The following is a 55,541-nucleotide window of genomic DNA, read 5'->3' as shown; positions in this document are numbered from 1 at the left end:
GATAGGCGGCGCCGACCTCGACATCGCCGGGCCAGGGGCGGTTCTCGGCCGAGGTGATCATGGCGACCCAGAGGAGCTTCCCCTCTTCACCGATGCCGCCATTGCTGACGACGAGGGCCGGCCGGTGTTGCCGGACGGGGCGATCCGTATAGGGAGAAACGGCACGCGAACGACGTCGCCTTGCTCAAAGGTCACGATAGGCTTTCCGGTCGGCGTCGCTGTCCCATTCGTTGAATGTGCCGAACGGATCCTCGGCGGGCTGGGCCTTGCGCATCGTCACCACATCGCCCTCGATGCTGTAGGCAATTTCGTCGCCCTCACGCAGACGCAAGGCGTGCCTGATGGGCAACGGTATCGTCGTCTGAGCCTTGGTCGTCAGCTTGCTCGTGATCATCGAAGCCCTCGGTAAGGAGTTTCCTTACATACGCTGAACAGCCGATAATTTCAAGAAATCCGGCAATCGGCTTGTCGCCGCTTGTGGTGATCTGCCTTGCCGACGGACGGCGGTGCGGTCATCCTGTCGGTTCCGTGCTGATCCATAAATAGCCCATAAGGGCGCCTCATGATCCGTTTATGGATCAATGTGCCGGACAATGGCCGGAGCGCTTCCGTCCGGCGTGCTGTGGCACTTTTGAAGGTGGAATCCAGACATGCCATCCCCTCTCCAAGCCATCCTGATTTCCGGCACGTCGCATGTCGGCAAGTCGACGCTGGCCGAAAAGCTGACGGGGCGGCTCGGATGGAGCGGCCTGTCGACGGACGGGCTCGGGCGGCATCCCGGCCGGCCGTGGCTGGCGGTGCCGCCGCCGGTCGCCGAGTTCTACGAGCGGCTGTCGCCGGAGACGATCCACTGGTTCCTGAAGGTGCACCACGAGAACATGTGGCGCCAGATCCGGCCGATGATCGAGGCGGAGAGAAGCGCCGGGCGACCGTTCGTGCTGGAGGGCGCGGCGCTCCGGCCGGAATATGTCGCGCCGCTGCTCACCGGGGAGATGTTCGGCGTGCTGCTACATGCCGACGATGCGTTCCTTGCCGGCCGGATGCGGTCGGCCGCCGGCTACGAGCGGCGCGATGCCGGCGAACGCCACCTGATCGACGCCTTCGTCGAGCGCTCGCTGCGCGAGAACGCCGCTCTACAGGCTTCGGCGCGGGAGGTCGGGCTCGGGATCGTCGACGCCGCCGACGCGCGGGCGATGGCCGATCTGTTCGACGAGCTGGTGGCGCGCGCCTCGGCCTGACCACCGGCCTTCCGGCAGGCGCCCTATCTGCCGAACCGCCGGAGCGCGAGACCCATGCCCGACAGCGCGATGGCGGCGAGGAACAGGGCGACCGGCGGGTAGCGGACGGCGTCGAGGGCGGCCGGCGCCACCACCGAGCCGGTGTAGAAAGGCTCGACGCTATATTGGCACAAGAGCTCGGCCTCCGGGTCGGCGCGGATCGCCGTGTCGATGCGGTCGGCGAGTTGCCGCGCCGCCTCGGGCTGGCCCGGCATGTCGGCCATGCGGGCGAGAACGGCCCGGTAGGCGGAGAGATAGGCGTGGGCGCATTCGTTGAACGGGCTCGCCTCGTCGGCGATCGAATTGGGCACCAGGCCCCAAGCGCAGTAGGCGAGCTGGATGTTGGCGTGGTTGAGGAGGCGGCGGAACGTCGCGTCGGTGGGATATTGCCGGCCGGCGAGGCGGCGGATCTCCGACCGGTATTGCTCCACCGACCGCATCTCGCCGTGGGTGAGGCCGGGGATCTCCAGGCCGACCGCCTCCTCCGCCGTCAGCGGCGTCTGGCGATGCGCTTCGGCGGGCGGGGCGGCCATGGCGGCGATGAGGAAAAGCGCGGCCGCGAGGCCACGCCCTTCCGGTTTCGATCGAGGCATCGGCCGGTCACGCCGGGCTGAGGCGCCGCGCGGCCGGGGCGGCGCCGGCCAGCAGGCGCTCGGCCAGGAAGCCGAACACCAGGCCCTGGGCGCTCCAGATGATCGCCTGCATGCCGAGCGAGGCGACGCGGAAGCGCCAGAGGATCGCGGCGGAGAAGTTCTCCGGCACCTCGTTGATGTCGGGCAGCAGCAGCATGACGGCGGCGATCACCACCAGGAACGCCAGGCCGCCGACGATGGCGGCGTTCCAGGCGCCGAGGCGTCCCCAGTAGTGGCGGGCGAGCGCGAAGGCGGCCACCATGACGAGGACCGACACCAGCAGCATGGCGAAGTAGAGCTCGGTGCGGATGACGATGGTCTCCGGGCTGCCGACGGCCGGCGGATTGGCCGGATACTTGATCGCCGGCACCAGGATCACCGCCACGAAGCCGGCGAGCGCCAGCAGGCCGGCCAGCGAGCGGGCGCCGAGGGCGCTGAAGCGGCCGTAGACGAGCGCGAACGCCAGCGACAGGATGCCGCCCAGCGCGGCGCTGTAGACGATGGCGCCGGTCAGAAGGCCGAGGCCGGCCTGCGTCGCCCGGCTGACCAGCTCGGGTTCGGCGGCCTCGCCGGCCGCGGCGCCGGCCTGTTCCTCGAAGGCGATGGCGAAATCGACGAGCGGCTCGCCGTAGATGCGGGCGAACAGGAAGGCCAGCAGCCCTCCGACCACGCCGGCGATCATGCCGCGCAGCAAAAGCTTTCCGGTCATGGCATGATCCTCAATGGCAGGGGAAACCGAGCAGGTGGCGGCCGTCGTGCACGAACTCGTGCACGTACATGCCGCTGAAAATCGACAGCGCGCCCTCTTCGGCGCCGACGAAATAGACGGCGAGCACCAGGATCAGCCCGGCGAAGATGGCCCAGGGCAGAACCTCGCCGAGCGGAATCGGCACCGGCTGCGACAGGGGGATGGACGTCGGAGAAAGGGTCGACAAGAAAGCCTCCTGGGATTACGCGTCCCTAGACGTGAGTGCTGGCAAGCAGGTCTGGCTTTCGGGCCGATTTCCGGCCCGATTACAGTGGCGCGACCGCTCCGGACTTTCACCGGCTTCCGCTCGACATCGCCGCCACCTTCGGCCAAGCGGCGATGCCTGTCAATCGCAAAGGAGGGAAGGCGGCGGCGGTCTCTTTACTTGGGCGCGGGTCCGGGGGCAAAACCGCGATATACGCTTGCTGGAATTGATCTCATGGCCCTTCGCCTGACGCTGATCCCGGTTCCGACCGGCAACGACGCCCGCGCGCCGCTGTTCCCCGGCCGCGGCCGGCTGGAGCTGTCGCCCGAAAGTCCTGGCGAAAGCCTCGCCGAGGGCGTCCGGCGGCGCCTTGCCGACGCCGATCACATCGTTCATGCGTCGGAGATGGTGCTCGGCGGCGGTGTCGGGGGCGAGGCGGCGGCGCTCGCCGAGGTGGATTACGGCGGCTGGGCGGGCCGGGCGATGGCCGAGGTTGCCGGCGCCGATCCCGAGGCTTTCGAACTGTGGCGAACGGATATGGCCGCCGCGCCGCACGGCGGGGAATCCTTCATGGCCGTCCGGGCCAGGGTCGGCCGCTGGCTGGCTTCCATCGAGGGGCGAAAGGGGCATTGCGTGGCGCTGTGTTCGCCGGTGATCGCCAGGGTCGCGCTGACGGCGGCGCTCGACATCCCCCTGCCGACGATCTGGCGCCTCGATCCGACGCCCTGGTCGGCGATCGAACTGACGTTCCATCGCGGGCGGTGGGCGCTGAGGCTCGGCTAGGGAATGTTTGGGACTCCGGCGCCCGATATCTGCCTCGCGCCCCTTTCGGCCCGAGGTCCTGCGCCTGCGCGCAGGATGACAATCTATGGATAGGCTATGTACTTGTTCCCCAAATATAAATCTGTCATCCTGCGCGCAGGCGCAGGACCTCGGGCAGGAAAAAGCGAGCGGCGGATATAGGTCTCCGATCGAACCTGATCGCGGGTAATTTCATCGCGTTTTGCGGGTGAACCTCTCTCCCTGGTCCCTCTCCCACAAGAGGCGAGGGGACGCGGCTTGGGCCTACCCATCACTGGAAAGATCGAATTGCCGGGAACAATGGGGCGGCACATCCCTTCGTTCTGTGCTCTTGCGAGAAAGGGAATGTGGTTGGGGCTACCCATCATTGGAAAGCGCGACATGTCCAGAACCATGGGTCGGCAACTCCCGTCGTCCCCTCGCCCCTTGTGGGAGAGGGACCAGGGAGAGGGGTGCGGCCGCAGGCCTCGGAGCATGGGGGTGTTTCTGGAAATCGCTTTGCGATTTTTATCCCTGGTGACCGATATTTGCCTCGCGCCCTTTTCGGCCTGAGGTCCTGCGCCTTCGCGCAGGATGACAATCTATCCATATGTTTCTTTTATATAAATCTGTCATCCTGGCGCAGGCGCAGGGCCTCGGGCAGGAAAAAGCGAGCGGCGGATATAGGGCTTCGACCGGGGCGGAGCGTGAGGCAAATCGGAGTGCTGCCTAAGGTCGCTTAGGCCGGGGGCAGGCGGTGGCCGGTTTCGGCGTCGAACAGGTGGGCCTCTGCCGGTTCGGGGCGGAGGTGGACCAGGGCGCCGGGGGCGAGGTGGACGCGGCGGCGCAGGGCGGCGAGCAGGGGGACGCCGGCGGCGTCCAGCGTCAGGTGGGTTTCCGAGCCCATCGGCTCGACCAGCCTGACCCGCGCCGGCAGGCCGTCGTCGGCGAGGTCGAGGTGCTCCGGCCGGACGCCGTAGAGCGCCGCGCCGGCAAAGGCGGGCGCCGCGCCGGGCGGCAGCGGCAGGGCGGCGCCGGCGTCGCTGACGAAGCCCGCCGCCGCCAGCCGGCCGGGGATGAAGTTCATGGCCGGCGAGCCGATGAAGCCGGCGACGAAGCGGTTGGCGGGCTGGTCGTAGAGGTCGAGCGGCGCGCCGATCTGCTCGATGTTGCCCTTGTTGAGCACGACGATGCGGTCGGCCATGGTCATGGCTTCCACCTGGTCGTGGGTGACGTAGATCATCGTCGTCCCGAGCCGCTGGTGCAGCGCCTTGATCTCGCCGCGCATCTGCACCCGCAATTGGGCGTCGAGGTTGCTGAGCGGCTCGTCGAACAGGAACACCTGCGGGCTGCGCACGATCGCCCGGCCCATGGCGACGCGCTGGCGCTGGCCGCCGGACAGTTGCCGCGGGTAGCGGTCGAGCAGCGGCGCGAGGCCGAGGATGTCGGCGGCCCAGCGCACCCGCTCGGCGATCTCGGCCTTCGAGCCGCCGCGGTGCTCCAGCGAGAAGCCCATGTTGGTGGCCACCGTCATGTGCGGGTAGAGGGCGTAGTTCTGGAACACCATGGCGATGTCGCGGTCCTTCGGCTCGACGTCGTTGACGACGCGGCCGCCGATGGAGACGGTGCCGCCGGAGATCGGCTCCAGGCCGGCGATCATCCGGAGCAGGGTGGACTTGCCGCAGCCGGAGGGGCCGACGAGGACGACGAACTCGCCGTCGGCGATGGCGATGTCGGCGCCCTTGATGACGGTGAGCTCGCCGTAGCGCTTCTGGACCTGGCGGAGGGTGACGGGCGCCATGGGGATCAGCCTTTCAGTCCGGTGTGCGCCAGCCCTTCGACGAAGTGCTTCTGGGCGACGATGAAGACGAGGAGGACGGGCAGCGCCGTCAGCGTGGCGGCGGCGAGCTGGATGTTCCACATCGGGCCGCCGTAGGCGTCGACATACTGGGTCAGCGCCTGCGGCAGGGTGAAGACGCTGGGGTTGGACAGGTAGACGACCGGCTCGAGGTAGAGGTTCCACGAGTGCAGGAAGGTGAAGATGGCCACCGCCGCCAGCGCCGGCCTGGCGAGCGGCAGGGCGATGGTCCAGAAGATCTTCAGCCGCGACAGGCCGTCGACGCGGGCCGCCTCCTCCAGCTCGCCGGGCAGGGCGATGAAGAACTGCCGCATGACGAAGGTGGCGAACACCGACGGCGCGCCGAAGATCGGCACCAGGATCAGCGGCCAGTGGGTGTTGATCATCCCCCATTTCAGGAACATGCGGAACAGCGGCACGATGGTGACCTCGGAGGGGATCAGCAGGCCGGTGAGCACCACCAGGAACAGCGCGTTGTGGCCGGGGAAGCGGATGCGGGCGAAGGCGTAGCCGGAGAAGGAGGCGACCAGCATGGTGCCGGCGGTGACGACGGCGGCGATGTAGGCCGAGTTGAAATATTGCCGGGCGAAGGGTTGCAGGCGGAACACGTCGGCGTAGGAGGAGAAGTCGTAGGTGGTCGGGATCAGCGCCGGCGGAAAGGCGAAGATGTCGGAGACCGGCTTCATGGAGGAGGTGACCATCCACCAGGTCGGGAAGACGAAGGGGACGGCCAGCACGCAGAGCAGCCCGTAGAGGACGAGCTTCAGGCGGGGCGACAGCTCAGTTTTCATAGAACACCAGCCTCCGGCGCATCTGCCATTGCAGGACGGTCAGCGTCAGCACGATGACGAACAGCAGGATGGCCAGCGTCGAGCCGTAGCCGAACAGGTGGAACTGGAACGCCTGCTGGTAGAGGTAGTAGACGAGCACCGTCGTCGACACGCCGGGGCCGCCCTGGGTCAGCACGGCGATCTGGGCGAACACCTGCAACGAGCCGACCACGGTGATGATCGAGGTGAGCAGGATGGTCGGCGAGATCAGCGGCAGGGTGATGCGGCGGAACTGCTTGAAGCGCGGGGCGCCGTCGACGCGGGCGGCCTCGTAGAGCTCGTTGGGCACGCCCTGCAGGGCGGCCAGGAACAGCACCATGTTGAGGCCGACGTTCTTGAACACCTGGACGACGACGACCGAGATCATGGCGGTGGTCGGGTGGCGCAGCCAGTTCGGCCCCTCGATGCCGAGGGCGCCGAGGAAGCCGTTGATGGTGCCGTTGGCCTGCAGCAGGAAGCCCCAGACGATGGTCCAGGCGACCAGCGAGACGACCACCGGCGAGAAGAACAGGGTGCGGAAGACGACGATGCCCCTGAGCTTCTGGTTGACGAGCAGGGCGAGGGCGAGCGCCAGGCCGAGGTTGAGGACGACGAGGCCGGCGGAGAACAGGGCGGTCGCCCCCAGCACCTCGGGCAGGGTGGGGTCCTCCAGGAGCTTCCGGTAGTTGGCCGCGCCCTTGAAGGTGAAGGTGTTGGCCAGCACGTTCCATTCGTGCAGCGAGTACCAGAAGACCAGCGCCAGCGGCACCAGCACGAACAGGACGATGCCGACGAGCTGCGGGGCGACGAACAGCAGTCCCACGACGCCGTCGCGGCGTTCGATGGTCCAGAAGGGCCGGCGGTAGGAGCCGTCATCGGCGGTCATCGCGGGGCCTGCCTTTCGTCTGTGGTATTTCCGGGTTGCCGGGCTCAGCGGGCGAGCAGCGGCTCGATGCGGCGGCAGATGGCGGCGAGCGTCGCCGGCACGTCGGCGTCGGGCACCCAGGCGGCGTCGAGGCCGGCGCGCACCGCCTGGTGGATCTCGGCGAGGCCGGTGTGGCCGGGCTTCACCTTGCCGGTGGCGATGCCGTCGATGACCACCGTGTCGATCTGCTCGGCCGTCAGCAGCGGGTTGGCCTTGGCCAGGATGTCGGTGGTGAGCTGGCTCTTGCGCGGCGGCGGGAAGTAGGCGGCGAGCTTGGCGGCGTTGTCCGGGTTGGTCATGAAGGCGAGGAATTCGGCGGCGAGCGCCGCGTTCTTCGACGAGGCGAAGACGCCGATGCCGGCCTGGCCGATGACGGCGTATTTGCCGGCCGGGCCGGCGGGCAGCGGCACCAGGTCCCAGTCGAAGGGGTTCTCCTTGGGCAACAGCGAGGCGCGGCTGATCTGGGTGATGGTCATTGCCGCGTCGCCGGCGAAGAAGTCGGCCGAGACGCCGGGCGCCGGCATCGCCTTCTTCTCGAAGATGGCGTCGTGGATGAAGGCCATGGCGTCGGCCATCGGCTGGTCGGCCATGGTGCAGGTGCGGCCGTCGGCGCTCCAGGGCGCGGCGCCCCAGCCGTTCCAGATGGTGGCGAGGTTGTCCCAGAGCTTGTAGTCGAAGTCGCGGACGATCAGGCCGGCCTTGCCGTTGGCGGCGACGGCGGCGGCGAGATCGACGGCGCTGTCCCAGGTCCACTTGCCCTCTGCGATCAGCTCGGCCGGCGTCGGCTTGCCGGCGGCCTTGATCAGGTCGTTGTTGACGAAGACGCCGAAGGGCGAGGTGGAGAAGGGATAGGCGTAGATCTCGCCGCCGGTGGACCACAGCTCCAGCGTGGCCGGGTTGACGTCGTCGAGGTCGTAGCCGGGCGCCGCCTTCAGCGTCTCGGTGAGCGGCGCCAGTGCGCCGGAGGCGACGAAGTCGGGCGCGCTGGTCTCGAAGATCCAGGCGAGGTCGGGGGCGTTGCCGCCGGCGATCTGGGTGGTCAGCGTCGTGGTGTAGCTGTCGAAGGCCAGGCTGTCGAAGGTGACGCCGACGCCGGGATGCGTCTTTTCGAAGTCGGCGGCGATGGCGTTGAACAGGTCGAGATGGCTCTTGTTGGCGCTCCAGATCGTCATGCGCAGGTTGACGTCGGCGGCGCCGGCAAGGCCCGCCGAGGCCAAAAGCGTGGCGGCGGCAAGAAGATGCGTCAGTCGCTTCATTGGTGGTTCCTCCTGGTTTTCTGTCGTTATGCGTTCCCCTCGGGCGGCGCGCGGACGCGCCACCGATGCGGCTCAGTAGCCGCGCACGTCCGGCCAGCGGATCTCGATGCCCTCGGCGTGAAGCCGTGCCTGGAAGTCGGCGGTCAGCGCGTCGTCGGCCTGGACGGCGTGCGGCGACAGGCGGTGGCCCAGGCAATGGGCGGCCAGCAGGCCGGCGGCCTCGCCGATGTTCCATTCGACCGGGTGCAGCCGGTAGCAGCCGTTGGTGATGTGGGTGGTGCCGATGGACTTGCCGGCCGGGATGAGGTTGCGCACGCGGCGCGGCAGCAGGGCGCCGAGCGGGATCTCGAACGGGCAGGAGCCGACGTCGATGTAGTTGTCGCCGCCGGTCGAGGGGTGCAGGTCGATGCGGTACATGCCGATGCCGACGGAATCGCGATAGTGGACGGCGCCCCGCTCGCCGCGCACGGCCAGCGACAGGTCCTGCTCGACCACGGTGGTTACGGCGCGGATGCGGCGGCTCTCGCGGATATAGGGCGCCATGGCGAGGCCTGTTCGCGTGCCGGTGACGTCGCCGCGCAGCCGGAGGCCGGGGAAGCCCTCTCCGCCGTCCTCACGCGGCGCCTCGGTCTGCAGCCAGTAGAAGACCGAATGGGCGAGGCCGGCGGCCGCCTTCAGCCGCTCGGCCTTGACCGCCTCGGGCACGTCGATGATCGGCGCCTCGAAATAGTCGAGCATCGGCCAGTTGACGAGGCAGATGTCGCTTTTGTAGGCGCCGGGCACGAAGTGGCGGCGGGCGGCGATGCGGCGGAAGGTCCAGAGGTTGCCGTCGCCGGGATTGACGCGCTGGTCGGCGTCGACCAGCAGCGGGTCGTCGTCCGGGTTGGGGGTGAACGAGCGGGTGACGAGCTCCAGCGTGCGCGGATGCGGCGAGCGGAAGCCGAGGAGCGGCCCGCCCCAGAAGGACGGCGCGTAGGCGCGCCAGAAGTCGTAATCGTCGGGCTTGTCGCCGACGTGGTTGCCGTCGACGTGGTCGATGGCGAAGCAGAAGGACACGGCCTGCTGGTTGCCGGGCTGGGCCTCGTCGGGGGCGGAGGGCTCGCCGGTCTCCCGGCGGCTCTCGAAGCCGGTGACGTATTCGGTGCCGGTGAGCGGCAGGAGGTCGCCGAGCTCGGTGGCGTCGATGACGTAGGGCGCGCTGCAGACGACGCGCTCGCCGCTCAGGCAATGGGCCAGCGTCACGGCGCGCACCGTGTCGCCGTCGACCTCGGCGGCGACCGGCCGGAAGGGTTGCAGCACGGTCAGTGCGCCGCCGCCGCGATGGGGCGCCAGCATCGCCTCGATCACCGCCAGGATGACGCGCGGCTCGGCGCACAGCCGGCTGACCCAGCCGGCGCCCGGGTTGAGGTCGGCGGCGGCGCGCGAGCGCTCGGTCAGGGGATAGTGGTCGCGGTAATACTGGCGGACGCCGTCGCGCAGGGCGCGATAGCTGCGGGTGATGCCGAAGCGCTCGACCCAGGAATGCTCGTCCGACGGCACCGCCTGGCTGGTGAGCTGGCCGCCGAGCCAGTCGTATTCCTCGGTCAGGATGACGGTGAGGCCGCTGCGCAGCGCCGCATGGGCGGCAGCCACGCCGCCGAGGCCGCCGCCGACCACCAGGATATCGGCCGAATACTCTTTCACGTGGTGATTTCCTTCTTGTCGGACATGCGGGAAGCGGGTGCCGCGCGCGGCGGCCCGAGGGTGGCGCCCTCGACGAACTCGCAGGGCACCAGCACCTGCCGGCCGGGCCGGGCGCCGGCGGCCAGCGCGGCGGCGAGCATGGCGGTGGCCTGGCGGCCCATCTCCTCGCGCGGGATGCCGAAGGAGGTGAAGGCGACGCCGGGCGGCCGGCGGGTGCGCTCGTGGCTGCCGGTGACGACGATGGAGAGATCGCCCGGCACGGCGAGGCCGCGGCGGCGGGCCGCCGCGTCGACCTCGATGGCGTCGGCCAGCTCCAGGAAGAAGGCGACGGTGGCGCCGCTTGCGAGAACCGCGTCGAGCGTCTCGTCGGCGGGGCGGTGCTCGACCGGGACGTGCAGCGCCAGCTCGCCGCCGGCGGCGGCCAGTCCGGCGAGGAAGCCCTGCCAGCGGTCGCGCATCGATTCGGCCCGCTCGGCGTTGCCGACATAGGCGAAGCGGCGATGGCCGAGGCCGACGGCGCGCTCGACCATCACGGCGGCGGCGGCGGCGTAGTCGGCGCCGACGTAGGGGACGGGGCCGCCGGCGTCGTCGCGGCGGCCGATGGCGACGAAGGGGTAGTCGCCGGCCATCAGCCGGGCCAGCTCGTCGCGGTCGAAGGAGCGGCCGATGATCAGGCAGCCGTCGGCGAGCCGCAGGCGGGTGTGCTCGTCGAACAGGCGGCGCCGGCCGCCGGAGCCGGCGGTGAACAGCAGGAGGTCGTAGCCGAGCGCCTGCGCCGCCTCCTCGATGCCGAGCATGAACGGGGCGAAGAAGTCGGCCTGGTCGGAGGGAAAGGCCGGCTCGTAGGTGAAGACGCCGAGGATGCGGTTGAGGCCCTTGGCCATGCGGCGGGCGACGGGATCGGCGACGTAGCCGGTGTCGCGGATGACCTTCTCGACCCGCTCGCGCGTCTCCTCGGGAATGCGGGCGTCGCCGGCGGCGGCGCCGTTGAGGACGAGCGACACGGTGGCCTGGCTGACGCCGGCAAGGCGGGCGATATCCTTCTGCGTCAGGCGCCTGACCCCGGCCACGGACGTCCTCCTCCGTTCGCCGGCTTTGGTGCCGGCGGCGTGTTTTTATGCTGGATAGTGGCTGCTAATGCGTATTAGCAAGTGGCGGCATTAAGCGCAGCCCGATGGGCGTTTGTCAAGCGGGCCATCGGGTGCGGGGGAGGCGGCGGCGGTGCGGCGATGGGATCGCGCGGGTATCCATCAAGTTGTCATCCCCGCGCAGGCGGGGACCTCAGACCGGAAGGGGTGAGCGGCGGATATAGGGCTCTCCGAAAGAGAGGCGCGATCGATATGTGCCTAGCGCCTCTTTCGGCCCGAGGTCCTACGCCTTCGCGTAGGATGACACTCTATGGGGAGACAAGGCAAGGATGGAGGGTGATGCGCTATCCGGCTGTTTCCTCTATATAAATCTGTCATCCTACGCGCAGGCGTAGGACCTCGGGCAGGAAGATGCGAGCGGCGGATATAGGTCTCCAACCGAACCGGAGCGCTGTCTGGCATCGTCGGATTTTGCAGCGGCAAGCCCCAAAGCATCAGGCGCTGAGGAAGGCCGTCCGGTTGCCGTAAATGTATCGGTTTGTTGCTAACGGCGCGGCTAAGACGGCTTACGACAATTCGCCACGCCTGCACCATTGAATTTGCCAAATCGGGGCGTTCCCTCGCGTCGTTCAGGTCAATGGGGTGCCGTCATGAGTTGCGTTCCGAAAATCAACGGTGTCTATTGGCTGTGCCTGGCGCTTGCCAGCCTGTTCGGCGCCAACGCGGGCGATTTTCTGGCGGATGGGCTCGGCCTCGGCCCTCTCGGCGGCCTTGCGTTTCTCGCCGCCGGTCTCGCCGGCGTCTTCCTCGCCGAACGTTTGCTGAAACAGACCGGCGCGCTTTCCTTCTGGGCGGCGATCGCCCTCATCGGCGCCGCGGCCGCCAATGTCGCCGACGCTTTCCACGAGGCCGGCGTCAGGTTCGCCACCTCGGTGCCGGTCGCCTGCCTGCTGCTCGCCTTCATGGTGATCGCCTGGCGTACGCGTGCGCCGTCCACCCAGGAGCAGGGGTTCATCCCGGTCACCGGCTATTACTGGCTCACCATGCTGGTGGCCGGCGTGCTCGGCACCGTGGCCGGCGACGCGGCGTCCTATCCCCTTGGCTTCGGCAATTTCGGGGCGATGGTCGCCTTCGCCATCCCCCTGACCTTCCTGCTGGCCATCGGGCGGCACGGGCTCTACACCGACCTCGGCTTCTACTGGCTGGCCGTGGTGTTCATCCGCGCCGCCGGCACGGCCGCCGGCGATCTCCTGACGCACGGCCTCCACGGCATCGCGCTCAGCACGGCGCTCAGCGGCATCGCCTTCGCCGCGTTCGCCGTCGTCGCCTACGAGCTGCGGAAAGGCAACAAGCGCCGGCAGGTGCGGGCGGTGGGCGAGGGGATGCCGTGAGTCCGCGTGGATGCGCATGGGCGTGCATGGACTCGCATGGCGGCGGCGCCTGGTCTCATGACAACCATTAATTGTACATCAGGCCGGCCGTTCGCTCCCTCCCGTCGCGGCTGTGGGCGCCCGGGCGGGGCGGCGACAGGTGGTGGACGGGGCAGGGAAAACCAAGCGAAGCGCAGCGAGCCGTATCGGTTTGCCGGCGTCCGGACCATGCCGGGGGTCAAGAAAATCAGACCCCTTCCGCGCCAGCCCGCACACGTGTAGCGTGCCATCTGGTCTGATTCGCCCGTTCTCCCGTCCGGAGCCGCCCATCATGCAGCTTGGCCGCAGCCGCCATCGTGACTTTGTTGCCCTCGTGATCGTTGTTGCCGCCCTCGGCGGTTCGCTGCCGGCCCGGGCCGGCGATGCCACCGGCGCTCCGGATTTCACCGGCTGGTCGATTTATGGCGGCGTCGGCGCCAGCAATGCCGGCCTGTTCACCAGCGGCGACGTCGACGGCGCGCTGATCAACGCCGAGGTGCGCGCCCCGGCGCTGGACGCGCCCTGGTGGCTGTTCTCGCCGCGGCCGACGCTCGGCGTCGACATCGCCACCGAGGACAAGCTGATCAGCGACGCCTATGCCGGCCTGACCTTCACCTTCCTGAAATATGGCGATCTCAGCTTCGAGGGGCAGCTCGGCGGCTCCGTTCACGACGCCAAGCTGAAGAACGATCCCTCCGGCCGCGATCTCGGCTGCCACGCGCTGTTCCACCTCGGCCTCGACGTCGACTGGCGGGTGACCGAGAACTGGTCGGCGCAGCTCTACGCCAGCCACATGTCGAACGCCGACCTCTGCGACGACAACAACGGCTACGAGAGCGCCGGCCTGCGGGTGGGCTATCATTTCTGAGCTTCAAGCGGAGCGCTAGGGGGCCGTTCAGGCTGAGCGCTATAGCGGCCGCTTGCTCCGTTCTGCCCGAGGTCCTGCGCCTTCGCGCAGGATGACAGAATTATATATATAAAACAAATATATGGCGCGTCCATAACCTGTCCATCAGGGGTCATCCTGCGCGCAGGCGCAGGACCTCGGGCAGAAAAGGGCGCGGGGGAACTATCGTGCGCCCGCTAATGCCTGACCCTATCTCACCGCTCGGCCACCATGGCCGGGGCGACGTTGCTGTCGGCGAGGAATTTCCGGAAGGCGGCTTCCGAGCCGTAGAACACGTTGCGGTCGGCGTTGCCCCGGACGCCGGCGACGCGGCCGGTCGAGGTGTATTGCCAGAAGTGCCAGTGGCGGTCGCCGTATTTCTCGTGCGGCTTGGCGGCGGTGGAGCGCACCCACAAGGGATAGCTCTCGAAGGCGCCGTCCATGCGGTCGCGGTAGAAATCGAGCGTGGTGTAGATCACCGGCCGCTTGCCGTAGTAGGCCTCGACGGCGTCGAGGAAGGCCTGCATGTCGGCGTGCAGCTCGGCGGCCGGCGGGCGCTTGGTGCAGGTGGGCGAGGTGGGCGTCCACTCGATGTCGAGCACCGGCGGCAGGGCGTCGGGGTCGCGCGGCACGTTGCGGATATACCAGGCGGCCTGCTCGATGCCGGGGCGGCAGTGATACCAGAAATGATAGGCGCCGCGCAGCACGCCGGCCCGCGCCGCGCCGGCGAAATTCTCGGCGAAGCGCTGGTCCAGCCGGTCGCCGCCTTCGGTGGCCTTGATCCAGGCGAAGCGGATGTCGTCGCCGGCCACCGCCTGCCAGTCCACCGCCTCCTGGAAATAGGAGACGTCGATGCCCTCGATGCTGTCCTTGGACGGCTGGCGGATCTCGAAGGTCGGCCCCTTGTGGGCGGTGGCGCGCACCGGCTCGTCGTCGAAGCTGAGCGCCGAGCAGCCGACGAGCAGCGCCGACAGCGCCAGCGCCGCCGAGCGGACAATGAGGGAACGGGACTTCACCATCGACAAGCCTCTTGCGCGGGATCCGGCCGCGGCGGCGCGCCATCCCTCGGCGCCGAGCATCCCAGCACAAGGATAAGGATTTGTTAACCACGACGAGAGGGGCGGTTGACCGCCTCATCCCCTATACCGCAGCGCTTCGGCCAGCACGCCGAGGGCCGGCGAGGCCTGGCGGCGGCTCGGGTAATAGAGGTGATAGCCGGAAAACGGCGGGCACCAGTCGCCGAGCACTTCAACGAGGCGGCCGGCGTCGAGCCATGGCCGGGCGGAATCCTCCATGACGAAGGCGAGGCCGAAACCGTCGAGCGCCGCCCGCAGGGCCTGCGACGACGAATTGAACACCAGTTGCCCCTCGCCGCGCACCTTCAGCGCCTGGCCGTCCTTCTCGAACTCCCAGGCGTAGAGGCCGCCGTAGGTGGGCAGGCGCAGGTTGATGCAGCGGTGGGCGACGAGGTCGTGCGGCGTCAGCGGCGCCGGGTGGCCGGCGAAATAGGCGGGCGAGCCGACGACGACGAGGCGCAGCTCCGGCCCGATGCGTACGGCGATCATGTCTTTCGCCAGGTGCTCGCCGAGGCGGATGCCGGCGTCGTAGCGCTCGGCGACGATGTCGGTGAGGCCGTAGTCGACGATCACCTCGACGCCGATGTCCGGATAGCCGGGCAGCAGCTCGCGGAGCTTCGGCCACAGGATGGTGGTGGCCGCGTGCTCGCCGGTGGTGATGCGGATGGTGCCGGCCGGCTTGCCGCTGAGGGCGGTGACGGCGGCGAGCTCGCTGTCGATCTCGTCGAGCCGCGGGCCGATGCTGTTGAGCAGCCGCTCGCCGGCCTCGGTGGGCGCCACGGCGCGGGTGGTGCGGGTCAGGAGGCGGATGCCGAGCCGCTCCTCGAGGCCGCGGATGGTGTGGCTCAGCGCCGATTGCGACACGCCGAGCCGGGCGGCGGCGCGGGTGAAGCTGCGCTCGCGGGCGACGGCGAGAAAGGCGACGAGGTCGGAGAGGATCGGCTGGCGCGGCATTCATGAGGTCTCCTCATGTGTCTATGCGCCTTTGCCCGGGCGCCGGCAAGCCGGCGGCGGCGGGCGATTGGCGATGCGGCGCTTTTCGGGCGCTCCGGCGGCGTTATATTCATGAACCGCGTTCATGACGACATGCCATCGCGCGCGGCTAATCGGCAGCGGCGGCGCCTGATAGGGTCTCCCCGCCATGCCGACAGCCGGCCGCCGCCGCTCGCGTATCGCCCCGCGATCGACATGGCGGCGCGAAACCCGCCGCGCCCCGGCGGGTTTCAAATCGGAGACTCGAATCGACACCGACGCTCTCCGCCTCGAAGGAAACGACACATGCAGATCACCCGCACCGGCACGCGCCCCTCGATGAAAGGCCCGCCCGACTGGTTCACCGGCAGCGTGCGCATCGACCCGCTCTATGCGGCCGCCGGGCCGGCCCGGGCGGCCGGCAATACCGTCACCTTCGAGCCGGGCGCCCGCACCGCCTGGCACACCCACCCCTTGGGACAGGTGCTGATCGTCACCGCCGGCCTCGGCCGCGTCCAGCGCCTCGGCGGTGCCATCGAGGAGATCCACCCCGGCGACGTCGTCTGGTTCGAGCCGGGCGAGAAGCACTGGCACGGCGCGGCGCCGGACACCGCCATGACCCACATCGCCATCCAGGAAGAGCAGGGCGGCAAGGCCGTCGACTGGCTGGAGCAGGTGAGCGACGCGCAATACCTCGGCAAGGACTGACGGGAGATATCGATGCAAAAACGCATTCTCGGCAACGGGCTGGAGGTTTCGGTCCTCGGCCTCGGCTGCATGGGCCTCAGCTACGGCTACGGCCCGGCCACCGACCGCGGCGAGGCGATCCGCCTGATCCGCGCCGCCCATGAGCGGGGCGTCACCCTGTTCGACACCGCCGAGGCCTATGGCCCGTTCGTCAACGAGGAGGTGGTGGGCGAGGCGGTGGCGCCGTTCCGCGACGAAGTGGCGATCGCCACCAAGTTCGGCTTCATCGGCGGCGAGGTGGCCAGGGGCATGGACAGCCGGCCGGCCAACATCCGCGCCGTGGCCGAGGCGGCGCTGAAGCGCCTCAGGACCGACCGGATCGACCTCTACTACCAGCACCGCGTCGATCCGGCCGTGCCGATCGAGGAGGTGGCCGGCACGGTGAAGGACCTGATCGCCGAGGGCAAGGTGAAGCATTTCGGCCTGTCGGAAGCCGGCGCCGCCAGCATCCGCCGGGCGCACGCCGTGCAGCCGGTGACGGCGCTGCAGAGCGAATATTCGCTATGGTGGCGCGAGCCGGAGGCCGAGATCATCCCGACGCTGGAAGAACTCGGCATCGGCCTGGTGCCGTTCAGCCCGCTCGGCAAGGGCTTTTTGACCGGCGCCATCGACGACAGGACCAGCTTCGCCAGGGACGACTTCCGCAACCTGGTGCCGCGCTTCTCGCCGGAAGCGCGCAAGGCCAACCAGGCGCTGGTCGACGCCGTCGGCGCCATCGCCGACGCCAAGGGGGCGACGAAAGCGCAGATCGCGCTCGCCTGGCTCCTGGCGCAGAAGCCGTGGATCGTCCCCATTCCCGGCACCACCAAGCTCACTCGCCTCGAGGAAAACCTCGGCGCGGCGACGTTGGCGCTTTCGGCCGACGACCTCCGGGCGATCGGCACGGCGCTCGACGCGATTCCCGTCGAAGGCGCTCGCTACCCGGCACATCTCCAGGCGCGGGTGAGGAAGTAGAACCTGCCAGGTTATTTGTGTCGCCCTGCCGCCCGGGAGGCGATGGGGCAGGCTTTGGTTCGATGTAGGTTTCTGACGGCGAACCGATCGATCTCCTATCCTGGTTTGTAATCTATAGTTCACGGATATTGACAGCCTCCGGCCTGTGAACTACTGGCCATCGACATGGCCAGGGAGCTCCGAATGGCAATCGAGACGACCAAGTGGGACGCCGCCGAGTTCCTGACCAGCGACGAGGCGATCGCCGCCACCCTCGAAGCCGCCTTCGAGGATGGCGACCCGAAGATGATCGCCGTTGCCCTGGGCGACATCGCCAAGGCCAAGGGCATGTCGGCCATCGCCAGGGAGGCCGGCGTGACGCGCGAGGCGCTCTACAAATCGCTCAGCGACAAAGGCGATCCCAAGCTGTCGACGCTGATCGGCGTGATGAAGGCGCTGGGGCTGCGGTTCACGGTGACCAAGGCGGACGAGGCGGCGTGAGTTTGCCCCTTGTCCGGAGGCCTGCCTCGCGGCGTCGTGCGCTGTGTTGCCGTCGGGCGTCCATGTGCTTGTTCCATAAACATAAACTGTCATGGTCCGCGCAGGCGGACCATCTCGGGCAGGAAAGGCACCGAGGGACCTATCCCATGCCGTCTCGTGCTTGAGACCTATATTCGCCGCGTGCCAAATTCTGCCTGAGGTCCTCCGCCTTCGCGGAGGATGACAATCTATGGGAGGTACATTGTGCCGACCTATCCCTTGGTTCCCCCTATATAAAGCTGTCATCCTCGCGCAGGCGGAGGACCTCGGGCAGAACAAAGCTCGACGCGGATATAGCGCTCCGGCAACGCTGGGGCGTCTGATACACTCCTCATCGCCTTCTCGTCCCGAGGTCCTCGCCTTCGCGAGGATGACAATCTATGGGAGGTACCCGTATGCCGACCTATCCCTTTGTTCTCCCTATATAAATCTGTCATCCTCGCGCAGGCGAGGACCTCAGGCAGAATAAAGCTCGACGCAGATATAGCGCTCCAGCAACGCTGGGCGCCTGATACATCCCTCGTCACCTTCTCGTCCTGAGGTCCTCGCCTTCGCGAGGATGACAATCTATGGGAGGTACCAGTGTGCCGACCTATCCCTTTGTTCCCCCTATATAAAGCTGTCATCCTCGCGCAGGCGAGGACCTCGGGCAGAACAAAGCTCGACGCGGATATAGCGCTCCGGCAACGTTGGGGCGCCTGATACGCCCCTCATCGCCTTCTCGTCCCGAGGTCCTCGCCTTCGCGAGGATGACAGCTTTATATGATTGATTTGTAAGATAAAATTTCTCTGGTCGGACGGGAAAGGGCACCGAGGGAATTATCGGGCATCCTCCCGTTTTCGAACCCGCATACGACAAAGCGCCCGAACCGGTCAGGTGTCGAGCGCTCAACGTCGTCGTGTTTGTTTTGCCGGCCGGATGCCGTCGGGTCCTCAGAAGCCGAGGCCCCGGTTGGCGCTGCGGCGGCTGAGGTTCCGCTCGCGGGCTTCGAGGTCGTAGCGGTCGCCGGCTTCGTTGAGGTAGGCCAGATCGCGCTCGGCCTGGGTGGGGGCGCGGAGGAGCTTGGCGGTACGCTCGAGGGTGGCGAACATTTCTTCTTTTCCTTTCCTGACCGGAGGTTTCCGGCTTCTTTCTCTGATCTCTCTTGACGCCCTCAATATAGGCCCGGAAGCCGTCGCGACCTAATCGCAACTTCTGAAAGCCGCTTTCAGATTTCCTATAGGTAGAATCCCGTTGGCGAGGCGGCCCTGCTTCACATCGCCGCCTTCTGCATCGCCAGCCAGCGGCCGGGCGGCATGCCGAAGGCGCCGCGGAAATGGCGAGTGAAGTGGGCCTGGTCGGCAAAGCCGGCGTCGAGGGCGGCGTCGGCGAGGCGGGTGCCGGAGGCGATCAGGCGCTTGGCGCGATCGAGCCGGCGCATGATGAGGAAGCGGTGCGGGCTGGTGCCGGTGAGGCGGCGGAACTGGCGCGCCAGCTCGTAGCGGTCGAGGCCGGTCACCGCCTCCAGCGTCTCCGAGCGGACGGCCTCCAGGGCGTGGCTTTCGAGATAGTCGCGGGCGCGCCGCACGGCGGCCTCGGCGGTGGCCGATGCTCTCGCCTGCCCGAGGCCGGCCTGCCGGACGAGGCCGGCGGCGACGCGCATCAACACGTCGTCCATCTCAAGATCGCCCGGTTCGCCATCGAGGTCGGCGAGGATGTCGGCCAGCGCCTGCCGCAGGCCGGCGTCGCGCACCACGGGGTCGGCGACGAAGGGCAGGGCGCCGCGCGTGGCATGGGTGGCGGCGATCATCTCCGGCGGCAGGTAGATCATGCGGTAGATCAGGCCCGCCTCGTCGCCGGCCGCGCCGTCGTGCAGCTCGTCGGGGTGCAGCACGATGACGTTGCCGGGCCGGCTGAAGCGCAGGGCGCCGCGATAGCGGAAGGTCTGCACGCCGTGGAGCGTCAGCCCGAGCGCGTAGGTGTCGTGGCGGTGCGGCGAAAAGCCGTTGCCGTGAAAGCGCGCCTCCAGCCGCTCGACGCCGCCGTCGTCGATGGCGACACGCAGGCCGTCGCTGAAGCGGCCGCACGAACGTTCAAGACCGGCGGCGCTGGCCGGCGCTAAAGCATTCGCCGACTGGGTGGAAACATCCGGTCGAGCTGCGAATGCTTTAGCTTTTTCTTGAGCAGCCGCTTTTCGATCAGGTTTGGTCAACCTGATCGGCGGGTGCTTTAAAGCGTCAGCTTTTTCGATCCCCCGAACGGAGTTTGCCGGCATGTTCGACACCAAGATCGCCATCGTCGTCCGCGATGACCTCGCCCCCTGGCAGAAGCTCAACGTCACCGCCTTCCTGACGAGCGGCATCGTCGCGCAAACGCCAACGATCATCGGCGAAGCCTACCGGGATGCGGCCGGTCATGTCTACAACCCGATGACCATCCAGCCGATGGTGGTGCTGGTGGCCGACCAGGACACGCTGCGCAGTATCCACAAGCGGTCGCTGGAGCGCGGCGTGGTGACCTCGGCCTATGTCGAGGAAATGTTCTCGACCGGCCATGACGGCGCCAACCGCGAGGTGTTCGCCAAGTTCTCGCCGGAGGATGCCAAGCTGGTTGGGCTGGCGATGCGGGCGGAGAAAAAGGTGGTCGACAAGATCACCAAGGGGGCGAAGATGCACCCATGAGAAATTCTACTCCGGCGGCCGTCTAGCGAGGCTTTCAGTGCTTCCGGCGCTTACGGGCTGTTTTCTAGGGCGCAACGCCGAACGCAAAACCGCAAGGCACTTTTGCTGGCGTTGCTCAAGTTCGCTCCGCTCCGGCTCTCGAACTCGTCGTTATCTGCCGCGCCTCAGCGAATTTCGAGGCAGGCTCTGACGGCGTCGCCTCGTCAATAAGTTGTAGACACGACTCGCCTACGTTCAGTCCGGCGCTCATATGGGGACGGCGACAACCGACGAGTTCCGAGGCATAGATGGACCATAGCGACCCCCTCGGGCTTTATCGGGTGCTGGGGCTGACGCCATCCGCAACGATGGACGAAATCAGAACGGCCTTCAGGAAGCGGTCGAAGGAGACACACCCGGACAGCACGGGGCGGGCGTCCGCCGACGCGTTCCGCGAGGTTTCCGACGCCTACGACATTTTAGGCGACCCGATACGCCGCGGAGAATATGACAAAGCCGCTCGTGAGCTTGATGAGCAGCAGAGGGCCGCCGCTGAGTCTGCGTGGAAGTCGTCGCAAGGGGCTACTCAGCCCCCTCCACGCCCTGCGCCTTTCTCGCCGATGTTCCAGGCAATTGTAATGGGCGCGGTAATGCTGCTCGGTAGCGTGTTACTGCTATTAACTCTGGATGGCGATGCCGGGCTGCCGGCCAAGATGCATCGTGCCCATCCGGACGTCGCTGATCAGCCAGGTGTCGAGAGACTGATTGCATCTGAAATCCGACCTCGGATGACGATCGATGCAGTTCTCCAACCTCAGAGGTGGTTGCCGCTTAATTTCACCGCGTCCGAAATCCGACAGTGGTGGTTGGCGCCGCCTTCGCCTGTTTGCCAGCACATGCCGTTTGGCGGGTTGCTGGATGGAGAGGTGGCGTCGGAGAGTGAGAAGCATGGCGCATGGTTCAAAAACACAAGCGAACATGATGTTTTCGTCAAGATAAGAGACGTTAGTTCTGCTCACGTTGTCGCATCGCTATTTTTAAAAAGTGACCGACATTTCTATATTGATGAGCTGCCGGCGGGAGAATATATATACCAATACTCTGTCGGTGATTCTTTGGATATAACTTGAATTCATATGGAATTTTTGAACTTCCGCTGCCTCGCGTGAAGACAAAGAGATCTATATTGGGAGATGAATTAATTATCCCATATATCCAGGTTGGGGCTATTCTAAAGGACGGGTTCTTTAACCACCTTGACCTTTCTCTAAAGGACGGGTCCTTTAAACGTCATGCCTATTCTGCTCCGCGGGTATCACTCCGTGAGTTTCTGCGGCCTTAGGGCACTCCTCGCTGGTCGCCTGCGCTATTCCGGTTCTCAAGCGTTCCAGTCGACTGATCTCGGCAAGATGTTGGAACGATATGACGCTTTCGCGAATGACTTTTCCCTCGTCACACGTCCCAACAACGCCAACGTGAATCCCAACTTAGCATATGTCTTGCCATTTGGCGTAATGCGCCTATATTCACGACAAATGACAGGGCGAGCCATGATGCTGCAACCCATCGAAGCTACCCCGATCGAGCGTACGGACAGCGCCGCCATCACCGACGAGGAAGCGGCGGCGCTGGCGCGGGCGACGGTCAACCTCAGCAAGGCGTGGAAGCTCAGCGATGCCGAGGCGACGGTGCTCTTGGGTGGCATGTCGGCGCGCACCTGGGCGCGCTGGAAGGAGGGCAGCATCGGCCGGATCGACCGCGATCTCCGCATGCGCATGGCGCACCTGATGGGCATCCACAAGGGCCTGCGCTACCTCTTCAAGGAGCCGGCGCGCGGCTACGAGTGGATCAGGAAGCCCAACGACACCTTCGACGGGCAATCGGCGCTCGACCTGATGCTGCGCGGCGAGATGTCGGACCTTGCCGACATGCGCGCCTATCTCGACGCCGAGCGGGGCGCGTGGTGACGGAAGGAGTGGTCCGGCGCCGGGTTGCCTGGCCGAGAACCTTCCGGATCATCCGCTCGATCCATCCGCCGATCGACCTGTTCGAGGATATCGCCGACCCGCACGACTGGGAGGCGCTGGCCAGCGTCGAGGCGAAGACCAATCCGCGCGTGCGCGGCCTGATCGGCGATCTCGGCAAGGTGCCCAAGGGCCGGCGCGTCGGCGGCCCCAACGCCAGCTTCCTGATGGCGCCCTTCGTCCATTGCTCGCCGCTCAGGCCGGGCCGCTTCACCGACGGTGGCCATGGCCTTTACTATGCCGGCGACGGCGAGGACGTGGCGATCGCCGAGACGATCCACCACCACCAGCGCTTCATGGCGGCGACGCGGGAGGCGCCGGGCTGGACCTCGGATTTCCGGATGCTGGTGGGGGCGGTCGACAGCGAACTCGACGACGTCGGCGCCGTGCCGGGGGCGCTCGATCCCGACGACTATGCCGCCTCGCAGGCGCTGGGGCGTCGCCTGCGCGCCGCCGGCAGCGACGGCGTGGTCTATCCGAGCGTGCGGAAACCCGGCGGCTGGTGCATCGGCATCTTCTGGCCCGACGTGATCCCCATTCCCGTGCAGGGCGCGCACTACTGCTACCACTGGAACGGAACCCGGGTGGATTTCGTCAAGCGCTACGAGGCGGACGGGACGAACGCGGTGTTCGAGGTGATCTGAGAAGGGGGGGCGGACGGACGCAAGCCGGCGTGACCTTTCGTCATGGCCCCGGCTCTCCGGAAGTCGGATTCCGGATTTCGGTCCGCCATTCTAAACCTGTTCTTTGCAACTTCCGCCATATGATCGGCAGCCTTTCGCAAATGGAGAGCCGTGGCGGCCACCGGCCGCCTGTTCCAGCGCGGTCGGTGTTGAAATCCAGGTCCCTCGGCGGGTGCGATATGGCTGTGTCCTCGATGTCTGTCTTGAGCCGCCGTGCCTGGCTCGTCGCGTTCCTGGTGGCGCTGCCCGGTCCCGCCCACGCGCTGAGCCAGGATTATTTCCTGATCGACGACGTCTATGCCGACGCGGAAAAATGGACGATCGGAGTCAATGTCGCCCGTAAGTCCTGCTTCATGGTCATGGAATTCGCGGGGGGAACAGCTATCGAGGTGGGCAAGGACGCCAGCAACGGCGAGAGCGACTATTACATGATGTTCGCAAATGCCGCCTGGAAATACGAGGAAGACGAGGGATACGGCGTCGTCGTCAAATACAACCGGATAAGTACCTGGGAGGGCGACGCCGTCGGCATGAAGCTGAACAAGATGCGGGGGGTGTCGCTCGAGGGCATCAAGAAGGGCGTCGTCGACGAGTTCGGCTCGATGAGCTTCATGAGCCTCAGGATCGGCGGCAACAACCACGGCAATTTCAATCTGGCCACGACCGGCAAGGGGCTGGCCAAGATGGAAGAATGCGCCGATGCGGTGGCCGATGGCAGCATATCGCTGGAGGCGATCGCCGGCCGGATCGCCCAGAATGGCGCAGGCGGCGGGGAGCCGTCGCCGAAAGAGCAAGGCCACCGGGGGGAAGACACGATCGGCGGGCCGAAGAACAGGGATCCGGGCAAGGACCGGAAGGAAGAGGGGACGACCTATTCCACCGGCACCGGCTTCTTCGTCAACGGCGACGGCTATCTCCTGACCAACGCCCATGTGGTCGACGGCTGCGACGACGCCTTCGTAAGGCGGGGCAACACCGACGTTCAGCCGGCCGCCATCGTCGCGCGCGAGAAGGCCAACGACCTCGCCATCCTCAAGGTGGAGCGGAAGAACGCGACCTTCGGCAAGTTCCGCGGCACGCCGCAGATCCGCCTCGGCGATACCATCGTGGTGTTCGGCTATCCGCTGACCGGCTTCCTGTCGAGCACCGGCAACCTTTCGACGGGCCTCGTGGCGTCGCTGGCCGGCACGGGCGACGACGTGACGCAGTTGCAGATCTCGGCGCCGGTTCAGAGCGGCAACAGCGGCGGCGCGGTGGTCGACCAGTCGGGGCATGTGGTCGGCATCGTCGTCGCCAAGTCGAACCTGCAGGCGCACGGAACCGGCGAGGATACCGACATCGAGGTGATCCAGAACGTCAACTTCGCCATCAAGGCCGGCATGGCGCAGTTCTTCCTGGACGCCAACCAGGTCCGCTACGATGTCGAGCCGCCGGGCGACGACCTGAAGACGCCGGACGTGGCGGACATCGCCCGAGGCTTCACCGTGCAGGTGGCGTGCGAGATCAAGAGGTAACGGGCTAGAATACCCGCCGTGTCGCGATGTTTTTCTGCCGGAGGACTTCGTCTCGGCGGAGCGCGTTATGTAGCTGCTTTCATTATATAATTGTCATGGTCCGCGCAGGCGGACCATCTCGGGCCGGCAAGGGTGGTGAGGGGAATATCAGGCGCCCTTGCCCCGGGGAGACCGATATCCGCCGGGCGTTTCATCCTGCCCGAGGTCCTGCGCCTTCGCGCAGGATGACAGAATTATATAGGGGGAACAAATGGATAGCGCGCCTTCCGCGAAAGGCGGGAGGCTCGGGCGGGGGGAGGCAGCGGGACCGAGCCGCTTCCGACGCAAAACCGTAACATGTTCCTGCTGGTATGGCTGCTTGCGCCCGCCTGCCGCCCCTTGCCAAGCCGCCCCCTCCATGCCGTTCCGCTCGCCCACAGTCCGTGCCGTCGCCGCCCTGTCGGCGACCCAGTTGATCGGCTGGGGCGCCACGTTCTGGCTGCCCGCCGTCACCGGGCCGGCGATGGCCGGCGAGCTCGGCATGGCCTTGCCGATGGTCATGGCCGGGCCGACGGTGATGCTGGTGGTCATGGCCCTGGCGTCCTGGCCGCTGGGCGCCGTCTTCGAGCGCCACGGCGCCCGTCCGGTGATGGTGGCGGCATCGCCGCTCGGCGCCGCCGGCCTGGCGCTCCTGGGCCTTGCCGGCGGTCCGGCGCTCTACATGCTGGCCTGGGTGGTGCTCGGGCTGGCCGGCGCCGGCATGCTGACGACGCCGGCCCAGATCGCGGTGACCGAGATCGCCGGCGACAAGGCGCGGCCGGCGCTCGGCGTGCTGATCCTGGCCGGCGGGCTGACCTCGACCATCGTCTGGCCGCTCAGCGGGCTGTTGCAGGCCGCCTGGGGCTGGCGGACGACGACGCTTTTCTATGCCGGGCTGATGCTGCTGGTCTCGATGCCGCTGCACTGGGTGGCGCTGGCCCGCCGGCCGCCGGCACGGCCGGGGGAAAGATCCGCCGCGGCGGCGCCGGCCGAGCCCACCGCCATCGATCGGCCGCGCTTTGTGCTGCTGGCCGTCGGCTTTGCCGCCAACGGCTTCTTCACCTGGGGTTTCGCGCTGACCATCATCATCCTGTTCGAGGCCGGCGGCCTCGATCACGCCCACGCGCTGACGGCCGCCGCCTTGATCGGCATCGCGCAATGGGCCGGGCGGATGGTCGACGTGCTGGGCGGCCGGCGCTGGCCAGGCCTCGCCACCGGCCTTGCCGCCGCCGCGCTGTTTCCGCTGAGCTTCGTGGTGCTGCTGCTGAGCGGGAGCTTTGCCGGCGCCCTGCTGTTCGCCGCGCTCTACGGCATGGCCAGCGGCATCACCGCCGTCGTCCGCGCCACGCTGCCGCTGCAGATTTTCCCGGCCGCCGCCTATGCCCGCGCGTCGGCGCGACTGGCGGTGCCGCTCAACCTGTCGTTCGCCGCCGCGCCGCCGGCCTTCGCCGCCATCATGACGTCGTCGGGACCGCACGCCGCGCTGTGGCTGGCCTTCGCGATGTCGATTCTGGCCTTCGCGGCGCTGTCCGGCCTGTGGCTGCTGCGGCAGCGGACGGGCGGCGCGACGCAGCCGCTGGAGACGTGCTAGGAAGGGGCATGCCTTCGATACCGCTGCCGTTCGTCGTATCGCTCGTCCTCTGCCTCATCCTGACGCGGATGATCCGGCATGGCGCGGGAAAATTCGGGCTGTTTCCGCTGCTGGTCGCCGCCTTCGCGGTGCAGGCCACCCTGGCGGGATTGAGCTGGAACGTCGGCTGGCATCCGGCGCGGCTCGTCCAGCCGGTGATCGCCGCCCTGCTGCCGGCGTTGTCGTTTGTCGCCTTCGACCGGCTGCGCCACCACGAACGGGCAAAGACCCTGTGGCCGCACCTGATGCCGGCGGTCCTGGTGGCGGCGCTGGTCGCCTTCTGGCGCGCGCCGATCGATGTCGTGCTGTTTGCGATCGATCTCGGATATGGCGTCGCGCTGCTTGCCATGGCGCGGCTCGGGCCGGATATGCTCGCCGCCGTGCGGTTCAGCGACGAGCGGACGGCCCACCGGGCGCTCGTCGCCATTGCCGTTCTGCTCATCGTCTCCGCCTTCGTCGATGCGGCGGTGTCGGTCGATCTCTTTCTGGGTGACGGGCAGCGGGTGAGGTTGCTGCTGACCGCCGCGAGCGTGCTTTGGCTCGCCGTCGCCGGCTATGCCGCGACGGTGGCCGACGACAGCCGGCCCGACGCGGATGCAAGGCCGCTCGACGAAGGGCCGCCCGCTGCCGCGCCGCCGGCCGTCGATGAGGATGCCGCCGTCGTCGGCCGCATTCGGGAGCTGATGACGGAGCGGCACCTCTACCGCGATCCCGACCTGACGCTGGAGCGGCTGGCGCGCCGCGCCGGCATTCCCGCCCGGCGGATCTCCGCGGCGCTCAACCGCGTGCATGGCCGCAACGTGTCGCAGATCGTCAACGAATATCGCGTGCGCGACGCGCAACGGCGGCTGACCGCCACCGACGATCCGGTGACCATGATCGTGCTGGACTCCGGCTTCGGCACCAAGTCGAACTTCAATCGCGAGTTCCGGCGGGTGACGGGCATGACGCCGAGCGCCTATCGCCGGGCCGGCGGAACGGCGGACGGAATGTCCGTCGGCCCTTAGAGCCGCATTTCAGCGCGGAGACGACCTCGATCGCGATGTTGGACGTCCGAAATCGCGTTCGGAGGCGATGTCCATGGCCGCGCATTCCATCTTGCCGAGGGCGCGTCTTAATGCCGAGGCGCAATCCGACAAGACGAGGACTGCAATGAGCATTTTCCTGAAAGCCTTGGCCATGCTGGGCGCTTTTTCCGCCTTGATGCAAGCCGCGGGCGCGGCCGGCATCGTCGGCGTACGGCAGGTGTCGGCCCACTCTGGGGAGCGCCGCGCCGATCTCGAGGTGACCGTCTGGTACCCGGCGCTGCCGGGCGGCACGCCGGTCGTCCTCGGCGAGAGCGTGTTCTTCGCCGGGACGCCGGCCATGGGCGGCGCGCCGATCGCCGGCGGCCGGTTCCCGCTGGTGCTGCTGTCGCACGGCGCCGGCCTCGGCGGCAGTCCCGCCGCCATGAGCTGGATGGCGGCCGGGCTCGCCAGCCGGGGCTTCGTCGTCGCCGCGCCCACGCACCCCGGCAACGGCGGCGCCCATCGGTCGGCCGAGGAAACCATGAAGCTGTGGCTGCGGCCGCGCGATATCGGCGCGACGCTCGACGCGATGATCGGGGCGCCCGACTTCAAGGACCATCTCGACGCGGGGAAGGTGGGCGTTCTCGGGCTTTCCATGGGCGGCAGCACGGCGCTTGCGCTCTCCGGCGGCCGCATCGACCCCGACCGCCTTGCCGGCTATTGCGACGACGCGGCGCGCAACCCGTCGCTCTGCGAGTGGGTACGGCTGAGCGGCCTCGACCTGCACGCCCTGGATATGCGGGAGGCCGGCCGCGACAATCGGGACAGGCGGCTCGGCTTTGCCATGGCGATTGATCCGGCGCCGGTGGACGTGTTCGCCGCCGACAGCTTCGCCGGGGTTTCCGTCCCGGTGGAGATCGTCAACCTGGGACCGCCCGATAAAATTCCTCAGACGGCGAAGGCCGGCGGCATTGCCGCGGCCATGCCGCATGGCCGCTATCTGAATGTCGAGGACGCCAGCCACTTCAGCCTGTTCGGCCTGTGCAAGCCCGGTGCGGCCGAGATGGCCGAGCAGGAAAAGATCGGCGATCCGATCTGCCGGGACGGCGGCGGGCGCTCGCGGCAGGACATCCACGCCCAACTGGTCGGTCTGGCGGCCGCAGCTTTCGCCCGCGAGCTTGGGGTGGGGCGGTGAGCCTGGGTAGCTTGGTTTGGGCACGCGGTGCGGCGGGCCGCATGAGAGGAGCTTGGCAAATCGTCCATTTGTGATAGGTTACATGTAACCCTTGACGAAGGAGGAAGGCATGTCTTCTGCGTCCAGCCCCAAGTCGTCGCGCCTGAAGGTCAGCGCGCATCGTGCCCGTCTGCGCGCCCAGGGCCTGCGTCCGATCCAGATTTGGGTTCCGGACGTGCGCGCGCCGTCGTTCAGGGCGGAGGCGCACCGCCAGTCGCGGGCGGTCGCCGCGAGCGCGCAGGCGGCGGAGGACCAGGCGTTCATCGACGCGGTGAGCGACTGGGGCGAGGAATGAGGCGCGGCGATATCTGGACCGTTTCGGGTGGCAAGGATTATGCGGGTAAACCGCGCCCCGTGGTGATCGTTCAGGACGACAGCTTCGACGCAACGGATTCGATCACCGTCTGCGCCTTCACGTCGGATGCCACGGAGGCGCCGCTGTTCCGGCTTCCGGTCGAGGCGAGCGAGCACAACGGCTTGCGTCTCAAGTCCCGTCTGATGGTCGACAAGATCACCACCGTTCCGAAATCCAAGCTGGGCCAGCGGATCGGGCGGCTCGATGACGAGGACACCGTAAGCCTCAATCAGGCGATGCTGGTGTTTCTCGGTCTGGCGGTGTCGCCGAGGGTAAAGGCCGACGGCTAATACGCGCGTGCCGCCGGCCCGCGTCCGTTGTCAATGAGGGCAGCGGCAGCCGTCGGGGCCTGCCCTCGACCCGGCCATCTTGTTGAGGGCGCCGGATTCCTTCAGCGGGCAGGGGTGGGCCGGATCGCCGATCGCCGCGAACAGCGCGGCATCCTCGCCGATGTCGGCGTTGGGCGTGGTGAGCAGCTTGTCGCCGTAGAACAGCGAGTTGGCGCCGGCCACCAGGCAGAGGATCTGCGCTTCGCGGTTGAGCGCCGAGCGCCCCGCCGACAGGCGCACGGTGGACGCCGGCATGACGAGGCGGGCGGTCGCCACCATGCGCACCAGGTCCAGCGGGTCGATGGGCGGCCGTCCGGCCAGCGGCGTGCCGGCGACCGGCACCAGCGCGTTGATCGGCACGCTTTCGGGGTGCGGCTCCATCGCCGCGAGGACGCGCAGCATCGAGGCGCGGTCGCGGACGGTCTCGCCCATGCCGATGATGCCGCCGCAGCAGAGGTCGATGCCGAAGGCGCGCACGGTGGCCAGCGTGTCCAGCCGGTCCCGATAGGTGCGGGTGGTGACGATCCGGCCGTAGAATTCCGGGCTGGTGTCGAGGTTGTGGTTGTAGGCGGTGAGGCCGGCCGCCGCCAGACGTCCGGCCTGATGCGGCTTCAGCATGCCGAGCGTGACGCAGGCTTCCATGCCGAGGGCGCGGACGCCCTCGACCATCTCGACGACGGCGTCGAATTCCGCGCCGTCGCGCACCTCGCGCCAGGCCGCGCCCATGCAGAAGCGCTCGGCGCCCGCCGCCTGGGCCGTCGCCGCCAGGGCGATCACCCTCGTCGGATCCATCAGCCGGTCCTTCGTCAGCTCCACCTCGCGGTGATGGGCCGATTGCGGGCAATAGGCGCAGTTCTCCGGACAGCCGCCGGTCTTGATGGACAGCAGGCTCGCCCTTTGCACCCTGTTGGCATCGTGATGGGCCCGGTGAACGGCATTGGCCCGGCCGATCAGCTCGAGAAGCGGCAGGTCGTGCAGGGTGGCGATCTCGTCCACCGTCCAGTCGTGGCGGATCGTTCCGTCGGCCGGGGTCATCGGCCGAGGCCCCCGAGGCGGGCCAGGGCGGCCGGCACCGCCGCCGAGCCCGCCGCCACGACGCCGATCTTGACGATATCGCCGATGAGGAAGGGCGCGAGGCCGGCGGCGAGCAGCCGGTCGGCCGGCACATGAACGGCAAGCCAGGCGAGCCCGAAGGCGTAGACCGGCACCAGTCCGGCCAGCATGGCCAGGAAGCGTCCGAGCGTTGCCTTGCCGGCGGCCAGCGTGCCGACCAGCCAGGCGGCGACGAGATAGCCGAAGAGATAGCCGCCGGTCGGCCCGGCCATGTAGGCGAGGCCGATGCCGCGCTCCGGGGTGCCGGAGAACACCGGCAGGCCGGCGGCGCCGGCCGCGAGGTAGGCGAGCATGGCCGACACGGCGACGCGCGGGCCGAAGGCCACGGCAATCGCCATGGCGGCCATGGTGTGCAGCGTCATCGGCACGGGCCAGAAGGGAATCTGAACCTTGGCGGCCAGGGTCATCAGGGCGGCGCCGGCGATGACGGCAAGCGCCGTCCGGGCCGTGGGCATCCAGCGGTTTTCGAGGGGGCGTACGGGCGCGTGGCTCATCCTGTCTCTCCTTCGGCAAAATTATAGATAATTTTGAGAATCTATCGCTAAAGGAGTCCACAGAACGATGCCCCTGGCAAGAGCCAAGTGCGTCCGTTTCGCCGATTCGAGGACAAGGTACTGATCCGGCTTGCTATTTTGGCCGCTTCTGGCCGATCGTCTGGACGTGCCGGGCGAGCACGGACACCGCCAGTTCGGACTGGCCGGCCCTGAGCGCGTCGAGGATGGCGCGGTGATCCCGGTCGGTCGGAGCTTCCCATTCGGCCCGCCAGCCGGAGAACAGGAAGCGGGCGCTGGCCGTCTGCAGGTCGTCGATCGCCTTCAGCAGGCGCGGCATGCCGCAGGGCGCCAGGATGATGCCGTGGAACTTGCGGTTCGCCGCTTCCCAGGCGTGAACGTCGCGCGCCCGGTCGCCGGCCCGGTTGGCTTCCTCCGCTTGGTCGAGGATGGCCCTGGTCATGTGCGGAACGGCATGGCGCAGCGCCAGCGCTTCGAGCGCCGCCCGCATTTCCGCCACTTCCCGCACTTCCTCGCGCGTGAAGCCGGCGACGCGCACGCCCCGGCGCGGCTCGCTCACCACCAGCCCCTGCGATTCCAGCAGGCGGAACGCCTCGCGCACCGGTACGTGGCTGGCGCCGAACTCCTCGGCGACGTGGTCCTGCCTCAGCCGAGCGCCGGCTTCGATGGCGCCGGATATGATGCGGTCGGCCAGCGTCTTGCCGATCCGGCTGGCGAGGGTGTCTGATTTGGCCGTGGTCATGAATTATAGATAATTGACGGGAGGCGCGGCGTCGAGAGGATCGGGGGCGTCGTGACAGGTCTTGGCATTGCCGGGGGCCGACCAAAGATCATAACGAAAACATCTGATTGACCAACTACATAGCCGGTTCTACCGTCCGGGCGGAACCACAATTGCGGAGCGCGCGGCCCGACGGACAAGAGGCCGGGTGGGCCGGCGCTCTCATTTCATCCAGGCGAAGACATCATCGGGAGGGGCGTCGAACGGAACGCCCGCCGCCGGTCAGGCCGGCATTGGTGCATGCGGATGGGGGGGACGGCATGGACGCGCAAGGCAAAGTCGAAGAGAACGCAAGACTGGACCGGGTGGCTTTCCTGGACAATCTGAAATGGTTCGTCATCATCCTTGTCGTCCTGATGCATCTGAACGTCACCTATAGCGGCAATGGTCTCTGGTATTACAGGGAACAGGCCAGCTACGGCCCGCTCTCCGGCCTGCTGTTCGGTCTCTACGGTTCGCTCACCCAAGCTTACTTCATGGGGCTGCTTTTCTTCATATCGGGCTATTTCAGCCCCGATTCCCTTGAAAGGAAAGGGCCGGCCCGGTTCATCCGGAGCAGGCTGATCCGTCTCGGCGTTCCCATGCTGGCCTATGTGGCGATCGTTCACCCGCTGACCATATGGATCGCCGGCCTGGCCGACAGCGCCGCGCCGGACATGGCCGGCTGGTATGTCGACTACGTCGTGTCGCTCGATTTCCTGTTGAGCCTCGGTCCGCTCTGGTTCCTGCTGCTACTACTGGTTCTGTCGATTGCCTATGCCGTGTGGCAGGGGGCGGTCGGCGAGCCGGCGCCGGCGATCGGTCAGCGCAAGCCCTTCCAGGTCGGTCACCGGTCGGTGGCGGCGGTTGCCGTCCTGATCGCCGTGCTGGCCTTTCTGGTGCGTCTGGTGCAGCCGGGTGGCGTTCCGCTGTTCAAGGCAGTGCCCGGCAATTTCATGCAGGTCGGTTTCTTCGCCTCCTATGTCTTGATGTTCGCCGTCGGCATCCTGTGCCGGACGCACGACGTTCTGGACGGCATCAGCTACCGGTTCGGCATGCGCTGGTTCAAGTGGACGCTGATCCTCGGCATTCCCGTCTGGTTCCTGGGCATTCCGGCGAGCGCCATCGTCGCGGAATCCCACGGCGCCGTTCCGGATATCGGGGCGTTCTTCGGCGGCTTCCGCTGGCAGTCGGCCTTCTATGCGACGTGGGAGGCGTTCTTCTGCGTCGGCGTGTCGCTGGGGCTCGTCGTTCTGTTCCGCGAGAAATTCAACGGCCTGGGCAAACTGACGCACTTCCTGACGCAGAACTCGTTCGGCGTCTACGTCTTCCATCCGCCGATCATCGTCGCCGGCGCCCTTCTCGTGCGGAACGTTCAGGCGCCACCGCTCCTCAAGATGTACGTCATGGCTGCCGTGTTGGTGCCGCTCTGCTTCGCCGTCAGCCATGTCTTGCGCAAGGTTCCGGTCGTGAGGCGATATTTTTCGTGACGGCGGAATTGATCGTCATCGGCCGGCCCGGCGACGGCCGCGCGGGCGACAGGCGCGCCGTTGCCGCAACCTCACCCCATCCCCGCGATCACCGTTTCGATCGGCAGGAACAGCGTGCGGCTTCCCTCCGGATATTCGAGGAATTCGGCGGCGTGGAGATAGAAGCGTCTGGCTGCCTCGTCCTTGGCATGGACCAGCACGGCGGCGATGCCGATGCTTTGGGAGGCCAGGGCGATGCGGCGGAGGGCGTCGGTCAGGAGGTCGGTCCCGAGGCCTTTCCCCGCATAGGCCCGGTCGACCGCAAGGCGACCGATCACCGAGACGGGGATGGCGTCGGGGGCATTGCGCCTGAGCTTGCCGGGTGCGGCCGTTCGCTCCACCGACCCGGCCGAAATGCAATAGTAGGCGACGACGCGAAGCTCCTCGCAGACGACATAGGTACGCGAGAAGCGGCTTTCGTTCCTGAGCGCCCGCTGGCGCAGCCAGTCGTTCAACTGGGGTTCGCCGCAGTCGAAGGCCGTGAGATCGTGGTCGGAGGATAGCGGGGCGGGTGCCGAAAGGCCGGCTACTTCTGCCATGCCGGCACTCGGCGGAGCAGCGCCTTGAGCTTCGGCCCCGGCGCCGGCGGGTTGTCGAGAGCGGCCATGAAGGCGTCGTAGCGCTCGGGCTCCAGCGCGAACAGCCGCTGGTCGAGCAATACGTCGATCGCCTGCCGGCGGGCGCTTTCCACCATGAATTCGGTGCGCGTCTTGCCCAGTACCGCCGCCGCGTCGTCGATCAGCCGGCGGGTGCCGGCCTCGATGCGGAGGTTGACGCTGCCCTTGGCGTCGGGGGCGGGAGGGGAGGCGCGAAGTTTCGACATGCCGGCATTATGCGGGGGCGTATCCACAACGTCAATACGCGGGCAGGATATCGGCCGCTTGCTCCATCCTGCCCGAGGTCCTGCGCCTTCGCGCAGGATGACAATTTATATATATGATTTAATTATATAATTTTCCGAATATCTGCGAAGGCGGACCACCTGGGGCAGGAAAGGGCGCGCGATCCCAGCGTCTCGCTTTCTCGTCCTGAGGTCCTACGCCTTCGCGTAGGATGACAACTTATAGATAGGTTATGACAACCCGCTTCGTGTCGTGGAACTGCAGCGAAGGCGCGCGCCTGGCTTGGCGCAGGATGACAACCTATAGATAGGTTATGACAACCCGCTTCGTGTCGTGGAACTGCAGCGAAGGCGCGCGCCTGACCTGGGGTAGGATGACAACCTATAGATAGGTCATGACAACCTCCGGATAGGCTATGTATTTGTTTCATATATAATTCTGTCATCCTGCGCGAAGGTGCAGGACCTCGGGCAGAAGAGGGCGGGGGGCGGATATAGGTGAGTTCAGAGCAGCGCCTCTTTTGCCGCGTCCAGCACGGCGCGCGTCAGTTCCGGGAACCGGCTGGAGACGAGGCGGCTCACCTGCCAGTGGAGCGTTACGTCCAGCGTGGCGCCGGGCACCAGTTCGACGAGGCGGCCGGTGGCGAGGTGGTCGGCGATGAGCCTTGTCGGGTTGAGGCCCCAGCCCATGCCGAGCAGGGCCGCCTCGACGAAGCCCTGCGTCGACGGCAGCCAGTGGGTGGGGCCGGGTTCCGTGGCGCCGAGCGTTTTCATCGCCCAGTCCTGTTGCAGGCCGTCCTTCTGGTTGAAGGTGATGGCCGGGGCGCGGGAGAGCGCCGCGGCGGTGACGCCGTCCGGGAAGTGGCGGGCGATGAAGTCCGGGCTGGCGGTGGCGTGGTAGCGCAGGCGGCCGAGCGGGCTGACCTTGCAGCCGGCCACCGGCTTTTCCAGCGAGGTGACGGCGGCCACCACGTGGCCGCGGCGCAGCCAGTCGGCGGTGTGGTCCTGGTCGTCGACGGCGATGCGGAGGAGGGCTTTCGACGTCCGCGTGAAGGCGGCGGCGGCCGGCAGGAACCAGGTGCCGAGGCTGTCGGCGTTGACGGCGATATCGAGGGTGACGGGGCCGGCGAGCGGATCGCCGAGGCCGGGCAGGCGTTCCAGGAGGTCGGTTTCCAGCATGCCGACCAGCTCGACGTGGCGGCAGAGCCAGGCGCCCTTTTCGGTGGCCGTGCAGGGATTGCCGCGCTCGATCAGCACGGCGCCGAGCCGCTCTTCCAGAAGGCGCACCCGCTGGGAGATCGCCGACGGGGTGACGCCGAGCGTCCGCGCCGCCTTGTCGAAGCTGCCGGTGCGGACGATGGCGGCGACGGCGAGGGCGGCGGAATAGTCGATCATCGTTCAGCCCGGCTGAATGGGAGGGACGGGGATCGATTTTCCTAATGCCATCCGGCCGGCGGGCGCAAGCTTGCCGCCCCGGCTTTTGCTTGCGCATCGGATTTGGCCGAAAAGCGGATCCACTTTTCGGTCCGATGCTTCCTCCCTTCGCTCATTCTCCCATCACGGCGGCGAACAGCTCGCGGCCGAAGCTGGTGTCCAGCGGTTCGGCGCGCTCCAGGGGGAAGACGCGGCCGTCGTCGGCCGGCCTTTCGGCCCTCAGGAACAGGCCGTCGTCGCCGTGCTCGGCCAGCATCGCGTGGGCGAAGGTGTAGAGGTGGGTCACGAAGGCGACCCGGACGCCGCGCTCGATCAGCGCGCCGGTGATCTCGCCGGCGATCTTCGAGCCCTCGCGCTCGTTGGTGGCGGCGAAGGATTCGTTGAACAGGAACAGCGAGCGATGGGTTGCCGCCTTGACGAGGCCGTCCATGCGGGCGAGCTCCTCGTCGAGCTTGCCGGAGCGCATGGTGGCGTCCTCCTCCTTGCGGAAGTGGCTGAGCAGCCGGTCGGCGAGGCTGGCCGAGAAGGCGGCGGCCGGCGCCATCAGCCCGGCCTGCATCAGCAGGAAGGCGAGGCCGAGGCCGCGCAGGAAGGTGGTCTTGCCGCCGCGGTTGGCGCCGGTGACGACGATGAAGCGGCGGCCGTCGGCGTCGATGTCGCTCATGACCACCCGGCCGTCGGTCTTGAGGCCGAGGCCGACGTCGTAGAGGCCGGTGGCGGCCAGGCGCAATGCGTCGTCGGCGGCGGGCGCCGGCAGGCAGAAGGGCAGGCCGCGCTCGGCCAGGGCGTCGCGGAGGTTGAGGCCGCCGAGATAGAAGGCGAGCTCGGTTCTCAGCATGGAGAAGAAGCTCGCAACGTGATCGGCCGACTGCGCCACGGCGTTGGCGACGAGGTTCAACCCGCGCGCTTCCAGTTGCTCGCGGGCCTTCCAGCCGGCTTCGTCGCGCGGCGCGATCTCGAAGTGCAGCGACGGCGCTTGGCGCCCGGTGAGATATTCCAGGAAAGATTTCTCCTTCGGCCAGCGCCGCAGCACGTGGCCGACGCCGTGGTTGCCGGCGCCCAGCGAGGCGCTGATCAGCACGCCCTCGTTGAACTGCAAACGGGAAAGCTCGGCCTCGACCTCGGCGAAATAGGCGGCGTCGAGCTCGCGGTCCAGCATGGCGAACAGGCCGCGGAAGCCGGCCGAGTGGAAGCGCTCGCCATGCCTGTCGGCCAGGGCCTTGATGCGGCCGAGCAGCTCCATGAAGGTCGACAGCAGGCTTCTCGACCGGCCGAGGATCGACGACGGTGAATCGGCCCAGTGCCAGCCCTGCTTGCGCTCGGCGTCCAGCGCCTCGCCGGCCAGCGCGTAGATGTCCTTGACGACGCGCGGATTGTCGAGGCAGTCGGCGAGAACGCCCTGGCGGAAGCGGACGAGGCCGACGTCCGCCTCGGTCGAGCCGAGCAGCACGGCGCGCACCACCTCGGCGATCAGCCTGTCGCCGGCCGCCATGGCGGCGACAGGCGTTTCCAGGCCGAGGTCGGCGGCCAGCGTCTCCGCTTCCGGCGGCAGCGGGGCGGCGGCATCGAAATCGCGGTCGGGAAACAGCAGGTGCACTTTCATGGGATGCGCTCCCTGAGGCGGCGATAGGTGAGCCCGTGCCGGCCGGCCAGCGCCATGGCGTAGGCGAGCCCGTCGGCCGGGCGGCGGGTCAGGCGGAAGGTGCGGCTGTCGTCGTCGTCCGGATCGACGCCGCCGACCATGCTGACGGTGGCCGGCGAGACGGCGGCGAGTTCGTCGATGAAGGTGACCCAGACGCCCAGAAGGTCGAGTTCGGCAAGGCGCGTCATCACCTCGCGGCTCAGCCAGACGGCGTCGGCAAGCGTGGTCGAGGTGAAGATCTCGTTGAGGATGACGAGGCTGTCGGCCGTCGCGGCGGCGAGGATGTCGCGCATGCGCATGAGGTCGTCCTCGAGCTTGCTGCGCTCCGAGCCCGCCACCTCCGGCCGCTCGAAATGGGTGAAGACGCGATCGGGGAGGTGGAGCCTGGCGGCGACGCCCGGCACCGGGCAGCCGAGCGCGGCGAGGTAGTGGAGTTGGCCGAACAGGCGGGCGAAGGTGGTCTTGCCGCCCTGGTTGGGGCCGGTGACGACGAGGATGCGCTCGGCGCCGCTCAATTGGAAATCGTTGGCGACGACGGTCCGGCCGTCCTTGACCAGCTTGGCCGCCAGCGCCAGGTCGAACGTCCCCTCGGCGCCGATCGCCTTGCCTTGCGTGACCTCGGGATAGCAGAACGCCAGGCCGTGGGCCTCGAGCGGCGCGATATGGTCGAGCCAGGCGAGATAGAACTGCGCCTCGCGGTCGAAGGCGGCGATGGTGGCGTCGATGAAGGCGGCGTTGGCGGCGACGAAGGCGTCGAGGCGGCCGAACAGGTCGGCGTGGAGCGCGGCGACGAGATCGAGGATGCCGGCCTCGATATGGTTCATCTCTCCGGCGTCGGAGAGCTTGACGCGGTGGTCGCGGGCGTCCGCCTCCTTGAACTTTGCGAAGACGCCGAGGATTTCCTCGGTGAAGTCGGGCTCGTCCGTAAGCGGGCCGACATGCACGTGGCCGCCGATCAGGTAGACGCAATAGGAAACGGCGGCGAGCTCCCGCTTGAGGCCGGCGGCGGCGCCGGCCAGCCGCGTGAAGCGGTCCGCCCCGGCGTAGGCGGCGAGATAGTCGCGGAAGGCGATAAGACCGGGCGAAGCGAGCTCGGTGGCGGCGAAGGCGGCGGCAAAGCCGCGGACGGCCGCGTCGTAGAGCAACACGCCGTCGAGAAACCAGGCCTGCCGCTCGCGCTCGTAACGGATCGCCTCGATCCGCCGCCGGTTGGCGTGGAGCGCCCGCATGCCGCCGGCGAAGGCGTCGAGCGTGGCGCGCACCTCGGGCCGTTCGAGGTCGCGGAAGATCGCCTGCCGGTAGAGGACGCCGTCGATGTCGAGGAGCGGCGCCCGGAAGATCGGGCTCAGATTATACTCGGCCTTCGGCGCCGTGGCGGCGGCGACGATCTGGTCGAGGTTGAGGTCGCGGAAACAGGACGGCTCGGCCGGCTCGCCATCGAAGGCGGTGGCCGGACCGGCCGCGAGGATGCTCACCGCGACAGGCGGTGCGGCAGCCGGGGGAGGGGCGGGAAAGCGGGCTTGCATGGCAGGATCAGATCTCCGCCGGAACCGCCAGCAGGCGCACCAGCGCCAGGCCGGCGAACAGCGCGCCGATGGAGAGGACGACCGACGCGGCGGCATAGGCGAAGGCCGTCGCTCCCTCGCCGCGTTCCCAGAGCACGGCGGTGTCGAGCGAGAAGGTCGAGAAGGTGGTGAAGCCGCCGAGCACGCCGGTGGTGAGGAACAGGCGCAGCGGCTGCGGCAGGCCGCTCTTCTGCGCCCAGTATTCGGTAAGCACGCCCATGACGAAGCTGCCGACCACGTTGACCGCGAGGGTTCCGTAGGGAAGGCCGGTACCGATGAGGCGGGCGGCGCCGAGATTGACGCCGTGGCGCAGGGCGCCGCCGACGCCGGCGCCGATGAACACCAGCAGGTAGCCGAGATAACCCATTGTTCAAGACTCTCCGGAAAGGCGGGCGGCGCCGGAATACGCCCGGCGCCGGCCGCAGGTCAGATGAAGGGCGAGCGGAACTCGGCGGCGGCGCCCAGCTCCGCCTCGATCTCCAGGAGGCGGTTGTACTTGGCGATGCGCTCGGAGCGGCAGGCCGAGCCGGTCTTGATCTGGCCGCCGCCCATGGCGACGGCGAAGTCGGCCATGAAGGCGTCCTCGGTCTCGCCGGAGCGGTGCGACACGACATAGGCCCAGCCGGCGGCGCGGCAGAGGGCGATGGTCTTCACCGTTTCCGAGACGGTGCCGATCTGGTTGAGCTTGATCAGCACGGCGTTGGCCGATTTCTCGGCGATGCCGCGCCTGACGAAATCGACGTTGGTGACGAACAGGTCGTCGCCGACGATCTGGATGCGGCCGCCCTGCCGGGCCGTCTGGTGGGCAAAGCCCGCCCAGTCGTTCTCGGCGAGGCCGTCCTCGATCGAGGCGATCGGATAGGCGGCGATCCACTTGTCGTAGATGGCGATCATCTCCTCGGCGGTCCGCGTGCCGAGGCCGGACTTCCCGAGCTCGTAGGCGCCGTTCTCGAAGAAGGAGCTGGCGGCCGGGTCGAGGGCGATGACGGCGTCCTTGCCGGGCGCGTAGCCGGCCGCCTCGATGGCGGCGACGATCAGCTCGCAGGCTTCCTCGTTGGACTTGAGGTTGGGGGCGAAGCCGCCCTCGTCGCCGACCGCCGTCGAATAGCCCTTCTTTGCCAGGATCTTGGCCAGCGCGTGGAACACCTCGGCGCCGCAGCGCAGCGCCTCGGCGAAGCTGGGGCGGCCGGCCGGCATCACCATGAATTCCTGGAAATCGACGGAATTGTCGGCGTGCTTGCCGCCGTTGAGGATATTCATCATCGGCACCGGCAGGCGGGTGGCGCCGACGCCGCCGAGATAGGCGTAGAGCGGCAGGCGGCTGACGGCGGCGCCGGCCCGCGCCACGGCCATGGAGACGCCGAGGATGGCGTTGGCGCCGAGCTTGCCCTTGTTACGGGTGCCGTCGAGCTCGATCATCCGGGCGTCGATCGCCGCCTGGGCCGTCGGGTCGCAGCCCCGGAGGGCGGGGCCGATGACGTCGGTCACATTGGCGACGGCCTTCAGGACGCCCTTGCCGCCGTAGCGCGCCTTGTCGCCGTCGCGCAGCTCGACCGCCTCGTTCTCGCCGGTCGAGGCGCCCGACGGCACGGAGGCGGACACGCACGTGCCGTCGTCGAGCGCCACGTAGACGCGGATGGTGGGATTGCCGCGGGAATCGAGGATTTCGCGGGCGGTTACCTTGTCGATCAGGGCCATGGAGGATCTCCTTTGTCGGCCGGTTTCAGCACATCATGAAGACGGGGATGCGGGCGGCGGCCAGCACGTCGCGGGTGACGCCGCCGAGGATCGCCTCCCACAGCGCGCCGTGCTTGAAGGCGCCGATCAGCAGGCTGTCGCCGCCCAGCCGGTCGCTTGACGCGAGCAGTTGCAGGCCGACGCTGCCGGCCTCGCGCCTCAGCTCGACGCAGTCGACGGCGACGCCGAGCTCGGCGAAGAAGGCGCGGGCGGAGGTCTGGTAGGACGCGGCGCCGGGCTTTTCGACGGAGACCACCGTCACCTTGTCGGCCCGGGCGAGCCAGGGCAGCGCCTTCCGCGCCGCCCGCTTCACCGGCTCGCCGGGCTTCCAGCCGACGACGATGTGGCGGCCGACGGTGCGGGCCGGCGGCGGGCCGGCTGTTGGGTCTGTCCGGGGATCGGGCGGCGCCACCAGCAAGAGCCGCTTCGACCAGAACAGCGTGGCGTGGAAGGCGTCGCGGCCGTCGAGGCGCACCGGGTTGCCCATCACCACAAGGTCGGCGTCGGCCGTCTCGGCGGCGACCAGCGCGCCGACGTCGCCCTCGTCGTGCTTCCAGGTGACCGGCGCGCCGGCCCGGCCGGCGATCCAGGCATCGAAGACCGCCTTGGTGCGGGCGAGGCGGGCGGCGATGGTGCCCTCCCGCAGCTCGCGCAACTGCTGGATGGCGATCTCCTCCGGCGGCACGAAGGCGAACCGCGGGTTGAAGCCGACGTGGATGGCCGAGATGGCGGCGTCGAACCCGTCGGCGGCGGCCAGCGCGCAGTCGAGGCAGGGCATCACCGTTTCCGGCTCGGGCAGCAGCGCCACGATGATCTTGGGTTCGGCCGCACCGTTCATCGTCACCCTCCATCACGAGCGGCGACGGGATTTCCCGCGCCGGTCACAGGTCGGGCAACAAAAAACCCGCCGGCGGCGGGTTTCGGAAACGCCCCTGCCGCGACGGACCATTGGCCCGTTTCAAGCAGGAGCTATCAGCGCTGAGGCGGTTGTCGGGAAGCTCCATTCCCATCGGATGGCGGGAACGATAGCGCCGTCCTCGCCAACTGTCAAAGCGGCGTTGCGCGGCGAGGGCGGCGGCGGTTAGTTCGGCTAAATCAGAGTAAGAAGGATTAATTTGCCTAATCCGAGCGGGCCGGCTAGGGCAACCGGATGGAACCGGGGGCAGCTTTGGATTTTTCGGCTTATCTTTCCGGATTAGGCATGGGACTGAGCCTGATCGTCGCCATCGGCGCGCAGAACGCCTTCGTGCTCCGGCAGGGGCTGAGGGGCGGCCACGTGTTCGCCGTCTGCCTGACCTGCGCGCTGTCGGACGTGGCGCTGATCGTGCTCGGCGTCACCAGCTTTTCCCGCATCGCCGCGGTGCTGCCCTGGCTCGACCCGGTGATGCGCTTCGGCGGCGCCGCCTTCCTCGGCTTCTATGGCCTGAAGAGCCTGATGTCGGCGGTGCGGTCGCGCGCGGCGCTGGATGTCGGCGCGGCGAACGGCGCGACGCCGCTGATGCCGACGCTGGTCGCCTGCCTCGCCATCACCTGGCTCAACCCGCACGTCTACCTCGACACGGTGGTGCTGCTCGGCACCATCTCCACCCAGTTTCCGGGGCGGGAGATGGCGTTCGCCTTGGGCGCCATGACGTCGTCCTTCGGCTTCTTCTTCTCGCTCGGCTACGGCGCGGCCTGGCTGAGGCCGGTGTTCGCCCAGCCGACGGCCTGGCGGATATTGGAGGGCGCTATTGCCGCGGTGATGTGGGTCATTGCGGGGAGTTTGGTGGTGGGCGGATAGGGGATACGGGTGCCCTATATCGACGGCCCGCCCCTTCCGGCCCGAGGTCCCCGCCTGCGCGGGGATGACAGTTTTATATATAGGAAACAGCGCTGTAGCGGCTCGTTCGGGTATCCATCAAGCTGTCATTCTCCGCCTGCGCGCGCATCTATCAAACTGTCATCCTATGCGAAGGCATAGGACCTCGGGCCGGAAGGGGCGCGAGGCCCGTATCGGCCGCGCTTCTCTCTTGGAGAGCCCTATATCCGCCGCTCGCTCTTTCCTGCCCGAGGTCCTATGCCTTCGCATAGGATGACAGTTTTATATAAAAGAAACATATGGATAGGCTGTGCCCTCGCGCAGGCGGAGGATCGCGGGGCCAACAGGCGCCCGATAGCGCTCTCATCACCCTTTCAGTTTATATGTTTGTTTTTGTTATATAAAACTGTCATCCCCGCGCAGGCGGGGACCTCGGGCAGGATAGGGCGAGGGGCGGATATCAGGCACTCCCTTATCTGCCCGAGAGGGTCGTTTGCGCGGACCGTGCCGCCCCGATCCGGTAAATCTGCCCAAGGAACGGGCGTGCCCAAGATTATCACATTTGCGAGAGGAGGGGCGATCCCCGGGATTTCCGGTTGGCAGGCGGGCCGGTTTTCTTTAAATTAGGTTAACTACTTATCAAGGCGCATTCAGGTCACCCGGCTTCAGAGCCCCATCAGGGGGACCAGACCATGAAGAAGCGGCCCATTTACAGCAGGTCCGGCAAGCCGCGCGGCGCGGGCGATGCCCCGTGGCTGGCGCCCGATGGCGGCGAGCCGGTGTTCGTCGCGCCTGACGAATCCGACGGCCCGCCGCTGCGGCGGCGTTTCGGCGCCTGGTGGGGCGGGCTTTACGGACGGCATCAGGGCAAGCTCCTGGTGGCGATCAGCGTGGCGACGACGCTGGCCGTGGTCGGCCTCTACCACTCCCTGCAGCCGGCGGCGCAGCGCCTCACCCAGCCGCAGCTCAATGCGGCGGTCAACTACGCGCTCGACGAGCGGCCGCGGCCGCCGTCGGTGACGTCGGTGGCCTATGCCAAGATCATCGGCTCGGTGGTGCGGGTGAACGGCTTCGATCCGGACGCCGACAAGGCCGGGAACGACAAGGCCGGTAAAAAGTCCGAGGACAGGCTCGGCGACGCCAAGAAGCCCGAGGACGGCCAAAAGCCCGGCGATGACAAGCAGGCCGAGGCCCCGATACCCGATGCCAAGCCGATACCCGACGCCAAGCCGGCGCCCGATGCCGAGGCCGGCGTCGACGGCGACTTCCACAAGAAATATTCCGCCGTCGGCACCGGCGTGGTGATCGACGACCGGGGCACCATCCTGACCAACCTGCACGTCGCCGGCGCCGCGCCTCGCCTCCGGGTGGTGTTCGCCGACGGCAGCGAGTCGGACGCGTCGCTGGTCGGCGCCCAGCCGGAAAACGACCTGGCGATCATCCGGCCGGCCATCCTGCCCGACGACCTCGAGCCGGCGACGCTGGCCTCGACGGCCAATCTCCGGCCCGGCGACGACGTGGTGGCCGTCGGCTTCCCGTTCGGCATCGGTCCCTCGGCCTCGGCCGGCGTGGTGTCCGGCCTGAAGCGGCAGTTCGGCGAGGAGGACGGCGGCCGGACGATCGGCAATCTCATCCAGTTCGACGCGGCGGCCAACCCCGGCAATTCCGGCGGGCCGCTGGTCAACGCCGACGGCGAGGTGGTGGGCATCGTCACCGCCATCCTCAACCCGTCCGGCGTGCGCACCTTCGCCGGCATCGGCTTCGCGGTGCCGATCGAGAACGCCATGGGCGGGCTCGGGGAGTCCCCGCTTTAGAACCCTGACTTTTCGAAAGGATCGGCCGGAGCCATGACCCAACCCGCTTCCCTTTCCGCCCCGGAAGCCGCCGCCGAGATGGAGCAGATCCTCTACGAGGTGAAGAAGGTCGTCGTCGGCCAGGACCACTTCCTCGAACGCGTGCTGATCGCCCTGCTGGCCGGCGGCCACCTCTTGGTCGAGGGCGTGCCGGGCCTTGCCAAGACGCTGACCGTCAACACGCTGGCCGAGGTGATCCAGGGCACGTTCAAGCGCATCCAGTTCACGCCCGACCTGGTGCCGTCGGACCTGATCGGCACCCGCATCTACAACCAGAAGACCGGCGAATTCGCCACCTCGCTCGGCCCGGCCTTCGCCAACCTGCTGCTCGCCGACGAGATCAACCGGGCGCCGGCCAAGGTGCAGAGCGCGCTGCTGGAAGTGATGCAGGAGCGGCAGGTGACGATCGCCGGCGAGACCCACAAGGTGCCCTCGCCCTTCGTGGTGATGGCGACGCAGAACCCGATCGAGACCGAGGGCACCTATCCGCTGCCCGAGGCGCAGGTCGACCGCTTCATGATGAAGGTGCTGGTCGGCTACCCCGGCGAGGAGGAGGAATTCGTCATCGTGTCGCGGGCCATCGGGCCGGCGCAGGCGGTGGCGCGGGTGACCGACGCGGCGCGGTTGCAGGCGCTGCAGGCCCGCTGCCGACAGCTCTACGTCGATCCGTCGCTGATCCAGTTCGCGGTGCGCCTGGTGGCGGCGACGCGGGCGCCGGATGAGGCCGGCCTCCGGGATGTCGGCCGGTTGATCCTCTACGGCGCCTCGCCGCGCGCCACCATCGGCCTGATCGCCGCCGGACGGGCGCTCGCCCTGCTGCGCGGCCGCGACTACGTGCTGCCCGAGGACGTGACCGACGTGGCGGCCGACGTGCTGCGCCACCGCGTCGTGCTGTCCTACGAGGCGCTGTCCGAATCCGTCTCCGCCGACGAGATCGTCTCGGCGATCCTGAAGGCGGTCCCCGCTCCCGACAAGCCGCTGGAGGCCCATGTCCGTGTCGCCGCATCAGGCTGAATCGGTGTTGCGCCGATTGGAATGGACGGTGGTCCGCCGGCTCGACGGACTGCTGCAGGGCGACTATCGCACGCTGTTCCGCGGCTTCGGGCTGGATCTCGCGGACCTGCGCGACTACCAGGCCTATGACGACGTGCGCCACATCGACTGGAACGTCACGGCCCGCACCGGCGTGCCGCACGTGCGCGTCTACAACGAGGACCGCGAGGTCACCGTCTGGTTCCTGCTCGACCTCAGCCCGTCGGTGGACTTCGGCTCGGGCGAGGTCAGCAAGCGGCGGGTGCTCGGCGAATTCGCGGCGGTGCTGGCGCGCCTTTTGACCCGGCAGGGCAACCGGGCCGGCGCCATCCTGCACAACGGCCGCGACGACTTCGTGGTGCCGCCGCGCAACGGCCGCCGGCACGTGTTGCACATGCTCGACAAGATCCTGGCCCACCCGCGCCTGCTGCGGGCGCCGGAGACCGACCTCGGCGCCTTCCTGAACCGGTCGCTGCTGGCGATCAGGCGGCGGTCGCTGGTGTTCGTGGTGTCCGACTTCATCTCCCGGCCCGGCTGGCAAAAGGCGCTCAGCCAGTTGAGCCGGCGCCACGAGGTGGTGGCGGTGCGGCTCTTCGATCCCCTGGAGGCGGCGCTGCCCGACCTCGGCCTGATGGTGTTCGAGGACGCCGAAAGCGGCGAGCAGCTTTTCGTCGACACCGCCGACCGCGGCTTCCGCCGGCGCTTCCTGGCCGAGGCGGAGCGGCGGGAGGCGGCGCTCTACGCCGCCTTCGCCGAGGCCGGAACCGACGTGCTGGAGCTTTCCACCGCCGACGACCTGATGGACGCCATCCTGCGCTTCGCCGACCTGCGCAAGGTGGGGGCGGGGGTGAGCGGCGGCCTGCCGGCGCATCTGACCGCCGGCTTCGGCAAGGAGGAGACGGGGAGGGCAACGGACAGGGTGACGCCATGACGTTCATCTGGATGCACATGCTTTGGCTGCTGCTGCTCGTTCCGCTGTTGATCGGGCTCTATGTGCTGCTGCTCAGGCGGCGCAAGCGGACGGCCGTCCGCTATGCCAACCTCGCCATGATCCGGCAGGCGATGGGCCGGGGGCCGGGCTGGCGCCGCCACGTGCCGCCCGCCCTGCTCTTGATCGCCATCACCGTGCTGATCCTCGCCGTCGCCCGGCCGGCGGCGGTGATGACGCTGGCCTCCTCGCGCGCCACCATCATCCTGGCCATGGACGTCTCCGGCTCGATGCGGGCCGGCGACGTGCCGCCGTCGCGCATCGAGGCCGCCCAGACCGCCGCCAAGCAGTTCATCGACGACCAGCCGGCCGGCGTGCAGGTCGGCATCGTCGCCTTCGCGGCGGCCGCCTACCTGGTGCAGGCGCCGACCATCGACCGCGAGGCGCTGTTCCAGGCGATCGACCGCTTCCAGACGCGGCGCGGCACGGCGGTGGGCGCCGGCGTGCTGACCTCGCTGGCCACCATCTTCCCGGAGGAGAATTTCGAGGCGCTGCAAAGCGATTTCGGGCCGGATGCGCCGATCGTGCCGAAGCCGCCGAGCCGGTCGCTGGACGACCAGCCCGCCGCCGGGGACAAGCCGCCGCACGTCGCGGTGGCGCCGGGCTCCTACCAGAACGCCGTGGTCATCCTGCTCACCGACGGCGGCACCACCACCGGCCCCGATCCGGTGCAGGCCGGCCAGACCGCCGCCGACTACGGCGTCAGGGTGTTCACCGTCGGCTTCGGCTCGCCGAGCGGCGACGTGGTGGCCGTCGAAGGCAGCGCCTGGCGTACCCAGCCCGACCTCGAGACGCTGAGGACCATCGCCACCACCACCAACGCCCAGTTCTTCGAGGCGAAATCGTCCGACGATTTGAAGCAGGTCTATCAGTCGCTGTCGGCCAAGCTGATCAGCGAGAAGAAGCTGACCGAGATCTCGTTCATCTTCGCCGGCATCGGCGCCCTGTTTGCGATATTGGCCGGGTGCCTGTCGATGCTGTGGTTCGGGCGGGTGGCGTGAAACTCTACTGGGGCGGGCATCTAGCTTAGAGCTCTGCGCTTCCGGTACTCACGGGCTGTTTTCTAGGACGCAACTCCGGACGCAAAACCGCAAGGCACTTTTGCTGGAGTTGCTCGAAGCCCGCTCCGCTCCGGTTCTCGACCTCGTCGCTATCTGCCTGATACCAGCGAGTTTCGGGTCGAGCTCTGGAGCGAGCTTGTAAGCGCGCCCTATATCGGCCCCTCGCTCCTTTCGGCCCGAGGTCCCCGCCTTCGCGGGGATGACAATCTATGGGAGCCGTTGCGAGCGGCTACGTATTTGTTTCCTATATATAATTCTGTCATCCCCGCGAAGGCGGGGACCTCGGGACGAGAATGCGATACGCCGGGATCAGGCGCTCTTCCTGTTGGGGATGGCTCGCCTTCGCGTAGGTGACAGGATTATATAGAGGGAACAGATACATAGGTTGTACCCTCCGTGCTCTGTTGCGCGCTATGGCTCGCTCTTGTGCGCGCCCTATATTGGCCCCTTGCCCTTTTCTGCCTGAGGTCCTGCGCCTTCGCGCAGGATGACAATCCATGGGAGCCGCCGCGGGAGCCGCCGTGAGCGGCTACGTATTTGTTTTGTATATATAATTTTGTCATCCTGCGCGCAGGCGCAGGACCTCGGGCAGGATGGAACGCTACGCAGCCATCAGGCGACCTTTCCCTGCCCCGGATAGCCCGCCTCCGCGGGGTGTGCTAAGCTGTGTAGCTGTTTCCTATATATAAATCTGTCATCCTATGCGAAGGCATAGGACCTCGGGCAGGATGGGGCGAGCGGTCGATATAGATGTTCCGTGCCCTGACGAGCAGACGGAAGCCTCAAAACGCGAAAACCGGCGGGGGCGCCGCCGGCTTTCGATTTCCATGATCTGCCATCTCACGCCGCCGCGAACTTCTCGACGAAGGTCTCCACCACCGATTTCAGGTTCTGGGCCTTGGCCGACAGGCCGCCGGAGAGGTTCATCAACTGCGTCGAGGCCGAGCCGGTCATTTCGGCGGCCTGGCCGACGCCGGCGATGTTCTCGGTGACCTGGTGGGTGCCGATCGCCGCCTGCTGGCAGTTGCCGGCGATTTCCGTGGTCGCGGCGCCTTGCTCCTCCACGGCGCTGGCGATGGCCGAGGCGACCTCCTTGATGCTGGTGATGGTCTTGACGATCGCCGTCATGGAATGGACCGTGTTGCCGGTCGACGCCTGGATCTCGCCGACCTTGGCCTCGATGTCGCCGGTGGCGCGCGACGTCTGGTCGGCGAGCTGCTTGACCTCGGCGGCCACCACGGCGAAGCCCTTGCCGGCCTCGCCGGCCCGCGCCGCCTCGATGGTGGCGTTGAGGGCCAGCAGGTTGGTCTGGTCGGCGATGCCGCGGATGATGTTGACGACGTCGCCGATGGCCGCCGCCGACGCGGCGAGGCTCGATATGCGGCTGTTGGAGGTCTGGGCCTCGCCGAAGGCCAGCTCGGCGACCTCGGCCGAGTGGGCGACCTGGGCGCCGATCTCGTGCACCGAGGCGGCCATCTCCTCCGACGAGGCGGCCACCGTCTGCACGTTGCTGGCCGCCTGCTCGGCCGCCGCGGCGACCGCCTGGGCCTGGCGGGCCGTTTCCTCGGCGGTGGCGGCGAGGCCGCGCGCGCTGTCGGCGATCTCGCCGGACGACTGGGCGAAATTGGCGGCGAGGTCGCGCATCTCGGCGATGAAGGCGTCGGCCAGCGTCTGACGGCGGCCGAGTTGCTCGCGCTCGGCCCGCTCGCGGGCCTCCTGGTCGGCGCGGGCCTGCTCCTCCTTGATCAGGCTCTGCCGCCACTGCTCCAGCGCGCCGCCGAGCAGGCCGAACTCGTCGCGCCGCGTGGCGGTGGCCACCGCCGTCGCCTTTTCGCCCCGGCCGAGCGCCTGCACCGAGCCGATGGCGCTGCCGAGCGGCCGCGTCACCGACAGCGAGCTGACGACGGCGATGGCGATGCCCAGCACGGCGGCGACGATGCCGACGACGATCTCGATGGCGACGCCGCGTTCGGCGCCGGCGGCGCTGTCCCGGCCCATCTGCGCGGCGGCGGCGCCGTAGTTGTCCGACAGCTCGGCGCCGAGCGACTCGATGGTGGCGAAGGAGGCGGCGAGCTGGCTGCGCAGGTTGGCGTCGATCGCCTCGCCCTTCAATAGCTGGCCGGCCAGCGACTTGACGCCGGCGTGGTAGGCTTTCAGCGCCGAGGCCAGGCCGGTCACCTTGGTCTTTCGCCCGCCGTCGAGGGTGGAGGCGGCGAGGGCGTCGAGCGTGGTCTCGGCCTCGGAGAAAACGGCGGACATCTGGTCGAACAGCGCCGCCTGCCTGTCGGACTGGGTCAGCGCCTCGTAGAAGAACGCCCGGCCGGTGGAGATGTACTTGAGGGAACTTTCCAGGGCGACGTTCTGGGAATAGATGCGGGTGGATTCCCTGGTATAGGTCGATGATGCGGTGAGATACATATATCCAACCACGCCAACGGCGATTAGCATCGTTACGGCAAATCCGAAGCCCGCATAAAGCCGGGAGGAAATCTTCAAGCGACCCATCGTCATCACCCCGCCAGTAACCCGTCCATCATTGCAATAGACGATGCGGCATTCCGGGTTAACGATCTGTCTATCTCGAAATCTAAATCGGTTTTCGACATAGGTTCTGAGCGCGTTATTGCCTTGTTGCGAACTAGACTCAAGATCGACTGTGTAGTATTACTTTGAATGAGGCAAGTTTATCTCGGTTCGTGGCTTTGGTGAATTGTTGATGGTTTCCTTCCGAATTTTCGCTAAGCTTTGTCGGCTCGGAAAAAGTTTTCATCGATCGATGTTTGCAGATGAGCGCGGTAGTAATGACTTGCATGTCGCCTCCGTATTCAGGATCGGATTTTGAATTTCTCTTGCCGTTGGCGGGCGGGTACGGATGAAGGCGTGGCGCGCCGCGCTCATGTATTCGCGGGTGGGGCAAAGTATTTTCGGCGTATAATTTCGCGGCGTAACGCTGCGTTCGCGCTACAAACGGTTGTAGGTATCCGCGTGTTGCACACGGATCGGACTAGCCGGTGGTTGTTGCTGGGCTGTCGTCGATCGATGGCCGGAAATCCTGGATCGGGGCGATGGTCCGGAGCTCCGATATTCGCGGCGGCGGCCTTTGGTCTCGGTTTTACTGCCGGAGGTTGCCGGCGCTTCGCCACTGCCTGCATCGCCGCTCGCGCTTTCGGATCAAAGCATAACCGATACGCCCGCAAGAGTTGTTGCGAGTGAAGCGCCTGTGCGAGGCGAATGAAATTTTTTGGTGTGTCGGCGCATTTTGTTTGGGCTTAGATCTCGTCTGGACCGGTACCGTGCTTGCGGGGCAGGATGTCCGGGGCGAGGCCGGGCCGCAATCCAGGGAGAACACCATGCCGCATGTCGTCATCAAGATGATCGAGGGACGGGGCGAAGCGCAGAAGCAGCGGATCGCCGAGCTGGTCACCCGGGCGATCATGGAGGGCGCCGGCTGCAAGGAAAGCTCCGTCTCCATCGCCATCGACGACGTGCCGGCCGCCGACTGGACCAGCGCCGTCTACCGGCCGGAGATCGAGCCGGCGATCGACAGGCTCTACAAGAAGCCGGGGTATAAGCCGGAGTAAGGGCCTTATCCGAAACTATCCTGGGGCGGGCATCCGGAGCATTTCCGGCGAAAACAGGTTCGCCGGGCCACCCATAACTTGTCATCCTCCGCGCAAGCGGAGGATCTCGGGCCGAAAGGGGCGAGGGGGAAATATCCGGCTCCCCGGGTTTCTGGAGCGCTATATCGGCCGATCGTTTCATCCTGCCCGAGGTCCTATGCCTTCGCATAGGATGACAGATTTATATAGGGGGAACAGAGGGATAGATTGGTTCAGCCGCCCATCAAGGGGGCGGGCCGCTATAATTCTGTCATCCTCGCGCAGGCGAGGACCTCAGGACGAGAAGGCGCCGAGGGGTGTATCGGGCGGCCCTTATCCTTGGAGCGCTATATCGGCCGATCGCCTCGTTCTGCCTGAGGTCCTATGCCTTCGCATAGGATGACAGATTTATATAGGAGGAACAGAGGGATAGGTTGATTCAGCCGCCCATCAAGGGGCAGGGCCGCTATAATTCTGTCATCCTCGCGCAGGCGAGGACCTCAGGACGAGAAGGCGCCCGGGGGGTGTATCGGGCGGCCCTTGTCCTTGGAGCGCTATATCGGCCGATCGCCTCGTTCTGCCCGAGGTCCTATGCCTTCGCATAGGATGACAGCTTTATATAGGGGGAACAGAGGGATAGGTTGGTTCAGCCGCCCATCAGGGGCAGGGCCGCTATAATTCTGTCATCCTCGGCAGGCGAGGACCTCAGGACGAGAAGGCGCCGGGGGGTGTATAGGGCGGCCCTTATCCTTGGAGCGCTATATCGGCCGATCGTCTCGTTCTGCCTGAGGTCCTCGCCTGCGCGAGGATGACAGTTTTATATATGGGGAACAAAGGGATAGGTCGGATAATGCTCCGGCCTCACGGCAGATTGTCCCTCAGGTAGATCTCGATGCGGATGGTTTCCTGTCCGGCCACCAGGGGCGTGCCGTCGATCTGGGCGCGCAGCACGCGGATGGCGCTGCGGATTTCGTGGCCGATGTCCTGGTTGATGACGGCGTGGATCAGGCCGCTTTCCAGCGCGGCGCGGGTGACGTCGTTGAGCTCGTGCGCCACCACCACCGGGCGGGCCTCGGCCGGCAGGGCGGAGAGCACGTCGAGGATGCCCTCGAGGCCGGCGCCGATGTTGTAGAGGCCGACGATGTCGCCCTCGCGTTCCAGGCACTCCCGCAGCGCCTGCCGCGTCGCCGCGCGCTCGTCGCGGCCCTCCAGCGTGACCGACGCCTGAAGGCGCGGGTACTGACCGCTGATCACCTGATCGAAGCCCATGCGGCGCTCGACGTGGTCGCGCACCAGCATCGAGCCGGCGACGACGACGATCCTGCCCGCCCGGCCGCCGAGGAACTGGCCGATCAGGCTGGCGGCGGTGCGGCCGGCGGCGACGTTGTCGATGCCGACATAGCGATGGCGGGGAAAGCGCGGCGCGTCCGACACCAGGGTGACGACGGGCACGCCGGCGGCGTTGAGGCGGCAGAGCTCGGCCCGCACCGCCGCCGCCTCGGTGGCGACCAGCGCGACGCCGGCCACCTTCCCGGTATCGAGCCGGCGCAGCGCCGCGGCCAGCGCCTCGCCGTCGAACGGCGGCACGCTGCGGATGTCGATGTTGACGCGCCGGCCGGCCAGCCGCTGGCCCGCCGCGCGCACCTCCGCCTCCAGGCGATGCATGAAATCGCTGGGGCCGTTGGGGATCAGGAACGCCAGCGTGTCGACGCGTTTCCTCGCCAGCGCCGCCGCCGACGCGTCGCGCACGAAGCCCAGCCGGTCGACGGCGGCCTTCACCCGCTCGGCCGTCGCCTGGCGCACGCCCGGCCGGTCGTTGAGGACGCGATCGACGGTGGCCAGGCCGACGCCGGCGGCGCGCGCGACATCGTGGACGGTGGGACGCATCAAGTCCTCTCGGTGGGCAAGTGCATAAACTGGAGAATCACATTCCGCATTATACCCGGCCGCTGTCAACTCCGGGCGAGAACATATCAACCAAACCAAGGGGATGGCGTTTCCGATGACATGCACCACCGGAAACGCCGATGTCGGTTGAGACGCTGAGCGAGGCTCACTCGTGCCAGTGCATGTCCCAGCCGAGATATTTCGCAGCGGCCTCCTGCACGGCCCGGCCGGAGTTGGAGAAATTCGCCGCCACGTGGTGCTCGAAGCCGTTCTCGCAGATGTAGCGCAAGAGCTTCTGCAGGTTGGGAATCTCCACCACGCCGGCGCCGCCGAAGGTGTTGAGCGGGTCGTCGGTGAACGAGCCCTCGCCGGTGTAGCCCTTGATCTTGCCGGTGAGATCGTCGGTGGAGAGGCGCAGGAAGGTCATGGCGCCGGCCTTCACCTTGCCGTCCAGCGTGCCGTAGGTGTTCTCGGCGCCCACCGTGCCGGCGATGATCTGCTGGTAGTCCATCTTCACCCCTTCGTTGAAGAAGTGCTTGGGCAGGTTGGAGCAGTGGAAGCAGACGGCCTTGTCCGGGTCGCCGCCGTAGTTGTTGTTCCAGTCCAAGAGGGCCGACGGCGTCTCGCTGGCCAGCGCCAGGGCATACATGGACAGCGAACCGAGCGTATCGACCTCGCAGGCCGACGGCAGCAGCTTCTGGCTCATCATGCTCATGACGGTGCAGGGCACGATGCCGAAGAATTCCTCGAGGCTGGTCCAGCACTGGAGGCTGGTGATGGTGAGGCGGTTGGTCTCCACCCAGTTGTCGAGCACGGCGCCGAGCTTGGCCATCTTGATCAGCGCGTCCTGCGGCGTATGGCCGGTGGGCACGTAGGCGCGGATCTCGGCGATCTTCTTCTCGACGGCCGGATCGGTGTCCTTCAGGCGGCCGATGCGGCCCAGCACCTCGGAAAGGTCGAGCGTATCGACGGTGATGCCCGAGCGCTCCAGCAGCTTTTCCGAGTAGCGCACGGTGTTGAAGGCGGCCGGGCGGGCGCCGACGGCGCCGATGCGCAGGTTCTTGAAGCCGCGCACCACGCGGCAGACGGCGGCGAACCACCGGAGGTCGGCCTCGAACTCGGGCGAATCCGGCGCCTCGGTGTGCAGCGTGGTCAGCGAATACTTGATGCCATATTGCTGGAGGTTGTTGCAGATCGACATCTTGCCGCAGAAGCTGTCGCGGCGGTGGGTGATGGCCATCTTGCCGGGCTCGTCGGGCGTCGCCTGGATGAGGACGGGCACGTCGAGGTTGGCAAGGCGCAAGGCGTCGGCCAGGCCGCGCTCCTCGCCGAAATTGGGCAGCGTGACGATGATGCCGTCGATCTCCCCGGCGTGCGCCTTGAACAGGGCGGCGCAGATCTCCGCTTCCCTGTAGGTTTCCACCGCGCCGTGGGCCGTCTCCTCGGGCGTGACGACGATCGCCTTGTAGCCCTGCTTCTCCAGGGCGGCGATCATCTCCAGCCGGCCGCTGGCGGCGAGATGGCTCGGGAAGAATCCACGGTTTCCGACGATCACACCGAATGTCATCTGCTTGGGCATCAGTTCGCTCCTCCGCTGTCGCTTGAATTTCTGAGGTACGCTACCGGAAAGGGATAAGGGGAGTTTTTCGGTAGAGAATTGCGGGAGATTTGGGGGGATCAAGCGAGGTTTGAGGAGCGTACATCAGGAGAGGGGGAGAGGCAAGGGTGGGGGAGTGGCACGACGTGACGGATTCCCGCATACGCGCTTCGGTTGATAAGCAATAGCTTCCGATTGCCGGCCGCTTTTGGGCACGCCATAGTCCGCCATAGCGGGCGTTCTATCGGGGAAGGGCGCTGCTGGGGCGGGGGCGCGTTGTGTTTTTCCTGAATGGCTTATCGAAGGGTGCGGCTGCGGCGGCGCTGCTTCTCGTCGGTTTGCATCAGCCGGTATCGGCCATGGGGCTGTTTTGCACCCGGCCGACGGCGCCGTCGTGCCCCATGATGGGCAAGTTCGACAGCGATTGGGAGTTCAGCTCCTGCAAGTCCGAGATGGAATCCTACCAAGACAGCATCGAACGATATTTCGATTGTCTGAACGACGAGAAGACGGCCACCATTCGGGAATACAACGAGGCGGTCGAACGCTTCAATTGCTACGCGCGCGGGGGCTCGTTCTGCTGATGGTCTGCACCGTTTTCGGAAAAGTCCTGTTCTTCTGCGCCGCTTGCTTGGCTTATTTGGCGGCCCCTGCGACGCAGGCCCTCGCGGCCGAGCATGGCCACCATGATTTTGCAAGACTAAAGACAACTGATATGGGGGAGCCGGGCATGGCGCTGGCGATGGCATCTGGGCACGACGCTCAGGCGGACAAGCAAACCACGGTCATCCTGAAGCGGCAGGTACCTATTCGCTTCGGCGAGGCGCCGCGATCTTGGCTAGGCGGGTTGCCGATGATGCCTGAGAGCGTCGCATGGCCTCGCGCAGGCGACGGAGCGCCGCTGCATTTCATTGCGCAGATCGACTGCGCCGACCTTCCCATCAACCTCTGGAACGGGCTCGGTCCGCACAACGGGTGGCTGCTGTTGTTCGTCGAGGTGCTGCAACTCGAAGACCTGTCGGCAGATGGCGCTGTCCAGGTTCTGCATATCGATCAGCTCGGTGCGGAGCGGCAGCCACCGGAGGACATGTCCACGGTACGTCATTCGATGTCGGACTTGATCGGTTATAAGGCCGAGTTCCGGCCCGGCGTGCCAAAGATGTGGCGCAGGTGGCCGGTTGATCTGGTGGCGCAGGAATACACGCCCTCCGACGAGGAAGAAGGGCCTCCACCAGTGTCGGGAGAGGAGCTTTACGAGGTGCCGGTGTCCAAGTGGGGCATGGGTTCCTACGAACCCGACGGCAAGCATCCGCTCACGTGGCGCGGAGCGCTCTA

55 protein-coding genes and 2 riboswitches (2 of these 57 only partly in view) are annotated in these 55,541 nt (G+C 67.3%); of the genes, 26 read left to right on the top strand and 29 right to left on the bottom strand.

Going from position 1 to position 55,541, the window contains the following annotated elements; translation table 11 throughout:
• Positions 1 to 94, bottom strand: the 5' end (the start) of a protein-coding gene (locus CJ014_RS20765; RefSeq protein WP_245427497.1) for a type II toxin-antitoxin system PemK/MazF family toxin. It extends 146 nt beyond the left edge of the window; only the first 94 of its 240 coding nucleotides appear in the window; it begins with the start codon at positions 92 to 94; its stop codon lies beyond the left edge, outside the window.
• A gap of 90 nt (positions 95 to 184) precedes the next feature.
• Positions 185 to 394, bottom strand: a complete 210-nt coding sequence (locus CJ014_RS20760; protein WP_100082412.1) for an AbrB/MazE/SpoVT family DNA-binding domain-containing protein — start codon at positions 392 to 394, stop codon at positions 185 to 187.
• Between the two features lie 256 nt (positions 395 to 650).
• On the opposite strand from CJ014_RS20760, the gene CJ014_RS20755 reads away from it, so the two are divergent.
• Positions 651 to 1,238 (top strand): ATP-binding protein, encoded by a 588-nt coding sequence (locus tag CJ014_RS20755; RefSeq protein ID WP_100082411.1) that lies wholly within the window; start codon positions 651 to 653, stop codon positions 1,236 to 1,238.
• Between the two features lie 23 nt (positions 1,239 to 1,261).
• On the opposite strand, the gene CJ014_RS20750 is transcribed toward CJ014_RS20755, so the two are convergent.
• Genes CJ014_RS20750 through CJ014_RS20740 form a run of 3 tightly spaced genes read right to left on the bottom strand, consistent with a single transcriptional unit; the run spans position 1,262 to position 2,844 of the window.
• On the bottom strand, positions 1,262 to 1,870 hold the full coding sequence (locus CJ014_RS20750) for a hypothetical protein (RefSeq protein WP_100082410.1): 609 nt from the start codon (positions 1,868 to 1,870) through the stop codon (positions 1,262 to 1,264).
• 7 nt (positions 1,871 to 1,877) lie between these two features.
• Positions 1,878 to 2,618 carry a CbtA family protein gene (locus CJ014_RS20745; RefSeq protein ID WP_100082409.1) on the bottom strand — a complete coding sequence of 247 codons (741 nt, stop codon included), beginning with the start codon at positions 2,616 to 2,618 and terminating at the stop codon, positions 1,878 to 1,880.
• Positions 2,619 to 2,628: 10 nt separating this feature from the next.
• Positions 2,629 to 2,844, bottom strand: coding sequence for a CbtB domain-containing protein (locus CJ014_RS20740; RefSeq protein WP_100082408.1), 216 nt, complete (start codon positions 2,842 to 2,844; stop codon positions 2,629 to 2,631).
• 27 nt (positions 2,845 to 2,871) lie between these two features.
• Positions 2,872 to 3,019: riboswitch (cobalamin riboswitch) on the bottom strand.
• A 77-nt stretch (positions 3,020 to 3,096) separates the two neighbouring features.
• On the opposite strand from CJ014_RS20740, the gene CJ014_RS20735 reads away from it, so the two are divergent.
• Entirely contained in the window at positions 3,097 to 3,645 is a 549-nt protein-coding gene (locus CJ014_RS20735; RefSeq protein ID WP_100082407.1) for a histidine phosphatase family protein, read from the top strand.
• Positions 3,646 to 4,381: 736 nt separating this feature from the next.
• Here CJ014_RS20735 and CJ014_RS20725 read toward each other — a convergent pair.
• From CJ014_RS20725 to CJ014_RS20700, 6 genes are all read right to left on the bottom strand, one after another.
• Positions 4,382 to 5,443, bottom strand: a complete 1,062-nt coding sequence (locus CJ014_RS20725) for an ABC transporter ATP-binding protein (protein ID WP_100082405.1) — start codon at positions 5,441 to 5,443, stop codon at positions 4,382 to 4,384.
• A 5-nt stretch (positions 5,444 to 5,448) separates the two neighbouring features.
• Positions 5,449 to 6,291 carry a carbohydrate ABC transporter permease gene (locus CJ014_RS20720; RefSeq protein WP_100082404.1) on the bottom strand — a complete coding sequence of 281 codons (843 nt, stop codon included), beginning with the start codon at positions 6,289 to 6,291 and terminating at the stop codon, positions 5,449 to 5,451.
• Complete coding sequence (locus CJ014_RS20715) at positions 6,281 to 7,195, bottom strand: carbohydrate ABC transporter permease (protein WP_100082403.1); 915 nt, start codon at positions 7,193 to 7,195, stop codon at positions 6,281 to 6,283. Before CJ014_RS20715 ends, CJ014_RS20720 begins: the two co-directional genes overlap by 11 nt.
• A gap of 44 nt (positions 7,196 to 7,239) precedes the next feature.
• Entirely contained in the window at positions 7,240 to 8,490 is a 1,251-nt protein-coding gene (locus CJ014_RS20710) for an extracellular solute-binding protein (protein ID WP_100082402.1), read from the bottom strand.
• Positions 8,491 to 8,562: 72 nt separating this feature from the next.
• Positions 8,563 to 10,173 (bottom strand): FAD-dependent oxidoreductase, encoded by a 1,611-nt coding sequence (locus CJ014_RS20705; RefSeq protein WP_100082401.1) that lies wholly within the window; start codon positions 10,171 to 10,173, stop codon positions 8,563 to 8,565.
• A complete protein-coding gene (locus tag CJ014_RS20700) occupies positions 10,170 to 11,243 on the bottom strand; it encodes a LacI family DNA-binding transcriptional regulator (RefSeq protein ID WP_100082400.1) in 1,074 nt (357 codons plus the stop codon). The genes CJ014_RS20705 and CJ014_RS20700 overlap by 4 nt, the downstream gene beginning before the upstream one ends.
• 668 nt (positions 11,244 to 11,911) lie before the next feature.
• On the opposite strand from CJ014_RS20700, the gene CJ014_RS20695 reads away from it, so the two are divergent.
• Both CJ014_RS20695 and CJ014_RS20690 read left to right on the top strand, forming a co-directional pair.
• Positions 11,912 to 12,652: a COG4705 family protein gene (locus CJ014_RS20695; RefSeq protein ID WP_100082399.1), complete on the top strand. Its 741-nt coding sequence runs from the start codon at positions 11,912 to 11,914 to the stop codon at positions 12,650 to 12,652.
• Positions 12,653 to 12,962: 310 nt separating this feature from the next.
• Positions 12,963 to 13,538 (top strand): acyloxyacyl hydrolase, encoded by a 576-nt coding sequence (locus CJ014_RS20690; protein WP_100082398.1) that lies wholly within the window; start codon positions 12,963 to 12,965, stop codon positions 13,536 to 13,538.
• 233 nt (positions 13,539 to 13,771) lie between these two features.
• Here the strand turns inward: CJ014_RS20690 and CJ014_RS20685 are convergent, their stop codons facing one another.
• Positions 13,772 to 14,575, bottom strand: coding sequence for a glycoside hydrolase family 25 protein (locus CJ014_RS20685; protein WP_100082397.1), 804 nt, complete (start codon positions 14,573 to 14,575; stop codon positions 13,772 to 13,774).
• 114 nt (positions 14,576 to 14,689) lie between these two features.
• Positions 14,690 to 15,586, bottom strand: coding sequence for a LysR family transcriptional regulator (locus CJ014_RS20680; protein WP_100082396.1), 897 nt, complete (start codon positions 15,584 to 15,586; stop codon positions 14,690 to 14,692).
• Between the two features lie 324 nt (positions 15,587 to 15,910).
• Here CJ014_RS20680 and CJ014_RS20675 point away from each other — a divergent pair, with 324 nt between their 5' ends.
• The 3 genes from CJ014_RS20675 to CJ014_RS20665 all read left to right on the top strand — a co-directional run bounded on the left by CJ014_RS20675 (position 15,911) and on the right by CJ014_RS20665 (position 17,785).
• Positions 15,911 to 16,312 (top strand): (R)-mandelonitrile lyase, encoded by a 402-nt coding sequence (locus CJ014_RS20675; RefSeq protein ID WP_100082395.1) that lies wholly within the window; start codon positions 15,911 to 15,913, stop codon positions 16,310 to 16,312.
• A gap of 12 nt (positions 16,313 to 16,324) precedes the next feature.
• Positions 16,325 to 17,305: an aldo/keto reductase gene (locus CJ014_RS20670; protein WP_100082394.1), complete on the top strand. Its 981-nt coding sequence runs from the start codon at positions 16,325 to 16,327 to the stop codon at positions 17,303 to 17,305.
• Positions 17,306 to 17,488: 183 nt separating this feature from the next.
• Entirely contained in the window at positions 17,489 to 17,785 is a 297-nt protein-coding gene (locus tag CJ014_RS20665; RefSeq protein WP_100082393.1) for an addiction module antidote protein, read from the top strand.
• A 972-nt stretch (positions 17,786 to 18,757) separates the two neighbouring features.
• On the opposite strand, the gene CJ014_RS20660 is transcribed toward CJ014_RS20665, so the two are convergent.
• Positions 18,758 to 18,916, bottom strand: a complete 159-nt coding sequence (locus tag CJ014_RS20660; protein WP_100082392.1) for a DUF3563 domain-containing protein — start codon at positions 18,914 to 18,916, stop codon at positions 18,758 to 18,760.
• Positions 18,917 to 19,077: 161 nt separating this feature from the next.
• A complete protein-coding gene (locus CJ014_RS20655) occupies positions 19,078 to 20,016 on the bottom strand; it encodes an AraC family transcriptional regulator (RefSeq protein ID WP_245427491.1) in 939 nt (312 codons plus the stop codon).
• Positions 20,017 to 20,077: 61 nt separating this feature from the next.
• Between CJ014_RS20655 and CJ014_RS20650 the strand changes: the two genes are divergently transcribed.
• From CJ014_RS20650 to CJ014_RS20605, 10 genes are all read left to right on the top strand, one after another.
• Positions 20,078 to 20,485, top strand: coding sequence for a DUF2000 family protein (locus CJ014_RS20650; protein ID WP_100082390.1), 408 nt, complete (start codon positions 20,078 to 20,080; stop codon positions 20,483 to 20,485).
• Positions 20,486 to 20,772: 287 nt separating this feature from the next.
• Positions 20,773 to 21,594: a J domain-containing protein gene (locus tag CJ014_RS20645; protein ID WP_100082389.1), complete on the top strand. Its 822-nt coding sequence runs from the start codon at positions 20,773 to 20,775 to the stop codon at positions 21,592 to 21,594.
• Positions 21,595 to 22,014: 420 nt separating this feature from the next.
• Positions 22,015 to 22,431, top strand: coding sequence for an MbcA/ParS/Xre antitoxin family protein (locus CJ014_RS20640; RefSeq protein ID WP_100082388.1), 417 nt, complete (start codon positions 22,015 to 22,017; stop codon positions 22,429 to 22,431).
• Positions 22,425 to 23,132, top strand: coding sequence for an RES family NAD+ phosphorylase (locus CJ014_RS20635; RefSeq protein WP_100082387.1), 708 nt, complete (start codon positions 22,425 to 22,427; stop codon positions 23,130 to 23,132). Before CJ014_RS20640 ends, CJ014_RS20635 begins: the two co-directional genes overlap by 7 nt.
• Positions 23,133 to 23,374: 242 nt before the next feature.
• Positions 23,375 to 24,685, top strand: a complete 1,311-nt coding sequence (locus CJ014_RS20630; protein ID WP_165790925.1) for a S1C family serine protease — start codon at positions 23,375 to 23,377, stop codon at positions 24,683 to 24,685.
• 397 nt (positions 24,686 to 25,082) lie between these two features.
• Entirely contained in the window at positions 25,083 to 26,294 is a 1,212-nt protein-coding gene (locus CJ014_RS20625) for an MFS transporter (protein ID WP_100082385.1), read from the top strand.
• An 8-nt stretch (positions 26,295 to 26,302) separates the two neighbouring features.
• Positions 26,303 to 27,340: a helix-turn-helix domain-containing protein gene (locus tag CJ014_RS20620; RefSeq protein WP_100082384.1), complete on the top strand. Its 1,038-nt coding sequence runs from the start codon at positions 26,303 to 26,305 to the stop codon at positions 27,338 to 27,340.
• Positions 27,341 to 27,485: 145 nt separating this feature from the next.
• A complete protein-coding gene (locus CJ014_RS20615) occupies positions 27,486 to 28,535 on the top strand; it encodes an alpha/beta hydrolase family protein (protein ID WP_100082383.1) in 1,050 nt (349 codons plus the stop codon).
• Positions 28,536 to 28,644: 109 nt separating this feature from the next.
• Positions 28,645 to 28,869 (top strand): antitoxin MazE family protein, encoded by a 225-nt coding sequence (locus CJ014_RS20610; RefSeq protein ID WP_100082382.1) that lies wholly within the window; start codon positions 28,645 to 28,647, stop codon positions 28,867 to 28,869.
• The gene (locus CJ014_RS20605) at positions 28,866 to 29,219 is read left to right on the top strand and encodes a type II toxin-antitoxin system PemK/MazF family toxin (RefSeq protein ID WP_100082381.1); all 354 of its coding nucleotides are present in this window, start codon (positions 28,866 to 28,868) and stop codon (positions 29,217 to 29,219) included. Before CJ014_RS20610 ends, CJ014_RS20605 begins: the two co-directional genes overlap by 4 nt.
• 30 nt (positions 29,220 to 29,249) lie before the next feature.
• Here the strand turns inward: CJ014_RS20605 and bioB are convergent, their stop codons facing one another.
• The 3 genes from bioB to CJ014_RS20590 form a co-directional block, all read right to left on the bottom strand.
• The gene (bioB, locus tag CJ014_RS20600) at positions 29,250 to 30,293 is read right to left on the bottom strand and encodes a biotin synthase BioB (protein ID WP_100082380.1); all 1,044 of its coding nucleotides are present in this window, start codon (positions 30,291 to 30,293) and stop codon (positions 29,250 to 29,252) included.
• A complete protein-coding gene (locus CJ014_RS20595; protein WP_100082379.1) occupies positions 30,290 to 30,865 on the bottom strand; it encodes a biotin transporter BioY in 576 nt (191 codons plus the stop codon). The genes bioB and CJ014_RS20595 overlap by 4 nt, the downstream gene beginning before the upstream one ends.
• 133 nt (positions 30,866 to 30,998) lie before the next feature.
• A complete protein-coding gene (locus CJ014_RS20590; protein ID WP_100082378.1) occupies positions 30,999 to 31,625 on the bottom strand; it encodes a GntR family transcriptional regulator in 627 nt (208 codons plus the stop codon).
• A gap of 299 nt (positions 31,626 to 31,924) precedes the next feature.
• Here CJ014_RS20590 and CJ014_RS20585 point away from each other — a divergent pair, with 299 nt between their 5' ends.
• On the top strand, positions 31,925 to 33,133 hold the full coding sequence (locus CJ014_RS20585) for an acyltransferase family protein (RefSeq protein ID WP_100082377.1): 1,209 nt from the start codon (positions 31,925 to 31,927) through the stop codon (positions 33,131 to 33,133).
• 71 nt (positions 33,134 to 33,204) lie between these two features.
• On the opposite strand, the gene CJ014_RS20580 is transcribed toward CJ014_RS20585, so the two are convergent.
• The 8 genes from CJ014_RS20580 to CJ014_RS20545 all read right to left on the bottom strand — a co-directional run bounded on the left by CJ014_RS20580 (position 33,205) and on the right by CJ014_RS20545 (position 41,229).
• Positions 33,205 to 33,711 (bottom strand): GNAT family N-acetyltransferase, encoded by a 507-nt coding sequence (locus CJ014_RS20580; protein ID WP_100082376.1) that lies wholly within the window; start codon positions 33,709 to 33,711, stop codon positions 33,205 to 33,207.
• A complete protein-coding gene (locus tag CJ014_RS20575; RefSeq protein ID WP_100082375.1) occupies positions 33,699 to 33,995 on the bottom strand; it encodes a type II toxin-antitoxin system TacA family antitoxin in 297 nt (98 codons plus the stop codon). The genes CJ014_RS20580 and CJ014_RS20575 overlap by 13 nt, the downstream gene beginning before the upstream one ends.
• A gap of 522 nt (positions 33,996 to 34,517) precedes the next feature.
• Positions 34,518 to 35,408 carry a LysR family transcriptional regulator ArgP gene (locus CJ014_RS20570; RefSeq protein WP_100082374.1) on the bottom strand — a complete coding sequence of 297 codons (891 nt, stop codon included), beginning with the start codon at positions 35,406 to 35,408 and terminating at the stop codon, positions 34,518 to 34,520.
• A gap of 151 nt (positions 35,409 to 35,559) precedes the next feature.
• Complete coding sequence (locus tag CJ014_RS20565) at positions 35,560 to 37,050, bottom strand: MutS-related protein (protein ID WP_100082373.1); 1,491 nt, start codon at positions 37,048 to 37,050, stop codon at positions 35,560 to 35,562.
• Positions 37,047 to 38,564: a MutS-related protein gene (locus CJ014_RS20560; RefSeq protein ID WP_207765823.1), complete on the bottom strand. Its 1,518-nt coding sequence runs from the start codon at positions 38,562 to 38,564 to the stop codon at positions 37,047 to 37,049. Before CJ014_RS20560 ends, CJ014_RS20565 begins: the two co-directional genes overlap by 4 nt.
• 58 nt (positions 38,565 to 38,622) lie before the next feature.
• Positions 38,623 to 39,021, bottom strand: coding sequence for a fluoride efflux transporter CrcB (gene crcB, locus CJ014_RS20555; RefSeq protein ID WP_100082371.1), 399 nt, complete (start codon positions 39,019 to 39,021; stop codon positions 38,623 to 38,625).
• A gap of 59 nt (positions 39,022 to 39,080) precedes the next feature.
• Complete coding sequence (gene eno, locus CJ014_RS20550) at positions 39,081 to 40,352, bottom strand: phosphopyruvate hydratase (RefSeq protein WP_100082370.1); 1,272 nt, start codon at positions 40,350 to 40,352, stop codon at positions 39,081 to 39,083.
• Positions 40,353 to 40,377: 25 nt separating this feature from the next.
• Positions 40,378 to 41,229, bottom strand: a complete 852-nt coding sequence (locus CJ014_RS20545) for a universal stress protein (RefSeq protein ID WP_100082369.1) — start codon at positions 41,227 to 41,229, stop codon at positions 40,378 to 40,380.
• 118 nt (positions 41,230 to 41,347) lie between these two features.
• Positions 41,348 to 41,408: riboswitch (Fluoride riboswitch) on the bottom strand.
• A gap of 151 nt (positions 41,409 to 41,559) precedes the next feature.
• On the opposite strand from CJ014_RS20545, the gene CJ014_RS20540 reads away from it, so the two are divergent.
• From CJ014_RS20540 to CJ014_RS20520, 5 genes are all read left to right on the top strand, one after another.
• Positions 41,560 to 42,171 (top strand): LysE/ArgO family amino acid transporter, encoded by a 612-nt coding sequence (locus CJ014_RS20540; RefSeq protein ID WP_100082368.1) that lies wholly within the window; start codon positions 41,560 to 41,562, stop codon positions 42,169 to 42,171.
• A 710-nt stretch (positions 42,172 to 42,881) separates the two neighbouring features.
• Positions 42,882 to 44,003, top strand: coding sequence for a S1C family serine protease (locus tag CJ014_RS20535; RefSeq protein WP_100082367.1), 1,122 nt, complete (start codon positions 42,882 to 42,884; stop codon positions 44,001 to 44,003).
• Positions 44,004 to 44,036: 33 nt separating this feature from the next.
• A complete protein-coding gene (locus CJ014_RS20530) occupies positions 44,037 to 45,056 on the top strand; it encodes an AAA family ATPase (protein WP_100082366.1) in 1,020 nt (339 codons plus the stop codon).
• On the top strand, positions 45,037 to 46,005 hold the full coding sequence (locus CJ014_RS20525; protein ID WP_207765822.1) for a DUF58 domain-containing protein: 969 nt from the start codon (positions 45,037 to 45,039) through the stop codon (positions 46,003 to 46,005). The genes CJ014_RS20530 and CJ014_RS20525 overlap by 20 nt, the downstream gene beginning before the upstream one ends.
• Complete coding sequence (locus tag CJ014_RS20520; protein ID WP_100082364.1) at positions 46,002 to 47,063, top strand: VWA domain-containing protein; 1,062 nt, start codon at positions 46,002 to 46,004, stop codon at positions 47,061 to 47,063. The genes CJ014_RS20525 and CJ014_RS20520 overlap by 4 nt, the downstream gene beginning before the upstream one ends.
• 900 nt (positions 47,064 to 47,963) lie before the next feature.
• Here the strand turns inward: CJ014_RS20520 and CJ014_RS20515 are convergent.
• A complete protein-coding gene (locus tag CJ014_RS20515; RefSeq protein ID WP_280952350.1) occupies positions 47,964 to 49,628 on the bottom strand; it encodes a methyl-accepting chemotaxis protein in 1,665 nt (554 codons plus the stop codon).
• A gap of 845 nt (positions 49,629 to 50,473) precedes the next feature.
• On the opposite strand from CJ014_RS20515, the gene CJ014_RS20510 reads away from it, so the two are divergent.
• Positions 50,474 to 50,704, top strand: coding sequence for a tautomerase family protein (locus CJ014_RS20510; RefSeq protein ID WP_100082362.1), 231 nt, complete (start codon positions 50,474 to 50,476; stop codon positions 50,702 to 50,704).
• Between the two features lie 879 nt (positions 50,705 to 51,583).
• Here the strand turns inward: CJ014_RS20510 and CJ014_RS20505 are convergent.
• Together CJ014_RS20505 and CJ014_RS20500 are read right to left on the bottom strand one after the other, a co-directional pair.
• Positions 51,584 to 52,609: a LacI family DNA-binding transcriptional regulator gene (locus CJ014_RS20505; protein ID WP_100082361.1), complete on the bottom strand. Its 1,026-nt coding sequence runs from the start codon at positions 52,607 to 52,609 to the stop codon at positions 51,584 to 51,586.
• Positions 52,610 to 52,775: 166 nt separating this feature from the next.
• On the bottom strand, positions 52,776 to 54,188 hold the full coding sequence (locus tag CJ014_RS20500; protein ID WP_100082360.1) for an L-fucose/L-arabinose isomerase family protein: 1,413 nt from the start codon (positions 54,186 to 54,188) through the stop codon (positions 52,776 to 52,778).
• A 296-nt stretch (positions 54,189 to 54,484) separates the two neighbouring features.
• On the opposite strand from CJ014_RS20500, the gene CJ014_RS20495 reads away from it, so the two are divergent.
• Positions 54,485 to 54,790, top strand: a complete 306-nt coding sequence (locus CJ014_RS20495; protein ID WP_100082359.1) for a hypothetical protein — start codon at positions 54,485 to 54,487, stop codon at positions 54,788 to 54,790.
• A protein-coding gene (locus CJ014_RS20490) for a DUF1963 domain-containing protein (RefSeq protein ID WP_133121895.1) crosses the window boundary here: on the top strand, positions 54,790 to 55,541 show its 5' portion. 742 nt of this gene lie beyond the right edge of the window; only the first 752 of its 1,494 coding nucleotides appear in the window; it begins with the start codon at positions 54,790 to 54,792; its stop codon lies off the right edge, out of view. Before CJ014_RS20495 ends, CJ014_RS20490 begins: the two co-directional genes overlap by 1 nt.

It is taken from the genome of Pleomorphomonas carboxyditropha, from assembly GCF_002770725.1.
In the GTDB taxonomy this organism is placed as follows: domain Bacteria; phylum Pseudomonadota; class Alphaproteobacteria; order Rhizobiales; family Pleomorphomonadaceae; genus Pleomorphomonas; species Pleomorphomonas carboxyditropha.
The sequence above is the reverse complement of the archived record's forward strand: the minus strand, read 5'-3'. Positions and strand labels throughout refer to the sequence as shown.

Coding starts and splice junctions, on each gene's coding strand:
- CJ014_RS20720 (WP_100082404.1), bottom strand. CDS start 6,291: ATGAAAACTGAGCTGTCGCCCCGCCTGAAGCTCGTCCTCTACGGGCTG.
- CJ014_RS20580 (WP_100082376.1), bottom strand. CDS start 33,711: ATGGCAGAAGTAGCCGGCCTTTCGGCACCCGCCCCGCTATCCTCCGAC.
- CJ014_RS20570 (WP_100082374.1), bottom strand. CDS start 35,408: ATGATCGACTATTCCGCCGCCCTCGCCGTCGCCGCCATCGTCCGCACC.
- CJ014_RS20615 (WP_100082383.1), top strand. CDS start 27,486: ATGAGCATTTTCCTGAAAGCCTTGGCCATGCTGGGCGCTTTTTCCGCC.
- CJ014_RS20755 (WP_100082411.1), top strand. CDS start 651: ATGCCATCCCCTCTCCAAGCCATCCTGATTTCCGGCACGTCGCATGTC.
- bioB (WP_100082380.1), bottom strand. CDS start 30,293: ATGACCCCGGCCGACGGAACGATCCGCCACGACTGGACGGTGGACGAG.
- CJ014_RS20505 (WP_100082361.1), bottom strand. CDS start 52,609: ATGCGTCCCACCGTCCACGATGTCGCGCGCGCCGCCGGCGTCGGCCTG.
- CJ014_RS20725 (WP_100082405.1), bottom strand. CDS start 5,443: ATGGCGCCCGTCACCCTCCGCCAGGTCCAGAAGCGCTACGGCGAGCTC.
- CJ014_RS20515 (WP_280952350.1), bottom strand. CDS start 49,628: ATGGGTCGCTTGAAGATTTCCTCCCGGCTTTATGCGGGCTTCGGATTT.
- CJ014_RS20695 (WP_100082399.1), top strand. CDS start 11,912: ATGAGTTGCGTTCCGAAAATCAACGGTGTCTATTGGCTGTGCCTGGCG.
- CJ014_RS20535 (WP_100082367.1), top strand. CDS start 42,882: ATGAAGAAGCGGCCCATTTACAGCAGGTCCGGCAAGCCGCGCGGCGCG.
- CJ014_RS20595 (WP_100082379.1), bottom strand. CDS start 30,865: ATGAGCCACGCGCCCGTACGCCCCCTCGAAAACCGCTGGATGCCCACG.
- CJ014_RS20685 (WP_100082397.1), bottom strand. CDS start 14,575: ATGGTGAAGTCCCGTTCCCTCATTGTCCGCTCGGCGGCGCTGGCGCTG.
- CJ014_RS20690 (WP_100082398.1), top strand. CDS start 12,963: ATGCAGCTTGGCCGCAGCCGCCATCGTGACTTTGTTGCCCTCGTGATC.
- CJ014_RS20625 (WP_100082385.1), top strand. CDS start 25,083: ATGCCGTTCCGCTCGCCCACAGTCCGTGCCGTCGCCGCCCTGTCGGCG.
- eno (WP_100082370.1), bottom strand. CDS start 40,352: ATGGCCCTGATCGACAAGGTAACCGCCCGCGAAATCCTCGATTCCCGC.
- CJ014_RS20500 (WP_100082360.1), bottom strand. CDS start 54,188: ATGCCCAAGCAGATGACATTCGGTGTGATCGTCGGAAACCGTGGATTC.
- CJ014_RS20735 (WP_100082407.1), top strand. CDS start 3,097: ATGGCCCTTCGCCTGACGCTGATCCCGGTTCCGACCGGCAACGACGCC.
- crcB (WP_100082371.1), bottom strand. CDS start 39,021: ATGGGTTATCTCGGCTACCTGCTGGTGTTCATCGGCGCCGGCGTCGGC.
- CJ014_RS20675 (WP_100082395.1), top strand. CDS start 15,911: ATGCAGATCACCCGCACCGGCACGCGCCCCTCGATGAAAGGCCCGCCC.
- CJ014_RS20745 (WP_100082409.1), bottom strand. CDS start 2,618: ATGACCGGAAAGCTTTTGCTGCGCGGCATGATCGCCGGCGTGGTCGGA.
- CJ014_RS20610 (WP_100082382.1), top strand. CDS start 28,645: ATGTCTTCTGCGTCCAGCCCCAAGTCGTCGCGCCTGAAGGTCAGCGCG.
- CJ014_RS20760 (WP_100082412.1), bottom strand. CDS start 394: ATGATCACGAGCAAGCTGACGACCAAGGCTCAGACGACGATACCGTTG.
- CJ014_RS20665 (WP_100082393.1), top strand. CDS start 17,489: ATGGCAATCGAGACGACCAAGTGGGACGCCGCCGAGTTCCTGACCAGC.
- CJ014_RS20670 (WP_100082394.1), top strand. CDS start 16,325: ATGCAAAAACGCATTCTCGGCAACGGGCTGGAGGTTTCGGTCCTCGGC.
- CJ014_RS20640 (WP_100082388.1), top strand. CDS start 22,015: ATGATGCTGCAACCCATCGAAGCTACCCCGATCGAGCGTACGGACAGC.
- CJ014_RS20575 (WP_100082375.1), bottom strand. CDS start 33,995: ATGTCGAAACTTCGCGCCTCCCCTCCCGCCCCCGACGCCAAGGGCAGC.
- CJ014_RS20510 (WP_100082362.1), top strand. CDS start 50,474: ATGCCGCATGTCGTCATCAAGATGATCGAGGGACGGGGCGAAGCGCAG.
- CJ014_RS20605 (WP_100082381.1), top strand. CDS start 28,866: ATGAGGCGCGGCGATATCTGGACCGTTTCGGGTGGCAAGGATTATGCG.
- CJ014_RS20680 (WP_100082396.1), bottom strand. CDS start 15,586: ATGCCGCGCCAGCCGATCCTCTCCGACCTCGTCGCCTTTCTCGCCGTC.
- CJ014_RS20620 (WP_100082384.1), top strand. CDS start 26,303: ATGCCTTCGATACCGCTGCCGTTCGTCGTATCGCTCGTCCTCTGCCTC.
- CJ014_RS20715 (WP_100082403.1), bottom strand. CDS start 7,195: ATGACCGCCGATGACGGCTCCTACCGCCGGCCCTTCTGGACCATCGAA.
- CJ014_RS20660 (WP_100082392.1), bottom strand. CDS start 18,916: ATGTTCGCCACCCTCGAGCGTACCGCCAAGCTCCTCCGCGCCCCCACC.
- CJ014_RS20710 (WP_100082402.1), bottom strand. CDS start 8,490: ATGAAGCGACTGACGCATCTTCTTGCCGCCGCCACGCTTTTGGCCTCG.
- CJ014_RS20585 (WP_100082377.1), top strand. CDS start 31,925: ATGGACGCGCAAGGCAAAGTCGAAGAGAACGCAAGACTGGACCGGGTG.
- CJ014_RS20750 (WP_100082410.1), bottom strand. CDS start 1,870: ATGCCTCGATCGAAACCGGAAGGGCGTGGCCTCGCGGCCGCGCTTTTC.
- CJ014_RS20545 (WP_100082369.1), bottom strand. CDS start 41,229: ATGAACGGTGCGGCCGAACCCAAGATCATCGTGGCGCTGCTGCCCGAG.
- CJ014_RS20520 (WP_100082364.1), top strand. CDS start 46,002: ATGACGTTCATCTGGATGCACATGCTTTGGCTGCTGCTGCTCGTTCCG.
- CJ014_RS20565 (WP_100082373.1), bottom strand. CDS start 37,050: ATGAAAGTGCACCTGCTGTTTCCCGACCGCGATTTCGATGCCGCCGCC.
- CJ014_RS20530 (WP_100082366.1), top strand. CDS start 44,037: ATGACCCAACCCGCTTCCCTTTCCGCCCCGGAAGCCGCCGCCGAGATG.
- CJ014_RS20650 (WP_100082390.1), top strand. CDS start 20,078: ATGTTCGACACCAAGATCGCCATCGTCGTCCGCGATGACCTCGCCCCC.
- CJ014_RS20590 (WP_100082378.1), bottom strand. CDS start 31,625: ATGACCACGGCCAAATCAGACACCCTCGCCAGCCGGATCGGCAAGACG.
- CJ014_RS20645 (WP_100082389.1), top strand. CDS start 20,773: ATGGACCATAGCGACCCCCTCGGGCTTTATCGGGTGCTGGGGCTGACG.